The organism is Acinetobacter sp. YH12252, assembly GCF_013417365.1.
Taxonomy (GTDB): domain Bacteria; phylum Pseudomonadota; class Gammaproteobacteria; order Pseudomonadales; family Moraxellaceae; genus Acinetobacter; species Acinetobacter towneri.
Genome location: NZ_VPEA01000002.1, coordinates 173,015 through 230,685, shown reverse-complemented (window position 1 = coordinate 230,685; position 57,671 = coordinate 173,015). Strand labels below are relative to the sequence as shown.

47 protein-coding genes, 5 tRNA genes, 1 other RNA gene and 1 pseudogene (1 of these 54 cut by a window edge) are annotated in these 57,671 nt (G+C 42.1%); 25 read left to right on the top strand and 29 right to left on the bottom strand.

The genetic code is table 11. The features are described 5' to 3' along the window. From FTV28_RS03505 to FTV28_RS03495, 3 genes are all read left to right on the top strand, one after another. Positions 1 to 879: the 3' portion of a bifunctional diguanylate cyclase/phosphodiesterase gene (locus FTV28_RS03505; protein WP_179989409.1), read on the top strand. It extends 1,998 nt beyond the left edge of the window; 879 of the gene's 2,877 nt are visible here — the last part of the coding sequence; its start codon lies beyond the left edge, outside the window; the stop codon is at positions 877 to 879. Positions 880 to 1,018: 139 nt separating this feature from the next. Then, positions 1,019 to 3,298, top strand: coding sequence for an NADP-dependent malic enzyme (locus tag FTV28_RS03500; RefSeq protein WP_004972754.1), 2,280 nt, complete (start codon positions 1,019 to 1,021; stop codon positions 3,296 to 3,298). A 90-nt stretch (positions 3,299 to 3,388) separates the two neighbouring features. Then, positions 3,389 to 4,624 carry a multifunctional CCA addition/repair protein gene (locus FTV28_RS03495; RefSeq protein ID WP_004972751.1) on the top strand — a complete coding sequence of 412 codons (1,236 nt, stop codon included), beginning with the start codon at positions 3,389 to 3,391 and terminating at the stop codon, positions 4,622 to 4,624. 170 nt (positions 4,625 to 4,794) lie between these two features. Here FTV28_RS03495 and epmA read toward each other — a convergent pair whose 3' ends face one another. Together epmA and FTV28_RS03485 are read right to left on the bottom strand one after the other, a co-directional pair. Then, complete coding sequence (gene epmA / locus FTV28_RS03490) at positions 4,795 to 5,775, bottom strand: EF-P lysine aminoacylase EpmA (protein WP_096902381.1); 981 nt, start codon at positions 5,773 to 5,775, stop codon at positions 4,795 to 4,797. Next, positions 5,772 to 6,839 (bottom strand): 4-phosphoerythronate dehydrogenase, encoded by a 1,068-nt coding sequence (locus FTV28_RS03485; protein WP_004972744.1) that lies wholly within the window; start codon positions 6,837 to 6,839, stop codon positions 5,772 to 5,774. Before FTV28_RS03485 ends, epmA begins: the two co-directional genes overlap by 4 nt. Before the next feature lie 51 nt (positions 6,840 to 6,890). On the opposite strand from FTV28_RS03485, the gene FTV28_RS13540 reads away from it, so the two are divergent. Beyond that, the gene (locus tag FTV28_RS13540; protein WP_256732322.1) at positions 6,891 to 7,022 is read left to right on the top strand and encodes a hypothetical protein; all 132 of its coding nucleotides are present in this window, start codon (positions 6,891 to 6,893) and stop codon (positions 7,020 to 7,022) included. A 26-nt stretch (positions 7,023 to 7,048) separates the two neighbouring features. On the opposite strand, the gene purL is transcribed toward FTV28_RS13540, so the two are convergent. From purL to FTV28_RS03465, 4 genes are all read right to left on the bottom strand, one after another. After that, positions 7,049 to 10,885, bottom strand: a complete 3,837-nt coding sequence (purL, locus tag FTV28_RS03480) for a phosphoribosylformylglycinamidine synthase (RefSeq protein ID WP_179989408.1) — start codon at positions 10,883 to 10,885, stop codon at positions 7,049 to 7,051. A gap of 331 nt (positions 10,886 to 11,216) precedes the next feature. Beyond that, positions 11,217 to 11,984, bottom strand: coding sequence for an OmpA family protein (locus FTV28_RS03475; RefSeq protein WP_131261579.1), 768 nt, complete (start codon positions 11,982 to 11,984; stop codon positions 11,217 to 11,219). A gap of 2 nt (positions 11,985 to 11,986) precedes the next feature. Then, positions 11,987 to 12,946 (bottom strand): type VI secretion system-associated protein TagF, encoded by a 960-nt coding sequence (gene tagF / locus FTV28_RS03470; protein WP_179989464.1) that lies wholly within the window; start codon positions 12,944 to 12,946, stop codon positions 11,987 to 11,989. An 83-nt stretch (positions 12,947 to 13,029) separates the two neighbouring features. Further along, entirely contained in the window at positions 13,030 to 13,347 is a 318-nt protein-coding gene (locus tag FTV28_RS03465; RefSeq protein WP_257222792.1) for a hypothetical protein, read from the bottom strand. Between the two features lie 89 nt (positions 13,348 to 13,436). Between FTV28_RS03465 and FTV28_RS03460 the strand changes: the two are divergent. After that, positions 13,437 to 14,218 (top strand): annotated as a pseudogene (locus FTV28_RS03460) (IS3 family transposase); the annotation flags it as partial. Between the two features lie 250 nt (positions 14,219 to 14,468). Here FTV28_RS03460 and FTV28_RS03455 read toward each other — a convergent pair. Both FTV28_RS03455 and FTV28_RS03450 read right to left on the bottom strand, forming a co-directional pair. Further along, positions 14,469 to 14,558: transfer RNA gene (locus tag FTV28_RS03455), tRNA-Ser, on the bottom strand. A gap of 129 nt (positions 14,559 to 14,687) precedes the next feature. Further along, positions 14,688 to 16,721: an NADPH-dependent 2,4-dienoyl-CoA reductase gene (locus FTV28_RS03450; protein ID WP_004972684.1), complete on the bottom strand. Its 2,034-nt coding sequence runs from the start codon at positions 16,719 to 16,721 to the stop codon at positions 14,688 to 14,690. 610 nt (positions 16,722 to 17,331) lie between these two features. On the opposite strand from FTV28_RS03450, the gene argG reads away from it, so the two are divergent. Further along, positions 17,332 to 18,675 (top strand): argininosuccinate synthase, encoded by a 1,344-nt coding sequence (gene argG, locus FTV28_RS03445; RefSeq protein ID WP_004972682.1) that lies wholly within the window; start codon positions 17,332 to 17,334, stop codon positions 18,673 to 18,675. Positions 18,676 to 18,791: 116 nt separating this feature from the next. Here argG and FTV28_RS03440 read toward each other — a convergent pair whose 3' ends face one another. Next, the gene (locus FTV28_RS03440) at positions 18,792 to 20,051 is read right to left on the bottom strand and encodes a GGDEF domain-containing protein (protein WP_154320498.1); all 1,260 of its coding nucleotides are present in this window, start codon (positions 20,049 to 20,051) and stop codon (positions 18,792 to 18,794) included. Between the two features lie 197 nt (positions 20,052 to 20,248). Between FTV28_RS03440 and pyrC the strand changes: the two genes are divergently transcribed. The 8 genes from pyrC to FTV28_RS03400 all read left to right on the top strand — a co-directional run bounded on the left by pyrC (position 20,249) and on the right by FTV28_RS03400 (position 24,654). Next, positions 20,249 to 21,283: a dihydroorotase gene (gene pyrC, locus FTV28_RS03435; protein WP_154320497.1), complete on the top strand. Its 1,035-nt coding sequence runs from the start codon at positions 20,249 to 20,251 to the stop codon at positions 21,281 to 21,283. Continuing rightward, positions 21,268 to 21,930: a ribonuclease T gene (gene rnt, locus FTV28_RS03430; RefSeq protein ID WP_096902181.1), complete on the top strand. Its 663-nt coding sequence runs from the start codon at positions 21,268 to 21,270 to the stop codon at positions 21,928 to 21,930. The genes pyrC and rnt overlap by 16 nt, the downstream gene beginning before the upstream one ends. 215 nt (positions 21,931 to 22,145) lie before the next feature. Beyond that, positions 22,146 to 22,304 carry a hypothetical protein gene (locus FTV28_RS03425; RefSeq protein WP_004972674.1) on the top strand — a complete coding sequence of 53 codons (159 nt, stop codon included), beginning with the start codon at positions 22,146 to 22,148 and terminating at the stop codon, positions 22,302 to 22,304. Between the two features lie 149 nt (positions 22,305 to 22,453). Beyond that, positions 22,454 to 22,529, top strand: a tRNA-Glu gene (locus FTV28_RS03420). A gap of 110 nt (positions 22,530 to 22,639) precedes the next feature. After that, on the top strand, positions 22,640 to 24,058 hold the full coding sequence (locus tag FTV28_RS03415; RefSeq protein ID WP_026438458.1) for an amino acid permease: 1,419 nt from the start codon (positions 22,640 to 22,642) through the stop codon (positions 24,056 to 24,058). 288 nt (positions 24,059 to 24,346) lie between these two features. Continuing rightward, positions 24,347 to 24,422: transfer RNA gene (locus FTV28_RS03410), tRNA-Glu, on the top strand. Positions 24,423 to 24,447: 25 nt separating this feature from the next. Next, positions 24,448 to 24,523 (top strand) — tRNA-Glu (locus tag FTV28_RS03405). 55 nt (positions 24,524 to 24,578) lie between these two features. Next, positions 24,579 to 24,654 (top strand) — tRNA-Glu (locus FTV28_RS03400). A gap of 156 nt (positions 24,655 to 24,810) precedes the next feature. Here FTV28_RS03400 and FTV28_RS03395 read toward each other — a convergent pair. The 6 genes from FTV28_RS03395 to FTV28_RS03370 form a co-directional block, all read right to left on the bottom strand. Continuing rightward, the gene (locus FTV28_RS03395) at positions 24,811 to 26,055 is read right to left on the bottom strand and encodes an NADH:flavin oxidoreductase/NADH oxidase family protein (protein ID WP_004972669.1); all 1,245 of its coding nucleotides are present in this window, start codon (positions 26,053 to 26,055) and stop codon (positions 24,811 to 24,813) included. Positions 26,056 to 26,197: 142 nt separating this feature from the next. Continuing rightward, positions 26,198 to 27,796: an ABC transporter ATP-binding protein gene (locus tag FTV28_RS03390; RefSeq protein ID WP_179989462.1), complete on the bottom strand. Its 1,599-nt coding sequence runs from the start codon at positions 27,794 to 27,796 to the stop codon at positions 26,198 to 26,200. After that, positions 27,774 to 28,784 carry an ABC transporter permease gene (locus FTV28_RS03385; protein WP_179988923.1) on the bottom strand — a complete coding sequence of 337 codons (1,011 nt, stop codon included), beginning with the start codon at positions 28,782 to 28,784 and terminating at the stop codon, positions 27,774 to 27,776. The genes FTV28_RS03390 and FTV28_RS03385 overlap by 23 nt, the downstream gene beginning before the upstream one ends. Next, positions 28,784 to 29,854 (bottom strand): microcin C ABC transporter permease YejB, encoded by a 1,071-nt coding sequence (locus FTV28_RS03380; RefSeq protein ID WP_004972662.1) that lies wholly within the window; start codon positions 29,852 to 29,854, stop codon positions 28,784 to 28,786. Before FTV28_RS03380 ends, FTV28_RS03385 begins: the two co-directional genes overlap by 1 nt. 64 nt (positions 29,855 to 29,918) lie before the next feature. Continuing rightward, a complete protein-coding gene (locus tag FTV28_RS03375) occupies positions 29,919 to 31,766 on the bottom strand; it encodes an extracellular solute-binding protein (RefSeq protein ID WP_004972660.1) in 1,848 nt (615 codons plus the stop codon). A 66-nt stretch (positions 31,767 to 31,832) separates the two neighbouring features. Further along, a complete protein-coding gene (locus FTV28_RS03370; protein ID WP_004972658.1) occupies positions 31,833 to 35,102 on the bottom strand; it encodes a LysM peptidoglycan-binding domain-containing protein in 3,270 nt (1,089 codons plus the stop codon). A gap of 212 nt (positions 35,103 to 35,314) precedes the next feature. Between FTV28_RS03370 and dnaQ the strand changes: the two genes are divergently transcribed. The 3 genes from dnaQ (at position 35,315) to nudC (ending at position 39,338) form a co-directional block, all read left to right on the top strand. Further along, on the top strand, positions 35,315 to 36,793 hold the full coding sequence (dnaQ, locus tag FTV28_RS03365) for a DNA polymerase III subunit epsilon (protein ID WP_179989407.1): 1,479 nt from the start codon (positions 35,315 to 35,317) through the stop codon (positions 36,791 to 36,793). 128 nt (positions 36,794 to 36,921) lie between these two features. Continuing rightward, positions 36,922 to 38,565, top strand: coding sequence for a chemotaxis protein (locus FTV28_RS03360; RefSeq protein ID WP_179989406.1), 1,644 nt, complete (start codon positions 36,922 to 36,924; stop codon positions 38,563 to 38,565). Beyond that, a complete protein-coding gene (gene nudC, locus FTV28_RS03355; RefSeq protein ID WP_096902169.1) occupies positions 38,565 to 39,338 on the top strand; it encodes an NAD(+) diphosphatase in 774 nt (257 codons plus the stop codon). The genes FTV28_RS03360 and nudC overlap by 1 nt, the downstream gene beginning before the upstream one ends. 94 nt (positions 39,339 to 39,432) lie before the next feature. On the opposite strand, the gene FTV28_RS03350 is transcribed toward nudC, so the two are convergent. The 3 genes from FTV28_RS03350 to FTV28_RS03340 all read right to left on the bottom strand — a co-directional run bounded on the left by FTV28_RS03350 (position 39,433) and on the right by FTV28_RS03340 (position 41,526). Next, positions 39,433 to 40,320, bottom strand: a complete 888-nt coding sequence (locus tag FTV28_RS03350) for an alpha/beta hydrolase (protein ID WP_179988918.1) — start codon at positions 40,318 to 40,320, stop codon at positions 39,433 to 39,435. Then, positions 40,310 to 40,987, bottom strand: a complete 678-nt coding sequence (locus FTV28_RS03345; protein WP_004972649.1) for a BON domain-containing protein — start codon at positions 40,985 to 40,987, stop codon at positions 40,310 to 40,312. The genes FTV28_RS03350 and FTV28_RS03345 overlap by 11 nt, the downstream gene beginning before the upstream one ends. A gap of 110 nt (positions 40,988 to 41,097) precedes the next feature. Continuing rightward, complete coding sequence (locus tag FTV28_RS03340; protein WP_154320492.1) at positions 41,098 to 41,526, bottom strand: YraN family protein; 429 nt, start codon at positions 41,524 to 41,526, stop codon at positions 41,098 to 41,100. A 203-nt stretch (positions 41,527 to 41,729) separates the two neighbouring features. Between FTV28_RS03340 and rsmI the strand changes: the two genes are divergently transcribed. Continuing rightward, positions 41,730 to 42,572 (top strand): 16S rRNA (cytidine(1402)-2'-O)-methyltransferase, encoded by an 843-nt coding sequence (gene rsmI, locus FTV28_RS03335; protein WP_178319212.1) that lies wholly within the window; start codon positions 41,730 to 41,732, stop codon positions 42,570 to 42,572. Positions 42,573 to 42,763: 191 nt separating this feature from the next. Here the strand turns inward: rsmI and FTV28_RS03330 are convergent, their stop codons facing one another. The 3 genes from FTV28_RS03330 to ubiH form a co-directional block, all read right to left on the bottom strand. After that, positions 42,764 to 43,012 carry a hypothetical protein gene (locus FTV28_RS03330; protein WP_004972644.1) on the bottom strand — a complete coding sequence of 83 codons (249 nt, stop codon included), beginning with the start codon at positions 43,010 to 43,012 and terminating at the stop codon, positions 42,764 to 42,766. A 176-nt stretch (positions 43,013 to 43,188) separates the two neighbouring features. Further along, entirely contained in the window at positions 43,189 to 44,439 is a 1,251-nt protein-coding gene (locus FTV28_RS03325) for an FAD-dependent monooxygenase (RefSeq protein ID WP_179989405.1), read from the bottom strand. Further along, positions 44,436 to 45,644 carry a 2-octaprenyl-6-methoxyphenyl hydroxylase gene (ubiH, locus tag FTV28_RS03320; RefSeq protein WP_179989404.1) on the bottom strand — a complete coding sequence of 403 codons (1,209 nt, stop codon included), beginning with the start codon at positions 45,642 to 45,644 and terminating at the stop codon, positions 44,436 to 44,438. Before ubiH ends, FTV28_RS03325 begins: the two co-directional genes overlap by 4 nt. Before the next feature lie 372 nt (positions 45,645 to 46,016). Between ubiH and FTV28_RS03315 the strand changes: the two genes are divergently transcribed. Together FTV28_RS03315 and FTV28_RS03310 are read left to right on the top strand one after the other, a co-directional pair. Continuing rightward, a complete protein-coding gene (locus tag FTV28_RS03315) occupies positions 46,017 to 46,262 on the top strand; it encodes a type II toxin-antitoxin system RelB/DinJ family antitoxin (protein WP_004970507.1) in 246 nt (81 codons plus the stop codon). Next, entirely contained in the window at positions 46,252 to 46,545 is a 294-nt protein-coding gene (locus FTV28_RS03310) for a type II toxin-antitoxin system RelE/ParE family toxin (RefSeq protein WP_004970510.1), read from the top strand. Before FTV28_RS03315 ends, FTV28_RS03310 begins: the two co-directional genes overlap by 11 nt. A 79-nt stretch (positions 46,546 to 46,624) precedes the next feature. Here the strand turns inward: FTV28_RS03310 and pepP are convergent, their stop codons facing one another. Both pepP and FTV28_RS03300 read right to left on the bottom strand, forming a co-directional pair. Beyond that, entirely contained in the window at positions 46,625 to 47,959 is a 1,335-nt protein-coding gene (pepP, locus tag FTV28_RS03305) for a Xaa-Pro aminopeptidase (RefSeq protein ID WP_179989403.1), read from the bottom strand. 94 nt (positions 47,960 to 48,053) lie between these two features. Next, positions 48,054 to 48,692: a UPF0149 family protein gene (locus FTV28_RS03300; protein WP_178319215.1), complete on the bottom strand. Its 639-nt coding sequence runs from the start codon at positions 48,690 to 48,692 to the stop codon at positions 48,054 to 48,056. A gap of 64 nt (positions 48,693 to 48,756) precedes the next feature. Between FTV28_RS03300 and FTV28_RS03295 the strand changes: the two genes are divergently transcribed. The 3 genes from FTV28_RS03295 to ssrS all read left to right on the top strand — a co-directional run bounded on the left by FTV28_RS03295 (position 48,757) and on the right by ssrS (position 49,887). Next, a complete protein-coding gene (locus tag FTV28_RS03295; RefSeq protein WP_179989402.1) occupies positions 48,757 to 49,308 on the top strand; it encodes a hypothetical protein in 552 nt (183 codons plus the stop codon). A 1-nt stretch (position 49,309) separates the two neighbouring features. Further along, positions 49,310 to 49,594 (top strand): cell division protein ZapA, encoded by a 285-nt coding sequence (locus tag FTV28_RS03290; protein ID WP_004970518.1) that lies wholly within the window; start codon positions 49,310 to 49,312, stop codon positions 49,592 to 49,594. Between the two features lie 110 nt (positions 49,595 to 49,704). After that, a non-coding RNA gene (ssrS, locus tag FTV28_RS03285) (6S RNA) lies at positions 49,705 to 49,887 on the top strand. Between the two features lie 47 nt (positions 49,888 to 49,934). Here the strand turns inward: ssrS and FTV28_RS03280 are convergent. The 6 genes from FTV28_RS03280 to FTV28_RS03255 form a co-directional block, all read right to left on the bottom strand. Further along, on the bottom strand, positions 49,935 to 50,336 hold the full coding sequence (locus tag FTV28_RS03280; protein ID WP_004970519.1) for a type II toxin-antitoxin system HigA family antitoxin: 402 nt from the start codon (positions 50,334 to 50,336) through the stop codon (positions 49,935 to 49,937). A 1-nt stretch (position 50,337) separates the two neighbouring features. Further along, a complete protein-coding gene (locus FTV28_RS03275) occupies positions 50,338 to 50,628 on the bottom strand; it encodes a type II toxin-antitoxin system HigB family toxin (protein ID WP_019836372.1) in 291 nt (96 codons plus the stop codon). 71 nt (positions 50,629 to 50,699) lie between these two features. Continuing rightward, positions 50,700 to 51,194, bottom strand: coding sequence for a flavin reductase (locus FTV28_RS03270; RefSeq protein WP_004970523.1), 495 nt, complete (start codon positions 51,192 to 51,194; stop codon positions 50,700 to 50,702). A gap of 122 nt (positions 51,195 to 51,316) precedes the next feature. Further along, positions 51,317 to 52,345, bottom strand: a complete 1,029-nt coding sequence (locus FTV28_RS03265; protein WP_179988915.1) for a methionine synthase — start codon at positions 52,343 to 52,345, stop codon at positions 51,317 to 51,319. 26 nt (positions 52,346 to 52,371) lie between these two features. After that, a complete protein-coding gene (locus FTV28_RS03260) occupies positions 52,372 to 53,373 on the bottom strand; it encodes a putative oxygenase MesX (protein WP_154320486.1) in 1,002 nt (333 codons plus the stop codon). A gap of 501 nt (positions 53,374 to 53,874) precedes the next feature. Further along, positions 53,875 to 54,069 (bottom strand): heavy-metal-associated domain-containing protein, encoded by a 195-nt coding sequence (locus FTV28_RS03255; protein WP_004970528.1) that lies wholly within the window; start codon positions 54,067 to 54,069, stop codon positions 53,875 to 53,877. 149 nt (positions 54,070 to 54,218) lie between these two features. On the opposite strand from FTV28_RS03255, the gene FTV28_RS03250 reads away from it, so the two are divergent. After that, positions 54,219 to 56,690 carry a heavy metal translocating P-type ATPase gene (locus FTV28_RS03250; protein WP_096902718.1) on the top strand — a complete coding sequence of 824 codons (2,472 nt, stop codon included), beginning with the start codon at positions 54,219 to 54,221 and terminating at the stop codon, positions 56,688 to 56,690. A gap of 59 nt (positions 56,691 to 56,749) precedes the next feature. Further along, a complete protein-coding gene (gene cueR, locus FTV28_RS03245; RefSeq protein WP_004970532.1) occupies positions 56,750 to 57,142 on the top strand; it encodes a Cu(I)-responsive transcriptional regulator in 393 nt (130 codons plus the stop codon). The last annotated feature ends 529 nt before the right edge of the window (positions 57,143 to 57,671 follow it).

The window sequence follows — 57,671 nt, the reverse complement described above, 5'->3', positions numbered from 1 at the left end:
GCTGAACAAGCCTTGTCTGAGGCTAAGCGTTTAGGTGGCAATACCATTAAATATTACACTTTAGACAACACCAAACTGCTAGAGCAGGATGTACATTTAGAGCGTGACTTACGCCAAGCCATTAAAAATGATGAATTAATTGTATATTATCAACCTAAAATTGATTTCCATAATTATCAGGTGATCGGGTTTGAAGCATTGGTGCGCTGGCAGCATCCAACCAAAGGCATTATTCCACCCAACCTATTTATTCCTATTGCGGAACAAACCAGTTTAATTTCCGATATTGGTCGGGTTGTAATTCAACAAACTGCCAAGCAAATTCGTGAATGGAATCTGTTAGGTTTTGATCATATCCAAGTATCGGTTAATGTAGTTGCACAACAACTGCAACGTGGTCAATTGCTGCAAGATTTAGATGATGCGATTAATACCTATCAAATTTCAGGTGCAAGCTTAGAATTAGAAATTACCGAATCCTCTTTAGTGGAAAACTCCACAACCGTGAAGTCTTTATTAGATGAAATTAAACAACGTGATATTCATATCGCCTTAGATGATTTTGGTACAGGCTATTCTTCACTTTCTTACTTAACAGACTTCCCAATTGACAGTTTAAAAATAGACCGTAGCTTTGTTTCTAAAATTGGGAATACCAAACAAGAAGCCATTGTTAGTGCCATGATTGCTATGGGCAAAGCCATGGGCATGAGTGTGGTGGCTGAAGGGATTGAAACTGAGCAACAACTGCAATATTTGCAGAATTTAAATTGTGATATTGCGCAGGGGTATTTATTCTCTAGGCCTTTGCCTGAAAGTGAAGCGACCCAATTTCTAAAAGCCAATTTAGTATCGCGCGCTTATCGCTCCTTAATCTGAAACTAGACCCAAAAGCTCTAAGTTTGTTCTAAAAATAAACAGTGACGTCTGTGCTAAGGGGGCAAGTAATGGTATATTCGATAAGATTCATAAAAAAACCACCAGCATCGCTGGCCAACTTGTCACACACGAGATTCAGATGGACGATCAATCATTAAAACAGCAGGCACTTTACTATCACGAATTTCCAACACCAGGAAAAATCAGCGTTACTCCAAGTAAGCAGCTGGTCAACCAACGTGACTTAGCGCTCGCTTACTCACCAGGTGTCGCAGCACCATGTTTAGAGATTGAACGTGATCCTTCAACAGCTGCACTTTATACCGCTCGCGGTAACTTGGTTGCTGTCGTTAGTAACGGTACAGCAGTATTAGGTTTAGGTAATATCGGTCCTTTGGCGTCTAAACCTGTGATGGAAGGTAAAGGCGTACTCTTTAAAAAGTTTGCTGGTGTCGATGTATTTGACATCGAAATTGCTGAAAATGATCCAGACAAAATTGTAGATATTGTTGCAGCATTAGAACCAACTTTTGGTGGTATTAACCTTGAAGACATCAAGGCACCAGAATGTTTCTACATTGAGCAAAAACTTCGTGAACGCATGAATATTCCTGTGTTCCACGATGACCAACACGGTACGTCAATCATTGTAGGTTCTGCCCTACTCAATGCCTTGTTACTTAACGGCAAGAAAATTGAAGAAATCAAAATCGTTGCTTCAGGTGCAGGTGCAGCCGCACTGTCTTGTTTAGACCTGTTATGTGCATTGGGCGCGAAAAAAGAAAATATCATTGTTGCGGATTCGCGTGGTCTAATCACCACCAAACGTGAAGGTTTGGATGACTCGAAAAAACGCTATATGCAAGACATTGAAGGAACGCAACTTGCTGATGTAATTAGCGGTGCGGATATGTTCCTTGGTCTTTCTGCAGCGGGTATCTTGACCAAAGCTATGGTCAAAGAAATGGCTGAAAATCCAATTATCTTTGCTTTGGCTAACCCAGACCCAGAAATCTTGCCTGAACATGCGCATGAAGTACGTCCAGATGTGATTATGGCAACAGGTCGTTCGGATTATCCGAACCAAGTTAACAACGCACTTTGCTTCCCGTATATTTTCCGTGGTGCATTAGATGTTGGCGCAACTACCATCAACGAAGAAATGAAAATTGCTTGTGTACACGCAATTGCACGCATGGCACACATTGAAGCAGATGCAGCAACTTATGGTGAAAAATCTGCATCATTTGGTCGTGACTATTTAATTCCACGCCCACTTGATCAGCGTTTAATTCTTGAAATTGCACCTGCAGTTGCTCAGGCAGCAATGGATTCAGGTGTAGCAAGTCGTCCAATTCAAGACTTCTCTGCATACCGTCAGCGTTTGTCTGAGTTTGTATATAACTCGGCATTTATGATGAAGCCTATTTTTGCTCAAGCAAAAACTGATCCTAAACGTATTGCTTATGCAGAAGGTGAAGACTTACGCGTCCTTCGCGCAGTACAAATTGCAGTGGATGAAGGCTTGGCTAAACCAATCCTTGTAGGTCGTACCTCAGTAATTGAAGCGAACATCAAAAAGTTAGGTTTACGTCTTGAACATGGCGTGAATATGGAAATAGTAGACCAGGAAAACAACCCTAACTACGAAAAATTTGCAGATGATTACTACACCATCATGCAGCGTAAAGGTGTTACACCTGAATACGCGCAGCGTGAAGCACGTCGTCGCTCTACCCTCATTGCAGCAATGTTAGTGAAGCATGGTTTAGCCGATGGTATGTTATGTGGTACTTATTCAAGCTACGACATTCACCTTGATTTCGTAAAAAATGTGATTGGTCTAAAAGAAGGTCGTACTAACTTCTTTACCCTTAACGCATTGATGCTTGAAGATCGCAACTTGTTCATTGCCGACACTTATGTCAACACAAACCCAACTGCTGAACAGTTGGCTGAAATGACACTTTTAGCGGCTGAAGAAGTACGCCGTTTTGGTATGACACCACGCGTTGCTCTACTTTCTCACTCAAGTTTTGGTTCTGACCAACAAGACTCTAGCGCACAAAAAATGCGTAAAGTCTTTGAAATCTTGAGTGAGATTGCACCTGAGCTTGAAGTTGAAGGTGAAATGCACGGTGATGCAGCATTAGACGAAAATATCCGTCATTTTGCTTTCCCGAACTCACGCTTCAAAGGTTCTGCAAACTTGTTGATTATGCCGAACTTAGATGCTGCCAATATTTCATTTAACTTGTTGAAATCGACTTCAGGTAACAATGTTACGATTGGCCCTATCTTGTTAGGTGCAGCAAAACCTGTACATATTTTGACTCCGACTGCAACGACACGTCGTGTTGTGAATATGACTGCCCTCACTGTTGCTGAAATTCAACAAACAGCACAAGTTAAAGCATAAACCTATATTTCTGAGTGACTGACTCAGAATTATAGACTTGAGAAAACCTCTATTCTGTAGCATGATTGCTTGAAGAATAGAGGTTTTTTCATGCAAGTTTATTTAGTAGGCGGTGCAGTTCGAGATCACTTACTCGGGCATCCCTATCACGAAAAAGATTATGTTGTCGTTGGCGCAACGCCCGAACAACTTTTGGCTCAAGGCTTTCAACCTGTGGGCAAAGACTTCCCTGTTTTTCTTCATCCTGAAACCAAAGATGAATATGCACTTGCTCGCACTGAGCGCAAATCTGGACACGGTTATCACGGTTTTGAATTTCATACCGACCCAAGCGTGACCTTAGAAGAAGATTTAATCCGTCGTGATTTAACCATTAACGCCATGGCAATGGATAGTGATGGCAATGTCTACGACCCTTACGGTGGACAGCAAGATTTGTGCAATAAAGTGCTGCGCCATGTATCCAATGCATTTGTAGAAGACCCGTTACGAGTACTGCGCATTGCCCGTTTTGCGGCACGTTATCATGCTTTAGGCTTTGTGGTTGCCCCTGAAACCTTGTTATTAATGCAAGAATTGGCAGAATCTGGTGAGTTACATGCGCTGACACCTGAACGCGTATGGAAAGAAACTTCACGTGCCTTAATGGAAGCACGTGCCGATGTTTATTTTGAAACATTGCGTGCCTGTGGTGCTTTAAAAGTTTTATTTCCTGAATTAGATGCTTTATTCGGTATTCCACAGCGTCCTGAATATCACCCTGAAATTGACAGTGGTGTGCACACCATGATGTCACTACAACAAGCCTGTCGTGCCAATTACTCACTCGATGTACGCTTTGCAGTGTTATTGCATGATTTAGGCAAGGCCTTGACCCCTGCCGATGAATTACCACGGCACATTATGCATGAAGAACGTGGGATTCGACCTGTAACGGAAGTGTGTGAACGCCTGCGCGTACCGACCAATACCAAACAACTTGCACTTGCTGTATGTAAAGAGCATTTAAAATGCCACCAAGCATTGAGCTTAAAGCCTGGCACGTTATGGCGCTTATTACAGCGTTTGGATGTCTTGCGTCGTCCTGAGCGTGTAGAAGCCTTTGTACAAGCCTGTGAATGTGACTCTCGTGGGCGTTTAGGTTTGGAAGATCGTGACTATCCGCAAGCGAGCTATATTTTGGAAGCGATTCAAGTGGTACGCAGCATTAAGGCGCAAGACTTACCTGCCGATGTCCAAGGCCCCGATATTGGTGAAATGCTGATTGAACGACGCATTAAAGCGATTGAGCAATTAAAGGCACGTCACTTGGCTGCTACTGCTTAGGCTATTTAAGTCTATAGAACGTCATTACATGCGTTCTTTGATCTATCATTCTTAACCTATTTAAGTCAGCCTAAATTTCTGATCGAAAAGCCGTAATCTTCTAAAATATAGAAGCTACGGCTTTTTAGCTCAAATAAATCCTTCTTGAAATAAGAAACTGTCTTTTGCTTTTAGGCAAGCTGCGCAGGAAAGCTAATCACTTGCTCTAAACGCATCTGCTCAGTTGCAATCATCAATAAGCGATCTATGCCCAAGGCGATACCTGAACATTCAGGCATGTTCGGCAACGCAGCCAATAAATATTCATCAATTGGCATCACATGTAAACCAAGTTGTGCGCGTTCTGCATTATCGGCTTCAAAACGAGAACGCAGCACAGTAGCATCAATCAATTCATCATAGGCATTGGCAAGCTCTAAACCTTCGATATATAGCTCAAAACGGGCTGCGACCAATTCCCCATCATCATCTGTTCTGGTTTTAGCCAAAGATGCTAATTCAGGTGGAAAATCGGTTAAAAATACAGGAGCATCAAAGCCCAAACTTGGTTCTACAAAATGTGAAAACAATAGGTCGATGTAGCCTAGACGGTCATCACCCAAATCCAGATGCAAACCCACACGATGACAGCAGTCTTTCAATTGTTGCAGACTTGCCTGTAAAGGATTTAAATCCAAACGATCCATAAATGCGTGTTTATAACTCAACACTGTTGGACGTACTTCGCCAAAGCGTTGTTTTAACGTCAGATTAAGTAAATCTGTCACCTCAAACATAAGCTCTTTCAGGCTAAATTCGGGACGATACCATTCCAACATGGTAAATTCGCTGTTGTGTTTACGTCCATGCTCATCATCACGAAAGACTTTGCAAATTTGATAAATAGCACCACTACCACTGGCCAATAAACGCTTCATGGCAAATTCAGGTGAGGTCTGTAAATAGTGCGTATGCAATTTGCCCTGCACATGGCGCTGTGCTTGCACTGAAGCCAAATGCACATCTGTCACTCCTGCCTGTGACAAAATTGGCGTTTCAACTTCAAGTACTTCACGTTCCGCAAAAAACTGGCGTATTTGTGCATACAATTGTGCACGTGCGCGCATGCTGTTTAAGTCGCAAGTTGGTTGATATTGGAGATTTGAACTCATGCTTGCGGGCCTCCGTGTGCTGCCCATTCACGACGCAGAGGATAAGTTTTTCTTAAATGATCAAAAGCCTGCTGCTCAACTTTGCCCGCTTTGACACAGGCACGTAAATTGGCATCATCCTGTGCAATATCATAAATTTGACTTAAATGTGCATGCAGACTATTTTTCAAATCTTGGGTTTTGAAATATTGCGCGCAGCTTGGCAATTGAGTTTCAAATTGTTTTGTGGCATCTAAACCAAAATTTTCACAAAAAGCCTGATAAATCATTTGTGTGCCGCGTGCCTTGCCTTCTAGGCTATACCCTGCAATATGCGGGGTTGCCAAAGCAAGCAAATCTAATAATTCTGCAGAGATTTCAGGTTCATATTCAAAAACATCTAATACCACTAAACGCTGAGTATGTTGAATATCCTGCATTAAAGCCGCTTCTTCTACCACTGGCCCACGCGCTGAATTAATCAGAATGGCTTGAGGCTTCATACATGCCAAACGCGCTGCATTAATTAAATGATGAGTAGGATGTTCACCAGTTTCTGTTAATGGCACATGAATGGAAATTGCATCTGCCTGTTGTAATAGTGCATCTAAGTCACATTGCTGCACATTGGGCAACTGCACAAATGGATCGTATGCGATGACATCCCAACCTAATAATTGTGCCATTTTGACCAAGCGCGAGCCGACATTGCCCAGTCCAATAATGCCAAGTTTAAAGTTTTGATTGGCATGTAGTAATTCAGGCTCGAGATGAAGCAATGCGGTAATCACATACTCACTCACCGCCTGCGCATTACAACCTGCCGCATTTGACCATGCAATGCCCTGCTGCTCGATGGCTGGGATATCAAGGTGGTCTGTGCCAATGGTCGCGCTGCCAATAAATTGAAGCGCGGTCTGTTGAATCAATGCTGCATTCACTTGGGTGACGGAACGAACTAGCAGCGCATCAGCATCTTGCACATCTTGATGCGTTAGACGGCGTCCAGCCTTGTGCTCTATTTCTGCCAAATCTGCAAAGAAATAATCGGTATATGCCAGATTTTCATCTGCAATGATTTTCATAACGCCATCCCATGTGTGTTTGCTTGTTTATGATAGCTTGAGTTGTCTAGGATGACTATGATTGTTGAGATTAATGCAGAATTGTTGAACAGCAAGCCGACGATTCATTTAGGTGGAAACATGCACGTCTATATAAAAGTTGCATATTCACAGCAAAAAAATCAGCCACCCGAAGGTGGCTGACTGCTATAGATTAAGCGAGTTAAATCTTAACCAATAAATTTACGCGCATTGCGGAACATACGTAACCATGCACCATCTTCAGTCCATTCTTCAGGTTTCCAAGAATGTTGAAGCGCACGGAAATTACGTTCAGGGTGCGGCATCATAATTGTTGCACGACCATCTTTTGAAGTTACGCCTGAAATACCTTCTGGCGAACCATTCGGGTTCATTGGATAATGTTGAGTCGCATTTCCGTGGCTATCGACATAACGTAAAATCACTTGGTTGCCTGCGTTCAAGGCTGCCAAATTAGCTTCTGGTGCAACGACGCGACCTTCACCATGTGCCACTGCGATTGGTAAAATCGAGCCTTCCATATCTTGCAATAATACAGAGTTTGATTTTTCCACACGGACGTTAACGCTACGCGCTTCAAACACTTCTGAAGTATTGCGATGGAAACGTGGCCACGCTTCTGCACCTGGAATGAGTGGTGCTAATTGTGACAACATTTGACAACCGTTACAGATACCCAGTGAGAACGTTTCTTGACGGTTAAAGAATTTCTCAAACTGGTCGCGTAATTTCGGGTTGAACAAGACTGACTTCGCCCAGCCACCGCCAGCACCTAATACGTCACCGTAAGAGAAACCACCACACGCAACCAAGCCTTCAAAGTCGTCTAAATCGACACGCCCTGCAAGCAAGTCACTCATGTGTACGTCAACGGTGTTAAAGCCGACTTTGTCAAATGCTGCCGCCATTTCTACATGACCGTTTACGCCTTGTTCACGTAAAATCACCATGTTAGGACGACGTGTGTTGATGTATGGCGCTTCAACTGGCTCATTTAAGTCAAATGTCGGTTGAGCAATTAAGCCTTTGTGGTTCTTATCTGTAATCAAGGCAAATTCTTGATCAGCAGTTTCTGAGTTGTCACGTAAACGCTGGATTTGGTGTGATACTTCACTCCAAGCCGTTTGCAAATCAGCACGCTCAAGCACTAAGCCATTTACAGCAAGTTGGTCGGTGTTATTAACTGTACCGACTACCGAAATTGCATCTTTCAGAGTAGATGCAGCAACTTCAGTAACTAAGTCAGCCCAATCCGCTTTAGAAATTTGTAGTACTGCACCAATTTCTTCAGCAAACAATGCCGCAACAGATTGATCTTCAAGCGCTACGCCTAAACGCGAAGCGAACATCATTTCTGTCACAGTTGCCAATAAACCACCATCACCGATGTCATGGTAAGCTTGAATCAAGCCGCGGTTATTCCAGTCTTGTACCAAAGCAAAGAATGCTTTGAATTCGTCAAAGTTATCGACATCTGGTGTTACTGAACCAATAGCTTTATAAACTTGCGCTAAAATTGAACCGCCTAAACGGAACTGACCTTTAGACAAGTCAATACGTACCAATACTGAATCGGTATTTTTCAATTCAGGGGTTAGTGTTTTACGTACATCGGTCACTGGTGCAAATGCAGTAATTACACCTGACATTGGTGAAGTTACAGATTTATCAACACCTTCGTCATTCCAAGTGGTACGCATAGACAATGAGTCTTTACCTACTGGAATTGCAATTCCTAGCGCAGGACACATTTCCATACCAATGGCTTTTACACCTTCAAACAAAGCTTGGTCTTCGCCTTTTTGACCTGCTGCTGCCATCCAGTTTGCAGATAATTTAATGTCGCTGATCTGGTCAATTTTGGCTGACATGATATTGGAAATAGATTCTGCCACTGCCAAACGCGCAGATGCTGCAGGGTTTAATAAAGCTACAGGTGGACGTTCACCCATCGCCATTGCTTCACCTGTAAAGCCTTGCAAGCTGGTAGTGGTTACTGCTGCATCTGCAACAGGCACCTGCCATGGGCCAACCAACTGATCACGTGCAACCATACCTGTAATTGAACGGTCACCAATCGTGATTAGGAATGATTTAGAAGCAACAGTTGGATTCTTGATGACACGGTAAATCGCATCTTTCAGATCAGTAACTTGAGCTGCATCAAAATCATCACCTTGACGCTCAATGCTTTCATAAGAACGGCTCATGCGTGGCGTACCACCTAACAAGACCTGCATTGGCATATCTACAGCTTTGTTATTGAACAGTGGATCTTCAACCGTTAAATGACGCGCTTCTGTCGCTTCACCCAATACTGCAAACGGACAACGCTCACGCGCACAGATTGATTCAAATAATTCTAAAGAACTTGGACGGATGGCCAATACATAACGCTCTTGCGCTTCGTTTGACCAAATTTCCATTGGTGACATGCCTGGTTCTAAAGATGGAATCTTACGCAAATCAAGTACAGCACCTAGTTCGTGATCATTCACCAACTCAGGCATTGCGTTTGAAATACCACCTGCACCCACGTCATGCACTGATACGATTGGGTTAGCATCTTCCAAACGCCAGCATGTATCAATCACTTCTTGGCAACGGCGTTCCATTTCTGGGTTTTCACGTTGTACTGAAGCGAAGTCAAGATTTTCACCCATGGTTCCGCTATCTACAGAAGATGCAGCGCCACCGCCTAAACCGATCAACATCGCAGGGCCGCCTAAAACGATTAATAAATCGCCTGGCTGAATTGGGTCTTTTTCGACATGGTCTGGACGAATGTTGCCGTAACCACCTGCAATCATGATTGGTTTATGGAAGCCTTTTACTTCACCATTCACGTTTTGCTCGAAAGTACGGAAGTAACCATTTAACGCAGGACGACCAAATTCGTTGTTAAACGCTGCACCGCCCAATGGGCCTTCAATCATAATTTGTAATGGCGATGCCATACGTGAAGGCTTGCCATAGTTTTCTTCCCAAGGCTGTTCAAAACCAGGAATATTTAAATTCGATACTGTAAAGCCTGTTAAACCTGCTTTTGGTTTACCACCACGACCTGTCGCGCCTTCATCACGGATTTCACCACCCGAACCTGTCGCAGCACCTGCAAATGGTGCAATTGCAGTTGGGTGGTTGTGTGTTTCCACTTTCATAAGAATGTGGGCAGCTTGGCTCTTATATTTATAAACGTAGTGACCTGTTGCAGCATCTTTTTTCGGATAGAAACGCTGCGTATCAAAACCAACAATCACCGAAGCGTTGTCTTTGTAAGCCGACAATACGTCTGTTGGTGATTCTTTATAAGTATTTTTGATCATTTGGAACAATGACAATGGCTGTACTTCGCCATCAATTGTCCATTCAGAACCAAAGATTTTGTGACGGCAGTGCTCAGAGTTGGCTTGTGCAAACATCATCAATTCAATGTCATGCGGATTACGGCCTAACTTGATAAATGCTTCGGTTAAATAATCAATTTCTTCATCAGACAAGGCAAAACCAAACTCACTGTTGGCTTTTACCAATGCCGCTTTGCCTTCACCCAAAATATCAATGCTATTTAAAGGTTTTGGTTCAGTTTCAACAAATAACGCTGCAGCATCGTTAATGTGGTTAAACACACTTTCGGTCATGCGGTCATGCAATACTTGTTTTACTTCGTTTGAAACGTCTGTAATACCTTTTAAGGTAAACAAAACACCGCGTTCTAGGCGGTGTACAGGCGTATTACAGTTGGCAAAAATATCGGTTGCTTTTGATGACCAAGGAGAAATTGTGCCCACACGTGGTGTCACTAAAATTTGAACTTCATCACTTGCAGCTTGGCGTAATTCAAAAGATGCACCATCGTTTAAAAGCTGTAAAGCAGATTGCTGTTGTTGCTCGTCGAGCGCTTGGTCAAATAAATAAACCCATTGGCTATCGAAAGATTGAACAGAACTCATTGACGCTAAACGGTTTAAGAGTTGAGTTTTCTTAAAAGATGAATGTGCAGGTGCACCGGCAACGATAAACATGCTGATTTTGGCTCCACGGGCTGATCTTTTGGACCATGCCACAATGTGACTTGAAGAGAGCGCATATTCTACTGTGAAATGCCATAATCAGCTAGATGGAAAATGGTTTTCTTGGCGCGTTTCGGCAGTAAAACTTCCGAATGTTGATTTAAAGCCTCTATTTCAGATCAATGTATTCAAGATTCGTGCTTTAAATTGCACAAAGCACTATCACTGTGGAAATTACTGAATGATTGATGCTGTTTTTATTTTCTATGCCATCTGTTTACACACAGATGCTCTAAAGATCAGGACATGGCGATCATCTTCCGCCTTGCTCGATATCAACTAATCAAAGCACCTCAAATTCAATACGTCGATTTTTCTTACGTCCTTCTAGCGTTGTATTGTCTGCGACAGGCTGATTAGAACCTTGACCTTCGGTGCTTAAATGCGTTGCCGTAATACCTTTATCGACCAAGTAATTTTTTACCACTTCTGCACGTGATTGGCTTAACACTATATTTTTATGCGCGTCGCCCGAACTGTCTGTATGTCCAACAATTTTCACTTTTTTGGTGCCAACTTGCTTCAATGCCACAACCATTTCATCCAGAATTTTTTGACCTGCATCAGTTAAAATCGCACTACCCGATTCAAACTCAATAATCCTGTTTTTGAGCGTAGCATCCAGCATCTTTTGTTCATACTGATTCCCTGAAAGCTGCGTGTTTAAACGATAAGGCTGCTGTACCAAAGCCTGAAAGTTTGCTGTCGTGGCTTGAATTTGATGAGCAGCACTCACCTTTCCTATCAAATCAATTTGAGTCCCTTTCACACGTAACTGCCCTTGCGAAATCTTTTTTAAATCCGCTGTAATCATACGCGAAACTGAGTCATCCCAACCATTCGGTGCAACAACTGCACGGACTTGAATTTTATCTAGTACCTGCGTTTCACCATACACAGCTTGCATTTTCGCCAAAATAGCTTGTTTACTTGCTTCGTTTGGCACCACACCTTCTATAACAATGGGCGCTGCATAGATCAAATGACTTTGGACTAAAAAACACAAGCCAATAAGTAGACTTACGCGAATACGTTTTTGATTATTTTTCATATTTATTTATCTAAAAAAGTTTGCCTAAACAGCTTCAAGGCTTGGTTAAGATTTAACTGCCGCTGACAAAGTAATTGTTCCAATGTTGCAAGACCTGCATTTTGTTCTAAATAAGCATCAATCCAAGTGGCTTGAATTAAAGAAACCCAATGTTCATCCTGCATATTTTGAATAAATAGATCGCGCAGCGTCATGACATCAGCCCCCTGAAAATCAATGATCAAAATGGGTGCCTCAAAATGTAGTATCCCCAGCAAAATTTCAGTATGATGCGCGCCTAAAAACCGCCCGATCATGCCCATCCAAAATGCTGCGATTTCAAAGCAATATCGCGGATGATTCAGCGGTAAAATCATCACTTTGTTTAAACGACGAGTGCCATTTTTGAGGACGGGTTGCAGTAAAAGTCCCAACCCAATCATACTCTGAGCCAAGTCATTGACACTGATTTTCATTAATTGTGCCAATGAATGCGTGCTGTGTTTTTCATAAAAGTCTTGGTATTCTTCTGCACTCAAAAGTTGAACCCTATTCGGCAATTGATTCAACAGTTCAAATGACATATTGGGATCACGGATATTGCTTAAGACCTGATTGCGTTGCAATAAATCAGTCCAAATAGCTTTGTAAAAAAACGGCACAAATAATAACTTTTGACTCGGCTGTTCGACCTCAAACAACTGCCCCAGTAGCATTGGAAATGCCCGCCCCGAGCTATCTTGGCTCGCCTTTAAATTAACAGCTAAAAACATTGGTTCTGCTGGATGGGCAATCAAAAAATCTAAAGCAGGCAAAGTTGCATAACGCTGTTTAAAATCTGCGCTCTGCATGGCATGTTCCAGTGCATTACTAATCCACTGATCGAGCTGCTGAATGAGTTCCGATTGCCCTTTAGACTTTATAAAATCACCACGGGCAGGTATTTTCCATACAAATACTATTTTTAAACTGCCAGCATAAATATTTTAAATGCTTAGCATTCAAAACCAGTTGACAAAGGATATCTTGATTTCTAAAGAGAAAGGAAAATAAACTCTATCTTCCTTCAATTGTTTGATACTGCAGTCAAAGTATCCCCACCATGCTTGGTCACTCTAGGTCGACACTGGATCTTCATTGCATCACTCACGAATGCGTTATCGCTGGCTTTGCTAGACCAAATATATGCCTCGCCTGGCTTTAATGCGCCAAGCTTCTCAGGTGTTAAAGACTTCAATCCAATACAAGCTTTCTGAATGTGTTTTAACCAATCTGGAGCATTAAACTTATGCAATATTATCTGAGATGAAAGCTGGATGAGCTCAACTGGAACAGATGGTGGATCTTGGCTAGCAATCATCACACTGGTACCTTTATGACGCATTTCACGAACCGTTTCTACAAGTCCTTTTACTAGTTCTGGGCTATCGATGTACTTATGGCACTCATCAAAAACTATCAGTTTAACGTGCTCTGCATGATTTACATCATGCAGAGCAAATCAAACGTATTTGGAAAGAAAGTTTAGGTCGATATGGTGTGCGTAAGGTCTGGCAACAATTGAAACGTGAAGGTTATGTTATCGCACGTTGTACAGTTGCTCGATTGATGCAGAAGCTAGGTATACAAGGTGTTTGGCGTGGTAAAAATAAACAAACCACCCGTAGCCGAGATGATCAAAAACGAGCAGATGACTTAGTAAAACGCAATTTTAATGCAGATCATCCTGACCCTTGCGAAGCAATGCTTCTCAGGTCGCTGACTTCACGTATATTCAAACTCATTCAGGCTGGGTCTATACCGCCTTTATTATTGATGTGTTCTCGCGAGCAATTGTTGGATGGAAAGTATCAACACGTATGAATACAGATATGGTGCTCGATGCACTGGAGCAAGCATTGCATGATCGAGGCATGCCAAAGAACGTGATTCATCATAGTGACAGAGGCGTGCAATATCTTTCCATTCGTTATACCAATCGTTTAGAAGCAGCAAACTTACGAGCATCAGTCGGTACGACCGGTGATTCATACGATAATGCTTTGGCTGAAACGGTGAATGGCTTATACAAAACAGAGGTGATTGAATATTTAAAAGCGGATTGGCAAGGTTTAGCGGATGTACAACTTGCGACACTAAACTGGGTAGATTGGTTCAATAAAAAGCGTGTACACAGTGCACTGGGTTATGTATCACCTTTTGAGTTTGAAGCAATGTACTATGATAAGATTAACCCGTTAGGTCAGGTGGCCTAACTTAAATAAAAAAGTCTCCGACAAACCCGGTACGGTTCAGTTCATTCGTGAACCTTTTTTTATATAATAAAAAATATCTTTTCAAAGCTATAAATGAGTTTAAAATTATTAACGTTTTATACTCATTTCCTATCTTATCCTGAATCGTCCTGTTTTTGCTTGTCACATCCAAAATTTTATGAGGGGTAGGTTGAGGGGTAAAACTACAGAAAAAAATAAGCCCTTGAAAATCAAGGGTCTTTTAAAAATTTGGCGGAAGCGGTGAGATTCGAACTCACGGAGGACTCGCGCCCTCGTCGGTTTTCAAGACCGGTGCATTAAACCGCTCTGCCACGCTTCCATGTGGGCCATGATACGAAGCTTTTGATTTGATGACAAGTAAAAAATACCACTCAAGCACTCAAGTGAATATTGTTTCACCAAATCAGCGCTAAAGTTCATCAAAACAACAGCATAGCCACCTCACTTTTTAAAGTTTAGCAGCCAATTCAGCCCCTTCACGAATCGCACGTTTTGCATCTAACTCTGCAGCAAGCTTTGCACCACCAATAATATGATAGTTAGCCAAAGTATTTTCATCTGCCGCAGGCATTAAATCTTTAACCGACTCCTGCCCTGCACAGACTACAATGCTATCTACACGTAACAATTGGTCTTGACCTGCCATTTCAATCCACAAGCCTTCATTGCTGATGGCTTTATATTGCACACCACGTAGCATACGCACCGCATGTTTTTTCAACTGTGCACGATGTACCCATCCTGAAGTTTTACCCAAACCTGCACCTAAAGCTGTCGTCTTACGTTGCAATAAATAAATTTCACGGACTGGGGGATGAACTTCTGGAGCAAGCATACCACCTTCAGTCACATAGTTAGGATTCGGATCGACTCCCCACTCACGCTGCCAATCTGCCAAAGGCTGCGGTTGTGGCTGATGTTCAGGTTTCAGTAAAAACTCCGACACATCAAAACCGATACCGCCTGCACCAATCACAGCGACTTTTTGTCCAACAGGTGCACCACGTAATACTTCTGCATAAGATAATACTTGCGGTGCATCGCTGCCTTCAATTTTTAAAGCACGTGGTACTACACCTGTTGCAATGACCACTTCATCAAAACCTTCACGTTCGAGTTGCTCGCGGTTGACTTTGGTATTTAAACGCAAATCGACCCCAGTTTTTTCAATTTGCACTTTAAAGTAGCGAATGGTTTCGTGAAATTCTTCTTTGCCCGGCACGACTTTTGCCAAGTTGAATTGACCGCCCACTTCGTTGCTGGCTTCAAATAAAGTCACATGGTGCCCACGACTAGCAGCAACTGTAGCAGCAGACATTCCCGCAACACCACCACCGACAACTGCAATACGCTTCGGTTGCTTGGTTTTTTCATAGACCAATTCAGTTTCATAGGCTGCACGCGGATTGACCAAACAAGTCGCACGCTGATTTTTAAAGGTATGATCTAAACACGCTTGGTTACAGGCAATACAGGTGTTAATTTCATTGACACGATTGGTCGCAGTTTTATTGACCCAAAACGCATCTGCCAACAATGGTCGTGCCATTTGAATCATATCAGCTTTACCCGCTGCCAATATTTCTTCTGCAGTATCAGGCATATTAATACGGTTGGATGCAATTACAGGAATCTCAACGTGTTTTTTCACTTCTGCGGTGTAATCAACAAAAGCTGCGCGTGGCACAGAAGTCACGATGGTTGGAATGCGCGCTTCATGCCAGCCAATCCCTGTATTGAGCAAGTTCACACCCGCATGCTCTAAGGCTTTGGCAACGGTAATCACTTCGTGCATGGTATTGCCATCGTGGACTAAATCCAGCATCGACAAGCGGAAGCAGATAATAAATTTTTCACCCACTTCGGCGCGAATGGCTTTGACTACTTCTAAAGCAAAACGCATACGGTTTTCAATCGTACCGCCCCATTGGTCTTCACGCTGATTCACATGACGGCTTAAAAACTGATTCAGTAAATAGCCTTCCGAACCCATAATTTCGACACCATCGTAGCCTGCCATTTTGGCTAAACTAGCTGTTTTCGCATAATCTTCAATGGTATTTAAAATTTGTCTTTCACTCATTTTACGTGGTTTAAATGGTGAAATTGGAGATTTAATCGGACTTGCAGACACCACAAATGGTTGATAACCATAGCGTCCTGAATGCAGAATTTGCATTAAAATTTTCGCACCATGCTTATGTACGGCATGTGTCACTAATCGATGTGGTGCAACATCGCCCAATGTGTTCATAGTACCGCCCGCAGGCAATAACCAGCCTTGACGGTTAGGTGAAATACCACCTGTAATAATTAAACCCACGCCACCTTTGGCACGTTCGCCAAAATAAGCAGCCAGTTTTGGATAATTATAAAAACGATCTTCCAAACCCGTGTGCATTGAACCCATCACGACACGGTTTTTAATGGTGGTAAATCCTAAATGTAATGGTTTTAGAATATTTGCATAGCGAGTTGTCATGATGAGTCCTTATATAATGAGCTTTGCAACTTGTTGCATGAATACTTTAACCGATTTTTATAAACTGTTTATGACTCTAAAGTTCGACTGTGTGGCGCAAACGTCAATTTATAGGGTCTGTTGACACTTCTTCTATGTTTGCGACGTGAGAGATATATCTCGCAAGGTTTTTTAGCTGATTAAGGCATGAGGCAGGAAATTTAGTCATTCTAAATGACTGACTCATAACGCAATAGCAGCAAAAAATATGCTTGTCCCCTTGCGCAGCAAACAAAGCAGTGCTTTGTTCTTGCTCATGTGGCTAAAACTTTCTCAGATTGCGTTATGAAACTTGGCAATAGACCCTAACTATTCTTGATATAAACTTGATATAAAACCGCCCAAAAGTAAAAGTGATTTTATTCTGCACCATCCCAATTGCAGGTTTTGATCTTCAACATCTATACCAAGTTTGCCATTTCTAAATGAAAATTTAAGCCTGAACCTGATTTTTTTATCAAATGCGCTTTTTTAACGAAAACAAGCATTTTAAAGAGTGCTATAATTTGCAGTTTAGAATTCTCCTTGGCCACCAAATGTGGTGCCTATTTTAAAAAAGTTAGGACTAGCAATGACTGATAATGCAACTATCTTGCAGAATGTACCAGTAGGCAAAAAAGTCGGTATCGCCTTTTCTGGTGGTCTAGATACTTCAGCTGCTTTATTGTGGATGAAGCAAAAAGGCGCTGAACCATATGCGTATACCGCAAACTTGGGTCAGCCAGATGAAGATGACTATGATGCCATTCCAAAGAAAGCCGAAGAATACGGTGCGGTAAAAGCAGTCTTGGTTGACTGCCGTATGCAGTTGGCTTTGGAAGGTATTGCTGCCATCCAATGTGGTGCATTCCATATCAGCACAGGCGGTATACCTTACTTTAACACCACCCCGCTTGGTCGTGCAGTAACAGGTACAATGCTAGTGACTGCCATGAAAGAAGATGACGTAAACATCTGGGGTGATGGTTCAACCTATAAAGGTAACGATATTGAGCGTTTCTATCGTTATGGTTTATTGACTAATCCTGCGCTTAAAATTTATAAGCCGTGGTTAGACCAAACCTTTATTGATGAATTAGGCGGTCGTGCGGAAATGTCACAATTCCTTATCGACAATGGTTTTGACTATAAAATGTCAAAAGAAAAAGCTTATTCAACTGACTCAAACATGCTAGGTGCAACACACGAAGCGAAAGACCTTGAGTACCTAGATGCTGGCATCAAAATCGTTGATCCAATCATGGGCGTGGCGTTCTGGAAAGATGACGTTGAAGTTAAAGCCGAAGAAGTGTCGGTTACCTTTGAAGAAGGTATGCCAGTTGCATTAAACGGTCAGCGTTTTGAAAACCCTGTTGAGTTGATTCTTGAAGCGAACCGTATTGGTGGTCGTCATGGTTTGGGGATGTCTGACCAAATCGAAAACCGTATTATTGAAGCAAAATCTCGCGGTATTTATGAAGCACCAGGCATGGCGTTATTGCACATTGCTTATGAGCGTTTGGTTACGGGTATTCACAATGAAGATACTATTGAACAATACCGCATTAACGGTTTACGTTTAGGTCGTTTATTGTATCAAGGTCGTTGGTTCGATTCTCAAGCGTTAATGTTACGTGAAACTGCGCAGCGTTGGGTGGCTAAAGCAATTACTGGTACAGTGACTTTAGAATTACGTCGTGGTAATGACTATACCATTATGAACACTGAATCTCCGAACCTCACTTATGAAGCTGAGCGTTTAACGATGGAAAAAGGTGATTCAATGTTTACGCCAATGGATCGTATTGGTCAGTTAACTATGCGTAACCTAGACATTACCGATACACGCGCTAAATTGGGTCTTTATACCAATTCTGGCTTATTGTCGATTGGTTCAGGTTCTGCAGTGCCACAATTGAAAGACAAAAACAAATAATCACTTGGTGATGATTTTGTGAAATCGAAAGCCGCTCAAATTGAGCGGCTTTTTTATGTTTGTTTAAACATGAGGACTAAACAATTCATACTAAATGAAAGCTGCAATAGAAAAATTTACAGCACTTCTTCCACCTGCAAAGTGTGGTAATAAATTTGATTACGTCCCAACTGTTTCGCACGGTACAAGGCTTGGTCTGCACGTTGTAAGAAATCGCTTTTAAAAATGTCCGCCTCACCTTTATAGACGGTAAAGCCCAAACTGATGGTGACATTACTGGCAACCAAAGATTGACTATGTGGAATCGCTAAACGCTCAACCGCTTTAAAAATATTGGAAGCCACAGCATACGCACCATGCGCATCGGTTTCTGGCAATAACACCACAAATTCTTCACCACCATAACGCGCAACAAAATCCATGTGACGAATTGAGTCTTTAATGGATTTGGCAATCGCTGAAATGACTTCATCTCCCTTTTGATGCCCATAATGATCGTTATATTTTTTAAAAAAATCGACATCGATAAAGAGTAAAGACAATGGCACTTCATCATGCCGTGCCTGTTCGAAATAGCTGTCCAGCATTTCATCAAAAGTACGTCTGTTGGATACTTTAGTCAGCGCGTCATGCTGACTTAAATGCAACAATTCTTCAGCATGAATACGGTTAATTTTTTCACTAAGTCGGGCTTGGTGCATGACCAAAAAAATCATCCGCTCACGGGTACACAGCATTTTACTGATTAAAAAACCCACTACCGTACTGCCAACCAACACCCGCCCCATCACCATCACATCAATTGGAATATACAAGGTTAATAGCATAATCATGGCAACCACAGCCGCCATTAACCCAGTCAGCAGCATGTGAAACGGCTTCACCCCCGTCAGTACAAAACCCATAATATAAATCATGCTGATGATCATCATGGCTTGGTGTCTAAACACTTCGGTATGCACCGTCATGGTCAGCCAGGTCATCGACACAATGGCCCAAAAAATCATAGCCATGGCGGCATAGGCATAATACGGGCGCAAAATTTTATAATGGGCAAAAAAGAACAGGGTCAGTAAGCAAAACGCGCCATTGACCAAGCCTAGTAAAGAGTGGATAAAATCGTGTTTAAAAAAATTACGATCAATAATCCAATAATCCCCAGTAATCATCAGCACGGTGATAATAAAGTAGATGAGTACGCCCGACCAAAAATATTGGTTAATGTTGTGCCGAGCTTGTTCAAGATGCTGTTGCCAAAACTCAACTTCCAGTTGTTTCGGAAAAACCTGCCCCGCACGTTTACGTTGACGTTTAATCAACTCTTCATTTTTTTCTTTGTCGTACTGTAGCTTGGCTAACTTATATTTGTATTCCATGGATGCTTTAAATTCCATTTAATCACGATTGTTGCACAGCAAAACTGTAACAACCTGAATATAATTTTTTTAGTGGTTTAAAAATAACACAATGTCGAAACAATTAATTCAGGCATTTCTATTTTTTATGGCTTTCGACGTTACCATTTTAACATTTATAGATTATCATCTGTTTTATTTTTCAGACTGGCAGCGCCTTGAATACGATTACTCTTATCCAGCCAGATGACTGGCATGCTCATTTACGTGATGGTTTAGCACTACAACGTACTGTTCCCGATCTTGCCAAGCAATTTTCACGCGCAATTTGTATGCCTAACCTTGTTCCACCAGTAAAAACGGTAGAAGAAGCGGAAGCGTATCGTGAACGCATCATGGCACACGTCCCTGAAGGTGTAAATTTTGATCCGCGTATGGTGTTGTATTTTACCGATCAAACCTCTCCCGAAGAAGTCAAGAAAATTAAAGCCTCTGCGCATGTGAATGCCATTAAACTTTACCCTGCTGGCGCGACCACCAATTCAGACAATGGGGTGAGCGACATTCGTAAAGTATATGCGGTGATTGAGCAACTTGAAGAACAACAAGTGCCATTATTACTGCACGGCGAAGTCACGCACAATCATGTCGATATTTTTGACCGTGAAAAACGTTTCTTAGATGAAGTGCTTTCACCATTATTACAACAATTTCCAAACTTAAAATTGGTGCTTGAACACATTACGACCTCTGAAGCAGCGCAATTTGTTTTAGAACAAGGCCGTAATGTCGCAGCAACCATTACCCCACAACATTTATTATTTAACCGTAATGATATGTTAGTAGGTGGCATAAAACCGCATTTCTATTGTTTGCCTATTTTAAAGCGTCAAACCCATCAACAAACCTTATTAGAAGTCGCAACTAGCGGAAATCCTAAATTTTTCTTAGGGACAGATAGCGCACCGCACTCAAAAAATGCCAAAGAAAATGCATGTGGCTGTGCAGGCTGCTATAGTGCGCCTACGGCAATTGAGCTTTATGCACAAGCTTTTGATCAAGTTGGACGTATTGACCGCTTAGAAGGCTTTGCAAGCTTCTTTGGTGCAGATTTTTATGGTTTGCCGCGTAATACCAACACCATTACTTTGGTGAAAGAAGAGCAAATCATTCCAACCAGTTTAGACTACTTGGATGGTGAACAAATTATTCCGTTATATGCGGGTAAAACCATTCAATGGAGAAAAGTGTGACAGATACAACTTTGCCCGTGATGGGGCAACGTTTTCGTGGTTTTTTGCCTGTGGTGGTTGATGTGGAAACCGCAGGCTTTAATGCCCAAACCGATGCTTTGTTGGAAATTGCTGCCATTCCAATTATTTATGATGCGGATGGCAAATTTGTACCAGGTGAAGCGTATCATGCGCATATCAACCCGTTTGAAGGGGCAAATTTAGACCGTCGTTCGTTGGACTTTATTGGGATTGATCCTTTCAACCCTATGCGTATGGCTATGGCTGAAGATGAAAAAACCGCATTAAAACGGATTTTCAAATCAGTCAATGAAGTGCGTCGCCAACAGAATTGTACCCATGCCATTTTGGTCGGTCACAATGCGCATTTCGATTTAGGCTTTGTACAAGCAGCCATTGCCCGCACAGGCACGAAAAACCAAAACCCATTCCACAGCTTTTCAGTGTTTGATACAGTGACTTTAAGTGCGGTGATGTTTGGTCAAACGGTGCTGGCAAAATCATGCATTCAGGCAGGTATTGAGTTTGATGGCAAAGAAGCTCATTCAGCTTTATACGATACGCAAAAAACTGCAGAGCTGTTTTGTTTTATTCTAAATAAACTTGCGCCGCACATGGTAGAGAACTTACTCAACACAGATCAATAATACGATTTGTACTCGAACATTGAGATGTTTACAGGATGACAGACTGCGTTTGTCGTCCTGTTTTCTTTTTAGTGTTGTGGTTTTGATTCGTGCTTTTCAACCACAAGACTGAGCATCAAAATGATTTTTACTGCGAATCAGCTTTTATGCATGCAGTCTTTTGAGCTGGCTTTGGTTATAATGGCAATATTCCAATTTGTGTTATTGATTCTGCCATGTTGAAAAAAATTGTCTTGGTTTTGGTCATTCTCGCGCCTTCTGCGTTGTATCTTTATATTGTGAATCGTGAGCCTGCTCAACCTAAACCAAGCACTCAACCCGCAGCCACACAAACAACAACCACTGAAAAGCAATATCAAACCCCTGATCATTAAAATGATGCACCGTATTCAAATTTACATGCACTGATTTATTTTTAAAGATGTATTATTTTTTAAGCAAATAACAAATAGTGCGGCAGTTTTTTTAGATTCAGGTTTGACACTGTCGCTAAAAATTCATAATATACGCATCACCTCGCAACGTCCCTATCGTCTAGAGGCCTAGGACATCGCCCTTTCACGGCGGTAACCGGGGTTCGAATCCCCGTAGGGACGCCATTTATCGTGCTATACGATCATTTCTAATCCAAATTTATTATTTCAAGATTGCAGATTTGTAGTTTTTCTCTACAATACTTCGCTTCATTTCATTTTTTCTCCTATCACTTATGCCGTCATCGAATCATCAAAATGATGCTGTGCATCAAGGCAATACTATGCCTTTAAAACGTGCGATGAGCACTCGACATTTGGTTATGATTTCACTGGGCGGTGCTATTGGCACAGGTCTATTTTTAGGCTCAGGTGAAGTCATTGCACAAACAGGCCCCGTTGGCGCCATCATCGCTTATATTTTTGGTGGTTTAATTGCCTATATGGTGATGCTGTGTTTGGGCGAGCTTGCCGTACACATGCCTGTTTCAGGTTCATTTGGGGCATACGCCAAACAATATATTGGACCTGGCACGGGCTATACCATCACTTGGTTATATTGGCTCACGTGGTCGGTCACTTTAGGCACAGAATTTACCGCCGCTGCGTTGCTAATGCAGGAATGGTTCCCGCATATTTCCATGTGGATTTGGACACTGATTTTTGGTGGCGTTGTATTTGGTTTGAATATGATTTCCACGCGCTTGTTTGCAGAATCTGAGTTTTGGCTATCTTTGGTCAAAGTCGTGACTGTCATTGCCTTTATCGTTTTGGGTTTAATGGCAATTTTAGGTGCTGTGTCTTATCAAGGTTATACCTCTGCACCTTTATTTAGCAATTTAACCGCACAAGGTTGGTTTCCTGAAGGGCTATTCCCTATTTTTGCAACCATGTTAATTGTTAATTTCGCCTTTTCAGGTACAGAGTTGATTGGTGTTGCCGCAGGTGAAACCAAAGACCCTGCCAAAAACGTGCCTAAAGCAATCAATACCGCAATTTTCCGTCTGTTGATTTTCTTTGTAGGTACCATTGTGGTGATTAGTGCCTTGCTACCACATCAGGCTGCAGGTTTGGCTGCAGAAGGTGTAAGCAGCAGTCCTTTTGTAACGGTGTTTAATCAGATTGGTATTCCTTATGCGGAAGATATTATTCGTTTTGTGATTATCACAGCGTTACTCTCTGCAGCGAACTCAGGTTTATTTGCAGCTTCACGAATGATGTGGTCGCTCTCACACCAAAAGCAATTACCACAGATTTTTTCTAAGGTGAATGCGCGTGGTATTCCTTATATTGCAGTCATGGTCACCATGCTCGGTGCAATGCCAGGTTTATTGTCTGAACAATTTGCGCCTGAAACCATCTTTAAAAACCTCTTGGGTGTGGCTGCATTTACCATGGTCGTGGTCTGGATGAGCATTTGTTTAAGCCAGTTTAACTTCCGTCGCCAATGGTATAAACAAGGTAAAACCGTGCAGGACTTAGGTTTTGCTGCACCGCTATTTCCAATAGTGCCTATTTTAGGTTTTGTGTTCTGTTTTATTACTTGCTTAAGTATGGTGTTTGACCCTGAAATGCTGGCAGGTTTTATTGGCTGTATGATTTTTATTGTGTTGTGCTATCTCAGTTATTACATGATTTATCACAAAAAATCATAATGCTTTTTTAGCGATGATGTAAAACAATAGGGGCGATCTTCGGATTGCCTTGTTTTTTGAGTTGTGTTGATTAGCAATGAATACTGCAAAATACAAAGAAAATCATGCTGCTCTAATAAATGTGTCCATTTAAAAATAACTTGAAAAGCATGATTTTTACCGCTTCAAACGTATCACGACAGCAGAATAGTTTTAATTTTATTCAGTTGAACATTTTTTTCAGAATTATTGCAGAAAAGCGTTTGACACCCCCCCTTATACGCCCTATTATACGCCCACCTCTGAAACGTCCCTATCGTCTAGAGGCCTAGGACATCGCCCTTTCACGGCGGTAACCGGGGTTCGAATCCCCGTAGGGACGCCAATTTCAGAAGTAGATATTTTTTTAAGTCCCTATCGTCTAGAGGCCTAGGACATCGCCCTTTCACGGCGGTAACCGGGGTTCGAATCCCCGTAGGGACGCCATATTCTCAACAACTGCATTGGTTGTTACATGGTTTAAAAATATAAACTTCTATTTGTCCCTATCGTCTAGAGGCCTAGGACATCGCCCTTTCACGGCGGTAACCGGGGTTCGAATCCCCGTAGGGACGCCATATTCGAGATGTTTACATCTCAACAAAAAGCCCAATCAATATGACTTGGGCTTTTTGCTATCTAACGCATTAGTTTTATATTTCAATCTGTGCGGACTGATTCAAAAACCATAGTTTAAGCTTTGAATCCGTCCACTGAGGTTTGAAAAATACGAATCAAGCTGATTTACGTGAGTTGACCTGTCCTTTAATCACCGCAGTTAAATTGCCTTTTAAATATTTGAAAAAGACTTTTAAAGGCGAGAGTTTTGGGTTTGGACGCTTGCCTTGTGCAATTGCTTTGAACTGCGCGGCATACCAAATAATTTCCATAATTGCCATTTTATCAATCATCGGGATACCAGTTTTAATTTTATCGACCCCGTAACGTACATCTTGACCCGCCAACAAACGGTTGGCTAAATCGGTTTCTACCGCAAATGGTCGGGCGATCCCAATAAAGTCACATGCACCACTGTCCAAAGCAGCATTCATGGCAACTACCGTTCTAAAACCACCTGTCACCATTAAGTGGCATTTCACCTGACTGCGAATCAATTCCGCAAAAGATAAAAAATAGGCTTCACGGGCAATGGTACTTGGTTTACGTTTATCAGCTTTAGAGCCTGCCATCGCGGGTGCTTCATAAGTACCACCTGAAATTTCAATCATATCTATACCTGCTTCATCCATGGCTTTAAACACGCTAATCACTTCTTCTTCAGTGATGCCGCCACGTTGAAAATCTGCAGAGTTTAGTTTGACTGATACAATAAAATTGTCTGAGGTCGCTGCACGTACCGCTTGATAAATTTGCATCAAAAAGCGCATACGGTTTTCAATATTGCCGCCCCATTGGTCTTGGCGTTTATTGGTCAGTGGCGATAAAAACTGGCTGATCAAATAGCCATGCGCACCATGCAGTTGAATCCCTTCAAAGCCCGCTTGCTCACAAATCTGTGCAGCTTTGGCAAAACGCTGAATAATATCGAGGATTTCATCTTCATGTAGTTCACGTGGTGTACCAAAACTCAAAGCTAAACTTGGACTAAAAGGCACAGCCGAAGGTGCAACCGTTTCTTTATTCAAACCTTTCGGACATTGCCGCCCAGGATGTGACAACTGTACCAATTGCACCATGCCATAACGTTTACCAACTTCTGCCCACTGTTTGAGCTTTTCTATATCTCGGTCTGATTCAATTCCCACAACACCCGGTTCATTTTTGGCACGTAAATCGACCATTACGTTGCCAGTGATGGCACAGCCCAAACCACCTTTTGCCCATGCTTCATATAGACCTAAATGCAGGCTATTCGGCTGCCCTGCCGTGTTGGCAAGCGCCTCACTCATCGCGCCTTTAATGATGCGATTTTTAAACATGGTATTACGAATCTGAATTGTTTCGGCAAGATGGCTCATACACTGTTCCGTATTGTGTTTTATTGGTCTTTTTTACTCTAAAGATTTTTCGGAACAGGTCAATGCCATTTTGACAAATCTTATTGTCAAAATGGTAAAACAAGTCAGCCAGCCGAAATAGCTGTTTAAAAATATTGAAGGTTTAATACTCACTGGCAGCAATCAATTGACGGGTATATTCTGTTTGCGGATGGCTAAATAACTGTACAGTATCTTGAAATTCCATGACTTTCGCTTGATGCAGCACCAACACTTTTTGACACAGTGCTTTCACCACTTGCAAATCGTGGCTAATAAACAAATAGCTCATCTGTTCTTGCTGCTGCAAACGGCGTAACAGCTGCACGACAGCACGTTGCGTGGTACGGTCTAAGGCAGAAGTCGGCTCATCCATAATTAACAGTTTAGGACGCAGCACCAACGCGCGTGCTAATGCAATCCGTTGTCGTTGCCCACCCGACAATTCATGCGGATAGCGTTGTTTAAAACTCACAGGCAATTCCACTTTGCTTAGAGCTTCATCAATGCGCTGGATGATTTCAGGCTTGGACAATTGTTGCAATGCCAAACCCTCACCAATGGTTTGCTCCACATTTAAACGTGGATTTAAGCTGCTAAACGGGTCTTGAAATACAATTTGAAACTGCTGACGTAAGGGACGCAATTGGCGTTCATTCAGTTGATTCAAATCTTGCCCAAGTAGTTCAATTTTTCCCTCACTTTCAATCAATCGTGCAATTGCAAGTGCCAATGAACTTTTACCCGAACCACTTTCACCGACAATACCAATAGATTGACCTTGCGGAAGTTGCAAGCTTAACGGCTCAACCGCAACCACATAATCTTTAACCCGATTCAGCAAGCCTTGTTTAATCGGGAATTTCACAGCAACCTGCTCCAACTCCAAAATGGTCGGCAACTCATCAACCTGCAAAGCTTCACCAAAATCATGATTCAACAAGTTTTGGGTATAGGCTTGCTGCGGTCTATTAAAAATATCTGCCACACTGCCCTGTTCTTCGACCCGCCCCTGATTCATTACAATTACCCGATCTGCATAGTGTTTGACTAAATTCAAATCGTGGCTGATCAAAATCATGGCCATATTACGACGCACTTGCAGGCTTTTTAATAAATCCAAAATCTGCGCCTGCAAAGTCACATCTAAAGCCGTAGTTGGTTCATCAGCAATTAAAATATCGGGATCGAGTGCCAACGCCATTGCGATCATCACTCGCTGACGTTGCCCCCCAGATAATTCATGTGGATAACGCTTTAGTTTTTCTTCAGGCTGTGGAATGCCGACATCTTCAAGTAATTGCAGCACCCGGGCACGCGTTTTTTCTTTGCTCCAACCTTGGAGTAATAAACTTTCACCAATAATTTTTTCCACTCGATGCAACGGATTTAAAGCCGTCATTGGTTCCTGAAAAATCATGGCAATTTTTTGACCACGAACTTGTCGCAATTGTTGCGGTTTAAGGCGAAGTAAATCTTGTTCTGCAAAGACTGCCTGACCTTGCACCTGTAAATGTTCGGGCAATAAACCCAGCAATGCCAAACTACTAATAGATTTTCCAGAACCACTTTCACCAACCAAAGCAATGGTTTCGCCTGCATGCAGCTCAAAGTTTAAATCGTGCAATAAAACCTGTTGCTGCTGAATACGCAGATGACTGACTGTTAGCAATACTGCAGGCTGTGATGCAGTTGAAGAATTAACGTCTTGGATCAAATGCATCACGGGTCGCCTCCCCAATATAAATTAACAAGGACAGCACAATTGCTAAGGTAAAAAAGCCTGACAATGCCAACCACGGTGCATTTAAATTATTTTTACCTTGTAACAACAACTCCCCTAAAGATGCTGCATCGGGCGATAAGCCGTAACCTAAAAAATCCAGTGCGGTTAAAGCTGTAATATTGGCGGTTAGCATAAATGGCAACTGCGACAAACTCGAACTCATGGCATTGGGTAAAATATGCCGAAACATAATGGTACGATCGGTTACGCCTAAACTTCGCGCTGCACGGACATAGTCAAAATTTCGGGCGCGTAAAAATTCTGCTCGAACCAAGCCGACCAGTGTCGTCCAGCCAAATAACAGCATAATCACAAATAGCCAATACACACTTGGGGTAAACATGCTGACCAAAATCATCACCATGAACAGCATCGGTAAACCGCCCCACACCTCTAAAACGCGCTGACCAATTAAATCGACCCAGCCGCCATAGTAGCCCTGAATTGCCCCGACCAAAATGCCCAAAGCTGCCGATGCAAAAGTCAATGCAAAGCCAAATAACAGCGATACACGCAAGCCATATAAAATTCGCGCCAACACATCGCGCCCTTGGTCATCTGTACCTAGCCAATTTTGTGCAGTTGGTGCAGAAGGTACAGGAACGGCCAAATCTAAATTCGGGGTCTGGTAAGAAAACTCAATGAGCGGCCAAACTGCCCATCCTCGGTCTGCAATCAGTTGTTGCACCACTGGGTCTTTATAATCTGCTTCGGTTTCAAATACACCGCCAAAGGTCGTTTCAGGATAAGCCTTGAACACTGGCAGATATAAAGATTGCTCATATTTGACCAATAACGGTTTATCATTGGCAATCAGTTCTGCCGCCAAAGACAACACAAAAATAATGATAAAGACAATGAAACAACCCAAACCCAATTTATTCTGTTTAAAACGCTGCACACGCGCCTGCATGATCGGTGACATTATTTTGCCCCTCGCGATTCAAAACTAATACGTGGGTCAATCACCTGATATAACACATCGCTGATTAAGCGTAGAATTAAGCCCAATAAGGTAAAAATAAACAAAGTACCAAAAATTACAGGATAATCACGCTGTACAATCGCCTCAAAACCAAGCAGGCCTAATCCATCCAAATTAAAAATAATTTCGATGAACAAGTTCCCGACAAAGAAAATACTCACCAACGCTTCGGGTAAACCTGCAATCACAATCAGCATGGCATTACGAAACACATGCCCATATAACACACGCGATTCAGTAAGACCTTTAGAACGTGCCGCCAACACATATTGTTTGTTTAATTCTTCCATAAATGAATATTTGGTCAGATAGGTCAGCCCTGCAAAACCACCAATCACCATCGCCAATAAAGGCAAAGTCATGTGCCAAAAATAATCGGTGATTTTTCCCCACAGACTCAATTGAGCAAAGTTTTCAGACACCAAACCCTGTAAAGGAAACCACTGAAAATATGAACCGCCTGCAAAAAATACAATCAGTAAAATAGCAAAGGCAAACGCAGGAATGGCATAGCCAATCGCCAACAAAATAGAAGTGGCTTTATCAAACAACAAGCCATGCTGACGGGCTTTTTTAATGCCTAAAGGAATAGAAATTAAATAAATCAGCAAGGTGCTCCATAAACCTAAAGATAGCGATACAGGTAATTTTTCCCATAACAATTGGGTCACAGGTTTATCTTTAAAAAAGCTGGTGCCAAAATCGAACTGCACATAGCTGGTGAGCATTTGCCAAAAGCGTTCATGTGCAGGTTTATCGAATCCATATTGCGCTTCGATTTTTGCAACCATTTCATCACTTAAACCTTTAGCACCTTGATAATTGCTGCTATTGGAGGTTGCAGCAGTTTCACCGCCTGTCGCCCCCATGCCCTGAAAGGCTTCGGCTTGCTGAATCGCCTGTTCGACTGGACCGCCCGGTGCAATTTGAATCACCACAAAGTTAATCAATAAAATGAAAAACAAGGTTGGAATAATCAGGAGCAATCTTTTGAGTATGTATGTGCCCATGTACTTACCTTTTGGCAATGTTCTGGTTTATCGCAAACACTGTCATGCTTGAGTTTTAAAATCGTTATTGTTGACGTAAATAATGTGCAACTTTCTTGGCTTGGGCAGCATCACTCCACCAATAATCAATTCCTGCCGATAGTTTAGGTTTGATGGCGGGCTGACGATACATATTCCAATAGGCATACCAGTTTTCACCTTTGCCATAGGTTGGAATTTGATAATACCCCGCACGCAATAAACGATCCAAAACTTTGGTACGCACAATCAATTGTTCACGATTAGGCGCACGAATCAACTGTTGTACCACTTCATCAATTACTGGGTTTTTAATGCCTGCGTAATTATAGTTTCCTGGTTGATCTGCGGCAGCACTACTCCAAAGCTGTGCTTGCTCATTGCCTGGACTTAAAGATTGCGGCATGACACTGGTGGTCATATCAAAATCGGCACGGCGCATGCGTTCAATATATTGCGGCACATCGACATGCCGAATATTTACCGTAACGCCCAGACGTTTCATATTGCGCACAAAAGGCACTAATGTGCGTTGCAAACCATCCTGATGAATTAAAAATTCAATTTGAATGGCTTTGCCTTTGGCATCGACCAATTTACCTTGCTGAAAACGATAACCCGCTTTCAAAAGCAATTCACGGGCTTTAAGCAAGCCGTTACGGTTAAAGCCACTGGCATCAGTCACAGGATACTGCCAATTTTGCAATACGCCTTGGCGTTGAATAGGATGCAGCTTGGCCAAATAGGGTTTTAAAACAGACAATTCTGCGGCTGAAGGTGTGCCTTTGGCTTCTAATTCACTGTTAGAAAAATAACTTTGCAAACGGCGATATTGCCCATAAAACAAGGCTTTGTTTTGCCATTCAAAATCATAAGCGTAGGTTAAAGCCTGCCTAAAACGAATATCCTGAAACGCATGTCTGCGGGTATTAAAAACAAAACTTTGGGTCGGAATTGGGTTTTGGTGCTGAAATTTATGCTTGACCACCATGCCCGCATTCACAGCAGGAAAACGATATTCAGTGACCCATTTTCGTGCGGTATATTCTTCATGCAACGTGTATTGCCCCGACTTAAACCCTTCGAAGGCAATATCCAGATTGCGATAATAAACATACTTCAGGCGGTCAAAATTATAGCGCCCTTTATTTACGGGTAAATCTTTGCCCCAATAATTTGGATTACGCTTATAAGTAATGCTGCGCCCTGCATCAATCCGCTCAATAAGATACGGCCCTGAACCTAAAATCGGTTCTAGTGTGATGCGGGTAAAGTCACGCTTTTGCCAGTCTTTTTTAGAATAGATTGGCATTTGCGACAAAATCAGCGGCATTTCTGCATTGTTAGTGGATTTAAAACTGACTTTAACCTGATGCTTAGACAAGACCGTGGTTTTATCTAAATCGGATAAATACATTTGCAAACCTGGATTAGACTTGGTCTGAAAAGCATCAAAACTGAATTTCACATCATCTGCTGTAACTGGGCTGCCATCACTAAATTTAGCTTTAGGATTTAAATGAAAAATGACAAATGCAGTTTGCTTGGGGTCATAGCTGACTTTTTCTGCCAATAAGGGATACATCACCCCCGGCTCATCTAAAGAACTGCTCATGAGTGAATCGAATATAAAACTCACCCCATCGGTTGAGCTGCCCTTACCATTCATGTCATTTAAATTATCAAAAGTGCCATTACTGGCACGAATTAAATCGCCACCTTTGGGCGCTTGCGGGTTGGCATAAGGCATAGCCGAGCGCCCCACATACTGAGGCTGGCTATGTACGGCAATATAGGGCGTGGTTTGTAACGCAGCCCATCCAAACTGCGGCAAGACCACACAACCTAAAATACAGCCCAGATATTGATGTGTCTTTTTTATGGCAAATGACATGCACACAGCTCCTTGTGCAGTATTCCTGAGGATGCCGTCAAAACATGACATCCTCAGGATTAAACTTTACAGATTCGGGACTTTAATCACATCGCCAATACGCAATTGAGTATTTGGCTGCATATCATTTAAATCTGCCAATGCTTTGGTGTCGATGCCATAACGACTGGATAAGCCAATCAGCGTATCCCCACGTTTCACTTTATATTCAGTTACGGTTTTGGGAACTTGAATATTTTGTCCAATGCGTAAACCTGAACGTGGCGTTAAGTTATTTAAACTCGCCAATTCTGCAACCGACACACCCACACGGCTGGCAATCGAATTTAAAGACTCACCACTTTTAACGGTATAAGTTTCGGTGGCTTTACTACTGCTGCTTTTCGCAGCACTTACGACCTCTGTTTTTACTTCATTTTTTGCAGCGCTGGCATCGACTTTTAAGCGTTGTCCAATGCGGACATTGGCAGTACGTGAAAGATCATTCAGCTCTGCCAAATAATTCAATTGCAATTTATATTGGCGCGCAATACTGCTTAAAGTTTCCCCTGCTTTGACCACGTGAATATCATTGGTGGTTTCAGCCACCGCTTCAACTTGGGCTTTTTTCTCAGGAACATCCCCCGTGAGTTTAAGAATTTGTCCTGCTCTTAAACCACTGTTACGGCTTAGATTGTTTAAGTCTGCAATATAGTCTTGGCTGAGATTATATTTTGTCGAAATCGCCGATAAGGTATCGCCACGTTGTACCGTATAACGCTCAGGCACATTGACACCTGCAGGCACTTTGAGGGTTTGACCAATGCGCACACCGCTTTGCGTGCTTATATTATTTAAACTGGCGAGCTCTGCCAAAGAAATTTTGGCTTGGTTGGCAATGCTCGATAAAGTATCACCACGCTGTACTTGGTAGTTTTCAGTCGGATAGTTTGGCTCTGCTGCTTTTGTTTCTGACTTACTGGCTTCAGCTTTGCTCGCTTCCGTTTTTTGTGCAGTCACTTCATTTACAGGCACATTAATGCGTTGCCCAACCAATAAGCTACTGTTCGCGTTTAAACCTGGAGTTAAATCAGCCAATTCCTGATTTGACAAGGCATAACGGTCTGCAATCAGTTTTAAGTATTCGCCACGCTTCACTACGTAAGTTTTGGTTGCGATTTTTGCAGCCTGTTCTGCGGCTTTTTTGTCGGCTTCTGCTTTGGCTTTAGATGCAGCCGTTTCTTTTAAACTTAGACGCTGCCCTACAAATAAGCCACTGGTGGTGCTTAAGTTATTAAAATCTGCCAATTGTTTTACAGTTAAACCAAACTGACTGGCGACACCTGTTAAGGTATCATTGGCTTGCACCACGTATTGCTCAGGCATGGTTTTTGGCTTAGCAGGCTCTGCCTGTACTTGTGGCTTGGCGTCGTATAAATAAATACTGGTGCCCACATACAAAGTTGCATCTGGAGCAATTTGGTTCCACTTGGCAATATCACGCCAGTTCAAGCCATTTTTCATGGCAATACTGGCCAAGGTGTCCCCCGCTAACACGGTGTACGTGGTACGTTTGCCTTTTGGTGGTACGACCACCACTTCAGACTCCGTACGCACATAATTCTTACCTTGGTTACGCTTTGCTTCTTCTGAATCTAGGCGCGTATTTTCTGCCACACTTTTCGGGTAAGCAAAACCTTTGGTTAATTCTTTACCTTGCTGCTCTGCAACAGACAGACTGGTCTGAATAGCGGTCAGCTTAATTTTTCCATCGTATGGATCAACAATTTCAGTGCCTTGAGGCGCAATTTGTTTTAACTCAGCCACAAGTTGTTCTTGTTCTGCTTTAGAAGCCACAGGCTGCAACACTTCTTCTACAGTTTTATTGCTACCTTCTGCCTGCACTGCTGCAAGAATTTGCTCACGCTCAGTATTGGAAATTGGTGGTTCAATCCGCACAGGCTGAATATTGGCAGCAGGTGTAACAGCAACAGGAATACGCGGCGCACTTGGAATATCGCTACCCGCAGCAAATGCTGCCAAAGCGTCCGAACCTTGTGGCGTACGTGACAAACGTGTAGGCGTAGTCGTTGCTGGTTTTGAAACACTGGCTGTAGTCGATGCTGTGCTTGGTGTAGTGGTAGTTGTGACTGCCGTAGAGGCAGCAGGCTTGCCTGTAGTCGTTCTGGTTGTTGTACTGGTCGTTAACGCAGGTGGCTCAGATTTAGATGGTGTAATGGTCACACCAGAAGATGAAAACGATGGTGTGTTGCTGCTATTGCTTGCCCATAAACCGCCACCACCTTGTAGTTTTTTCAATCGTGCATCGACTGTTGGGCTTAAATCTGCAGGAATCAAAATACGCATTGGACTTTGGGTGTCAATCCGATCCCCACGATGTCCAGGGTTAAGCGAATACAGTTCGGCACGGCTGAGACCGGTAATATTGGCCACATCATTTAAATTCACCGCGCCCACATTAATTTCACGGAAGTGTGGACGGTTGGCAATTGGGGGTAAAGACACGCCATAAGCATGCGGGCTTTTAATAATTTGTGCTACCGCCAAGAAACGCGGCACATAGTTCATGGTTTCTTGCGGCAGTTTTAAAGACCAATAATCGGTTGGTAAACCTGCAGCTTTATTGCGGTTAATGGCTTGTTGAATACGACCCGGGCCTGCGTTATAAGCCGCCAATGCCAATTCCCAAGAACCAAACTGATTATACAAACTGCCCAAAAACTCATAGGCAGCACGAGTCGACTCCACGACATCTCGGCGACCATCGTACATCGAAGTTTGTTTTAAGCCGTAAATACGCCCTGTACTTGGAATGAACTGCCATAAACCTGCGGCAGCTGCGCTACTGGTTGCTGCAGGGTCATAGGAACTTTCAATCACAGGTAACAACGCCAATTCAGTTGGCATACCACGACGTTCAGCTTCTTTAACCGTGTGATACAAATAACGTGACGCACGCGCACTTAAACGATCCAAATACGGTTGACGTGAAATAAACCAGCCTCGCTGCGCTTCAATACGTGGGTTCCAATGGTTTAAATCCATTTTGAAACCAACGGTCATACGCTTCCAGACATCACCGTGTTTTAAAATTAATAAACGGTCACCTTCTACCGCGCGCATATCGGTTGCAGAGAGTAAATCTTCCAGACCATCTAAAGTACTGGCATCTAAATAACCCGAACCGACCTGACTTGAAGTGAGTGGCTTGCTCGCACCCTGCGTCGAGCTACAGCCCGTCATCAAGCCAAGGGCAGCCAATGCTGAACCTAAAACTGTAATTTTTAAAAATGAAGGTAAAGTCGGCTGCCACATGCGCGTGGTTGGTTTATACATAAAAAAATCCAAACAACTCGTATATAAATTATTTTTTAGACTTGCCATTGTAGTAGAGCTAGACAACGACACAAGGCATTAATTTAGCGCGTTTCGTCTATAAATGTTACAAGAAATTAAAAAATAGACAGGATTTACACGTCTAAACCGAATTTGCGATATACAATAGCTTTTCATTTTGATTTATTTTGCACAACCTGCGGATCTGATTTATGTCTCAAACAATCACTTTATATGTTGATGGTGCTTGTCGTGGTAATCCTGGCTTGGGTGGCTGGGGTGCGTATATTGTTACCGAACAAGAAGAACATAAATTATATGGTGGCGAAGCTCAAACCACCAATAACCGTATGGAATTGACTGCAGCGATTGAAGGCATTTTATTTTGCCCAATGGATGCCAAGCTGATTATTTGGACTGACTCCAATTACGTCAAACAAGGCATTACCGAGTGGATTCACGGTTGGAAAAAGAAAAACTGGAAAGATGTCAAAAACCCTGACCTTTGGCAAAAATTAGATGCGGTCTGTCAAGGTCGTGAAATTGAATGGCACTGGATTAAAGGTCACGCAGGACATGCAGGTAATGAAATGGCAGATCAACTCGCCAATGTGGGTGCAGATCAAGTCAGCAAAATGTTAAAAACCGCAGACTCAAACCCAACCCTCAGTGCAACATTAGTCACATCCGCAGCAGACACCTCAGAACATGATAAAAAAAAAACCGAATCTGACTGGTTGTTAGATGACCCCTTTGGTTTTGATTTAATGGGCGCTGATGCCGAGGCTGAAACAGAAGATATTCAAAATACGCTTCAGGAAACTCATCAGACAACTGTCACGGAACTTGAAACAGCAGAGAACGTGCCTGCAACTGAATCAACAATCACAGACGAAGCTGAAGTAGAAATAACCAATCCATCAGCTCGCGTTGACGCAGTGAACACAACTCAATCGCATCCGCATATTGTGGTCACCCCTGCCACAATGCAGCTACACGGCCCGCGCCAACTGATTCTGGATACCGAAACCACAGGTTTTTACTATCAAGATGGTGACCGAATTATTGAAGTCGGTGCACTAGAAATGATTAACCGTAAACTCACGGGCAGCTCTATCCACATTTATATTCAGCCTGAGAAATTGGTCGGTGAATCAGAAAACATTCACGGTATTTCAGATGAGTTCTTAAAAGACAAACCCAAATTTGCCGAAATTGCCGATGTGCTGTATCAGTATCTTAAAGGTGCAGAAATTATCGCGCACAACGCTACCTTCGATATGAACTTCTTGGATATGGAGTTCAGTCGTGCAGGTTTGGGCAATTTATCAGACGTGTGTACCGTAACGGACTCATTGCTGATGGCAAAAAACAAACACCCTGGGCAAAAAAACTCACTCGATGCGCTCGTCAGACGCTATGAAATTCCTGCGCGTGACCGTACGTTCCACGGCGCATTACTAGATGCTGAAATTCTAGCCGATGTTTACTTGGCAATGACTGGCGGACAAGTCGCCTTTGATATGGATGCTCTGTCTGCAAGCGAAGAACAGCAACGTCAAAGTGATCGTTTAAGCATTGATATTGATCTTGCTGTGATTCTGCCATCAGAAGAAGAATTGGCTGCACATGAGAATTGGGTCAAACAATTTGAAGAAAAACACGGTAAACCTTGCTTTTTTGCCAAATAAAATCTACGAGTTTTGTAATTTTATGTATTTAAAGATTTGCCAGTTCAGTTATAGTTAAAGCAAATAGGACTTTGTGTATTTTGCAAAGAACCAACAAACAGATAAAACACTAGGAAAGGTGCAGATCCATGTCTTACCAAACCTCTATACATTTTGATCCAACTGCCTTACTGATAATAAAAAATGAGGTTGATAATTCTATCAAACTGGTTGAATCCGCAGTAAGCACCTTAGCAGAAGATCAAACTTTGCCTTTTGGGATTGATGATGCACTGAATCAGTTTGAACAGTGTGCTCAGGTTTTAGCCTTAATTGATATGGAAAGCTTGGCAAAAATTGCGCAATACTCAGCAGAGCTGATGCGTAAAATTATGGGGAATCCAAGCAATATCAACACGCTGGAAGTCATTGCACTTAGCGAAGGCACCACCATGCTCAAGCGTTATATTGAGTTTATTTGCCTACGTGAAGTTAAAATTCCACAATTCCTACTCGACACTTTAAACCGTTTAGAATTGGCATTGGGTAAACCATTGACTCAGGAAGGTCAGCATATTGAAACTTTATTGGACTGCATCACTCCAAGTTTCCAATTGCCGCAAGTGCCTTCTTTAGAAAAGTCGGCTTATGTGCATCGCTTATATAAACTGTCATTACATAACCTGCTCAAGCAAGAAGAATCTGCCATGGATCTTCAAGCGATTAAACTGGTAGGAACGTATTTGGCAGGTTTGGCAGAACAACATCCGAGTCAGCAATATTGGGGCTTAGTACACGTTGCCTTTAACCATATTGATAACTTGTTGTTGAATGAGCCACGTTTGCGTACTTTTATTAGTATTGAGCACAATATGCGTCAATACTTTGCTACGCCAGAAAGCTTTACCGCCAGCTTGTCTGATCTTGCGAATGTGTTGAGCCTGTGTATTAGTCAAGAAGATGAAATTTCTCAACATATTCGCAGTCAAATGAATATTGGTGAAGACTTACTCACCGACATGCAGCTCCAAGTATTCAGCCGTCATTTATATGGTCCAGATTTTGACACCATGCATACCATTAGCGATTTGGTCACCACAGAAATGACACAAATTCGCAATGATATTGAATACAACTATCAAAACATGAGTCCTGAAAAAACGCTGGAATTACAAGGCAAATTAACAGAGTTAGCAAACTTGTTTAAAGTCTTGAACTTAAATGAAGCGCATTTGGACTTACAACGCCAAGCTGAATCATTAAGCCGTCCTGAATTACTCAAAGATGAAAACTTTGCCCAGCAATTAATGAACGTGATTTTATCGGCCATGAACTCAATCGGTGTGCTTGAACGTCACCACACCTCTAGCCGTTTGCAGTTACGTGTGAATAACATGAACATTTCGCTAGATCGTTTAGATGAAGCACACGAAGCCTTGCTGACTGAAACCAAGTTACTGATTGACTTAATCACGCAAACACTGACACAGCACCTACAAACTCAAAGTGTTGCAGATTTAGAGCATACTTCAGCGCAAATTCGTGAAGTTGCAGGGGCAATGTTGTTCTTGAATGCTGAAAGTGGTCAAAAAGCACTGAAAGTATCTGCAGATTTTGTGCATGCACAAGTTGAAGCAGGGCAAAACTTAACAGCTGAACAGGTCAACAATATCTTAGATACGCTTGCCAGTGCAGATATGCTGATTGACAATTTAAAGAACAAACAACCTGTTCTGCAAAGCATGTTTAAGGTAGCATTGGACAGTAGTGAAAAATTGAAAACTGTAGCCTAATGACTGAACTCTCACTTGCATATATTTTTCAGCAACAACAACTTTTGGTCGATGAAAACTTCCAATTACCACGTGTGGAAAAGTTGGCAAGTGATTTAAGTTTTAGCTCGGGTGATCAAGTGATTGCCCGAGATCTACTTGAAGATGAATCTATCCCTGAAGGCTTTCAACTGGTTCCAATCCGACAACTTTTACAAGTTTGGAACACCCAACAGTTTGAACAAGCTAGCCGTGCCATTCAGTTACTCGAATGGCGTCGCAATCATAAATTCTGCAGCCATTGCGGTCATAAAACCGAAGTCCATGCGACTCAATATGCCATGGTCTGCCCTGCTTGTGGCTATCACCAATATCCGCGCGTAAATCCATGTGTCATTACCGTGATTACTCGTGGTGAAGATGAAGTCTTATTGGCGCGTAATGCACGCAATAAACTGCCCATTTACGGTTTAATCGCAGGCTTTGTTGAAGTGGGTGAAACACTCGAAGAAGCAGTACGTCGTGAAACTTTTGAAGAAGTTGGCGTACAACTTAAAAATATTCAGTATCTTGCCAGCCAGCCGTGGCCTTTTCCAAGTAACTTAATGATCGCCTTTAAAGCTGAATATGCAGGCGGTGAAATTCAGTTACAGGAAGAAGAAATTCGTGATGCACAGTTCTTTAAGTTTGATCAACTGCCTGATATTCCATTTAAAGGCAGTATCGCCCATGCCATGATTATGCATGTGACCCAAGGCACGCCTGTGGCAGATGACACCAAAGCTTGGCTATAAGTCTAATTCGCAATCTTGCATTTAAAAAACCGTTGCACCCCATAAGCTGCAACGGTTTTTTTAATTACCATTTTCCACAGAAGATCAATCAACATCACGCATCTTTAAGTGCCTGATCTAAAGCACGCATAATTTGGCGTTTGGTCGCAAAGAAACGACTAAACAAACTCGACACCGATGCCATAACACTGACATGCCCTGTTTTTGGAATGACAATAATTTCACTATGATTGCCATATTTCTTTAATACGTGGTCGAAGTCTGTGGCATTACTTGCCCCCACAATTTGATCTTTTTCTGCCACCAATAAATAGTGTTTGACTGAATTCGGCTCCACAAAATAATACGGCATCACATCCTGATACGGCACCTCTTGATCAAAGGCATCGGCACATAGCGGATCATCCTTATAATCAAAATGATAAGGCCCTGCTAAGCCAATAATGGCACGGATGTGATCTTTACAGCTTAAAGCATACGGCTGCGGATGGTACAACAAGGACATCACATTAAACGCCCCTGCTGAATGCCCCATCAACACCACCTGTGCCGTAGAAATACCCAGTTTGTGTTGCTGCTGAGTCAAGTAATTCAGTGCAAGGGTTAAATCATCAATATAGGTGGGAAAAATATGCTGTGGCGCGAGCTGATAGTTCATCACTGCGACATCAAAGCCTTCTTTGGCAAATGCTTCGCCCACAAAGCGATAATCCTGCTTATCGCCACGTGACCATGCCCCGCCATGCACAAAGACCATGAGTGGACGCTGCGGGCGTGGTGTTGTAGTGCGGTACAAATCCAGACGATGTCGCGCGCGTAAACCATAAGCAATATTACTTTGAACGGTATAACCCTGACGTGGGGTTAAACGGTTCAGCGCATAGCTGCCCAAACTATACAGGCGAAATTCTTCATAAATACGTTTCGCCTGTTCTAAAGTTTTATTCAGTTGTTTAAACCAGTGTTCCACATTATTGAACATGCGTCGGTTCAACCTGATCTGGGTCAATCGCGACTGGCGTTTGTGTTTCTGGAGCAACCATTGGGCTGACAAAGTTCGCGTTGTTGCTCGGCTGTAGCTCAATATTATCAATTAGGGTAATAATTTTAGTGACATTGCCCACTTGTTGTAGCACTTGGTTTAAATCCTGCAATTCTGCATTGTTCAAACGTCCCATCACATACAACACGCCATCTTCGGTATGAATACGCACTTTGCTGTCTGACACCACAGGCGCTTTCATAATCAAACCACGGGTATTTGCAGTGACCGTGGTGTCCTGCATAATGGTGCTATAGCTGATTTGATTACCCACTGTAATATAATTATGGATGGTTTTTACATCACTCATGGCACGCACATTGTCTTCTGCTAATTGTTTTAAATGGGCGTCAGGCACTTGCCCTGTCAACAACACATTGCCATGAAAACTTTCTATATTGACACGTGATTGTTTAAAACGTGAATCCAGTTTATATAAATTAATTTTTGCAGTACGTTCAATAGAGTTATCTATAAACACTTGCCCAAGTGAGCGTGCACCACTTTCTGTACCCACTGGCGCAGTGCCTGTGCCACTTGAAATAAAACTTGCACAACCCGATAAACTTGCTACACACAGCAAGGTCACTGCAATACGCTTGAACACTCAGCAAGACTCCTATTATTTTCTTTCAATTCTGGCTTGTGCTGTGCATTTCATCCTTAGATTTGCACGATCAACAATACACCGACTGATGCTTTTGCTTTAAATTTCACTCAAAGATTAATCAAGTCTGCATCAAAAGTAAAAGCATTTTCAATCCATTGCAAATCATACGGGAATTTGGAAAAGTCTTGCTGTACTGTTTTTGCAAATTGCCGAGAAAAATCAAAGCAAATCACATCAAAACGACAATAATATTCTGAATAGTGTGGATATTCTGTTAAAAACTGCAGGGCAGTTTTCATAATTTTACGCTGCTTGGATGCAGACACCACTTCGTAGGCTTTGCCATAACGGGTTTGAGAACGTGCTTTAACTTCTACAAAAATCAGTTGTTCTGCTTGAATAAAAATCCCATCTATTTCACCAAAAACACTGTGATAATTCTGCTTCAGCATTCGCCAGCCGTGTTGTTGTAAATAGTGCCAAGCCGTCTGCTCTGCCCATGTGCCGATACTTTGCTGCAGTGTTTTTTGATTCATGCTATATCCAATTTTTTATTTTGTTATGGTGCTCAATCTTAGTATTCGCTGAAGTGCGATGACGTGAGTTTCACACGCCAGACTGCAATTCAGGTAGAATAAGCGCTTGGTCTGTAACTTGTATCAGACGCAAGCCAATACTGCTGTTGTTTCGTGTTCCATCATTTTTATTTTAGTTTGCTATTTCCCACGGAGAAAACTCAATGAGTGCCCAGTTATTTGTTGTTGCTACCCCAATTGGTCACTTAGATGATATGAGCTACCGTGCAATTGATGTGCTCAAATCGGTCAGCCTAATTGCCGCTGAAGATACCCGCACGTCTGCACAATTAATGAAACATTTTAATATTTCAACTCCGCTTACAGCCTGCCATGAACACAACGAAAGCAACAAGATTGATATTTTAGTCCAAAAATTACTCAATGGCGAAGACATGGCGCTCATTAGCGATGCAGGTACACCACTGATTAGCGACCCAGGTTTTAAACTGGTTCGTGCAGCACAAGCCAATGGTATTCGTGTGATTCCTGTGCCGGGTGCATGTGCAGCCATTGCAGCGCTCAGTGCGGTTGGCTTACCAAGTGATCGCTTTAGTTTTCAGGGATTTCTCGCTTCTAAACAGTCACAGCGATTACAACAACTTGAAAAGCTAAAAGATGAAACCCAAACCCTGATTTTTTATGAAGCACCACATCGAATTTTAGATTCAGTCAAAGATATGGCTGCCGTGTTTGGTGCAGATCGCCCTGTTGGCTTTGCCCGTGAAATCACCAAAACCTTTGAAACCATTAAAAAAATGACTTTAGGTGAATTGGCTGAATTTATCGCAGCAGATCATCATCAACAAAAAGGTGAAATTGTATTGGTGGTGGGGGGAGCGAGCGAAGAAAAAGACATGGAACAAGAAAAATTAGATCAATTATTGCAGCGTTTGTTGCAAGATTTATCGGTAAAAGCAGCATCACAATTGGCGGCTGATCTAACAGGGATTAAAAAGAAAATTGCCTATCAACGTGCGTTGGAATTAAGCCAAGCAGCTGAATAAGCCGATTGAGCAATAACAGTGATGACGATCATCGCGCATAAAAAAAGCATCACCCTTTATACAAGGTGATGCTTTTTTATGTTGAAGGTATAAGCATTAGAGCAGTCTGCCTAGCAAGTGCTCCGCCCTAACTCACTCAACAGTTCAACGAATAAATTCAATCAACAAGTTCAGCAAGCACGTTCAACAGATTAGTCGCGCGCAGACTCATCTGGTGGCACTTCGGTAATTTTTCCGCCACGCGCCAAGAATGCAGCCACTTCATCTTCCAATGCCTGACGCTGTTTTAGTTTGGCAGTTACAGTGAGAGTTTCTGCTTCTGCAAGATCACCATCTACAGCACCTTCTTCTGATTCTGCTGCACCTTTTTCAGCCGCTTTCGCTTCATCTTCGTCTACAGTTGAATCTTCTACATCATCGTAATCGTTCATGTCCGTCATCTTAATCTCCCCACAAATGACTTCAATTTAGTCCAAGTGAAAACTGGTTATGAATTACGATGAAATTTAGCAATCTCTTGGCCTTTCGCATAGAGTCTAGATTAAAAAAAACGTATCTTTTTTAACCAAATTCGTAATCAGGTATGTATGACCGTACAAAAAACGACTGTTTTGCTTTAAACCGCGTAGCGTGTGTCTTTAAGCAGGCTTAATCCACTGGCTTGTGACATAAAGGCATCTTTTAACGCAGGCAGCTGCTCCACCTGTTTTAAACCAAAGTTACGTGCCCACACCACAGGGAATAAAGTGGTGGTTTCCATCCAGCCAATCGCAGACATACTATGCATCATGGCATCATTTTGTCCTTTACGACGATGCTCGTAACGCTTTAAAGTTTGCTCATGCGCCCAAACACCACGTTTGAAATCATGCAACAACACATCGCACAGTACGGCTGCATCCAGACAACCAATATTCACGCCCTGCCCTGCAAGCGGATGAATTACATGCGCGGCATCACCAATAAGTGCCAAACCATCTTGCACATAACGCTGCGCTGCACGTGCTTTCAGTGGGAAAATAGCACGTGGGGTTGCCTCTAAGACTTCCCCAAGCATGTGATGACTTTCACGAGTCAAAAGTTGGGTAAAGTCGTCATCATTCAGTTTGGCATATTCTTCGGCATAGTCATCAGGCAAAGTCCAAACAATCGACTGCCAATGCCCTTCCTGCTCGGCGTGTAAACTTGCCATCGGTAAATAGGCCAAAGGACCAGTTTCTAAGAAAATTTGACGTGCAACATGCTGATGCGGCTGCGCAGTACGAATTGCACAGGTTAGACCTGCCTGACGATAATCCAACACATCAAAATCAATAAAGGCTTGTTCGCGCACAAAGGAGTTAGCACCATCTGCGCCAATGACTAGCTTAGTCTGTAATTGTGTACCATCGGCCAAATAAATGTGCCAAACGCCAACACCACGCTCTAAACGGGTCACTTTGACTTGCGTTCGATAATCTTGCACTTGTTGCAACATTTGCTGCTGAATCGCTAGATTTAAAATGCTTGGCTCGACCATTGAACCCAGAGCCTGCTCAATAGCGGGTGTACGTTCGTTACTTGACCCAAAGTTAATTTCGCCATAGCCATTTTTATTCCAAACCTGCATGCCGCTATACGGCATATGTCGCGCCAGTTTAGACCAGACATTGACTGTTTTTAACAGGTGGATGGTGGCCTGACTTAAAGCCAATACACGCGGATTGGCAACTGCAAGGGTTTTCTCTGCATCTAAAATAGGTGCGGCATCTAAAACTGTAGCCTGCACACCCCCTTGTGCCAATAAAAGTGCAGTTAAGCCTCCCACCAAGCCGCCACCAATAATGACGACATCTAACACTTGCGTTTGTTGATTTGCTGTGATCATGCTTTTAACCCCATGGCATAATTGGCGACCAAAGGTTTAATGCCTGGAATGGTATCAAACGCGACTAAGCCTGTATTACGCATAAATTTCAGGATTGGGTTTTGATTGCTAAATCCACGTACCACGCTGTCACAGAATTTAATGACTCGCTGTTGATCTTTCAAACGCGATTGTTCATAGTCACGCAGCATTGCAGCATCGCCTAAATCTGCTGACTGTGCCGCCTGTTCGGTGAGATAACGCAATAATACGTAAGCATCTCGCATACACAAGTTAAAGCCCTGCCCTGCGACTGGGTGAATGGTATGCGCTGCATTACCCATCAGTACAACGCGACCAACCGCCTGTTTTTCTGCCAGAACTTGTGACAATGGAAAACTAAAACGACGTCCTGTTTTTTCAAACTTCCCTGCACGATCACCATAGGCTTGTTGCAAGGCATTTAAAAAGTGTTGATCATTTTCATCGCCAATCCATTCATGTTCTGTACCTTTTGGCACAGGCCACACCACAGAACGGCGATATTCACCTGGCAGGGGCAGCAACGCCAAAGGCCCTAAATGACTAAAACGCTCAAAACCCACATGCGCATGCGGCTTGGAGGTTTGCACTGTGGTCACAATCGCTACTTGGTCATAATCATGTTCCGATGCACCAATGCCCAAGGCTTTACGGCAGAAAGAATCACGACCATCGGCAGCAATCAGTAGTTTGGCAGCAAGCTGTAATTGTTCCTGACCACGTACCGCTTCAATATAGGCAAAATCTGCATCTTGTTTAAGACTGGTGACCTGCACACCATCAATCAATTCAATCAAAGGTTGTTTACGTACTTCGGTCAACAACACTCGACCTAACCATGCATTTTCAATCACCTGACCAAAGCTTTCGACTTTTTCTTGTTCGGCCAATAAACGTGCCTTGCCAAAACTACCTTGTTCGGTAATTTGAACTTCTAAAATAGGCGTAGCATGTTCTTGCAAGGCATCCCATAAACCTAGCTCTTGGTAAATTTGTACGCTGCGACGCGACAAGGCACTGTTACGTGCATCAAAACTGGAATGATACGGCGCAAGGCTGGCATCGTCATAATTGGGGTATTGAATCGCTTCTAGCAACTTCACTGCAATGTTTGACTTAGCCAACATCAAGGCTAAGCTTAGCCCGACCATACCACCGCCTACAATGATCACTTCTTGTTGCATGCCTTGATCCTTTTTATGAGGTATTCGACTTCAAAAGATTCAATCGAAATACGTATAATCTGTAATGGATTTTATCTTACCGCAAAGTCATTTATTTTTATAATGAATTAGTGTTGAAGCTATGGAAGATGATTAGACTTCTTGCAAATGTCCGATTCAAACTATAATTATTAATCCCCCATCTTCTTGCTCCGAGCCATGCATGACACAAGAGAAGATAAATTCAATACTTAGTATTATTGATGGCTGATGATTGATTTTAGAATAAGCTCAACGATAAAAATGATCTCACATAATGGTTATTATACAAACTATCTTTGTAATGCATATTGCATTACAATATTTCCATACATTCAATAACTGAGAGAAGTGATGGCTACTGTTAATTTCAGGGTCGATGAAGCCCTTAAAGAAAAATCTTATTCAATCCTTAAAGAACAAGGTATCTCACCTACCGATTTCTTTACCAATATTCTTGAATATGTGGCAACGACTGGAAAGCTTCCAGTACAGAAAGCGTTGCTTTCAGAAGAAGATGCTGAACTATTGGCACTTGTCCGTAAACGCATGAATGATCCTAAAGAGATGTTCGAGGAAGTCACATTAGATGACTTATAATCTTTTACGTCATAAGGACTTCACTGCAGAATGGGAAAAGCTTCCGAGTGCTATCCGCGACCAATTCAAGAAAAAATTAGCCAAAGTCATTGAGCAGCCACATATTCCAAAGAACATGCTTAAAGGTGATCTTGCTGGCTGCTATAAAATCAAATTATTAAAAGCGGGTGTCCGACTTATTTATCAGGTCAAAGATGATCAGGTCGTTATTTTGCTCATTACCGTTGGAAAGCGTGCTGATAACATTGTTTATGATGAAGCAAAAAAGCGGATCAAAGACTAAAAATTATTTACATACTCAAAATTTACACGCGCTTTCTAATAAAAAAGCTGATCACTTGACCAGCTTTGATTAGACCCAATTAAGCAGATTTAGCTTTTGCCATCAATGCTTCAATCTCTTCTACGGTTTTCACCACTTTTGAAGTCAGATTCAATGGCCCGTTCGCAGTCGCAACAATATCATCTTCAATACGGATACCTATACCACGCCATTTAGCATCTACCGTTTCATCATCGGGTGCAATGTATAGACCCGGTTCAACGGTCACCACCATACCTTCTTCATAAACACGCCAGTCTTCACCGTGTTTATAGCTGCCGACATCATGCACATCCATGCCCAACCAATGCCCTGTACCGTGCATATAAAACTGGCGATAACTTTCCGAAGCAATAATTTCTTCTAAATTGCCCTGCATAATGCCTAGATCAAGCAAACCTTGCACCAAAATACGCACCGCAACATGGTGTGGTTCTTTATAGGAGTTACCAATTTGTACAGCTTCAATTGCTGCAATTTGCGCATCCAATACAATGTTATACAGTGCTTTTTGTTCTGGACTGAATTGACCATTCACGGGAAAAGTACGGGTAATATCTGAGGCATAGCACTGATATTCACAGGCTGCATCAATCAGGACTAAATCGCCATCTTTAAGCACTTTGTCATTTTCGACATAATGCAAAATGCAGGCATTTTCACCACCACCGACAATACTGTTATAGGCAGGTACGCAGCCATTTTTACCAAAAATATAATTCAGTTCAGCTTCTAGCTCATATTCCATCATGCCTGCTTTTACTGTTTGCATGGCACGAGTATGTGCTTCTGCACTAATATTTGAAGCAATTTGCATCAGTTCCAATTCAGACTCAGTTTTATGCAAACGCATTTCATCCAGCAAACGATCTAACTGAACAATTTTGGCAGGTGCAGTATTGCCTTGACGATGTTGTGCATCAGCTTGTTGGTTCCATGCCGCAACACGTACATCAAATTCAGTCTGCTGCCCTAAACGATAATACAACGTGTCTTTATTGACAATTTTGGCGATGATTTCTGCATCTAATTGCGCAATTGCAAAAGACTCATCTGCCTCAAACAACTCAATTGCGCCTTCTAGCCCTGCACGATAACCATTCCAGATTTCCATTTCACGGTTACGTTCACGGCAGAACAACGTGTAGGTATAACCTTCATCAATTGATTCATAGGTTTCAATCACCGCAACTGCTTCAGGTTCGGCAAAACCTGTTAAATAGAAAAAACTGCTGTCGGCACGATATTTATAATCTGCATCACGATTACGCATTGCCACAGGACTGGTTGCAATAATTGCGACACTATTAGGCCCCATCAGTTCTGCAAGTTGATCACGACGTTCTTTAAATTCGACTTGAGTCAGTTTTTTCATAAATACGGTCTACACATATAAAATGATGAAAATATGATTGTTGTAATGACTTAAAGCACCTTACACCGACTTAACTTAGGCACACAACGCCCGATTAACTCGGACGGTGTGGCGTAAACATTTCAACAACAGTACTTGCGTTTTGTGTTGTTTGTACGGTTTGTTGACGCGACTTAGCATGTAAGTTTTGCAATAAAGAGCTTTCTTCTACAGGCACTTTTTTACGTCCTACAGATAAACTCACAGGAATCAAACGTACAAATTCATACAATTCCTGATAGCTTTCTTCGCCTTCTTCGTCATTGTCTGAATCTTCAAATTCAACCGCAGCAACATCTTGTAAATGCTCAATCAGTTCGATTTCATCTGAACGAATATGCCCAGAAGCCAAACCAAAACCAAGCACAACGCCTGCACACCAATCTGCCAAAGCTTGCACACGTTCTTGTAAAAGATGTTCATCATCTGGCAATAACGGCAGATAATCTAACTCATCTTCAGACAAAGCATGTGCGACATCTTCCGATTCATCGGTTAAAAGTGACAGTGCGGCTGGCTCTAATTCTGGCACATTGAGGGTTTCTAAAATCTGCTGCCACTCGGTTTCAGTTGGTGCATTTGTCACACAAACTATACCTGTCAGCAAGCCATGTAACTCACTTGGGCTTGAAATTTCTTCAATGTTAGAAAAATTGCGGAACCATTCCGACCAACCTGAAATATCGTCTTGCATTCGTTTATCCAATCTCTATACTTCGTATATATTACCTTTGTTTGCAATACTGTGCGACCACGATATGTTAGAAGAATTACAGCGTCTACAAGCGCATATTGGTGTTTTAAAAACACGAATTGATCATTATGAAAGTGAAAATACCGCCCTCAGCACAGCCAAGCAAACTGCTGAGGAACAGCATCATGCACAAATTGTGCAAAGAAACAGCATTATTACTGCCAAGCAAGATGAAATTGAGAATCTGACTGAGCAATTAAGCAGCACTCAGGCGCAATTTCAGCAGTTAAACCAAGATGCGACAGCACTGGCAGACCGTTACAGTCGTTTGGAAAAAAGCTGTACTGATTTGAAAAACCGCTTTCAGGAAATTTTGGCTGAGCGCAATGAATTACGCATTCTGAAAGAAAAAATGCTGAATGATCAGCGTATGAATCAGAATGAAATTCAGACACTCAAACAAGAACGTGAAAGATTGTTACAAAAAAATGAGCATGCCAAAGCCAAAGTTGAAGCTATTATTCAGCGTCTTGCAATTTTAGGTACAGCTCAAGATCATCATGCGCAAGAAATTCAACAACTTGCCCACCCTGCCGAAGTGAGCGAGGAAGGTTAATATGTCAGTTCAAATTCCAATTGATTTACGTGTTTTAGGACATAGTTTCCGTTTAGCCACAACTGAAGAAAAAAGAGAAGATTTAGAGCGTGCAGCACAATTATTGAATGAACGCTATGATGAGTTTCGTCGTAAAGCGCCCAATATGGAACCGAGCAAACTGATTATTGTGGTGGCTTTAGAGTTGATGCAAGAGGTTCTTTCTATGAATAAATCTTTGCAGCATTATGAGCATTGTGAGCGTTTACTCAGCACCATTTTGCAAGAAGTTGAAGCCCTTACTTAAGTGTCGTTTTTTTGACTTAAGTTTGCATAAAGGCTATGCAAACAAGCTCTATCTTTACAGTTAATTCGTGAACATGAGTTGCCAAGCAACTGAGATGGGTTATACTAATTCTAACTCTGAGGTGTTCGCCAGCGAGTCTATATCCCTGCCGATACTTAAATCTTAGGATTGTGTTCTGCATATTTAGAGCGTATGCCCATCTCGTATGGGAAACCCAGCAAGTATGCGTCGCGTCCGCCTTGAACTTTTTCGGGTTCAGGGTAACGACATGCAGCGGCATCTTCGGAGCTATTTATTTTTAAATATCTAAAAATAAAATGTCTAAAAAATATAAAATCGTTTAGAAAAATGTATCAGCAGAAACCTTAAACCGCTCAGACAGCGCTTTAATATGACGAATATTCAACTGGCGTTTGCCGCTTAAAATCTCCGAAATCACAGATTGAGTTGCAACCTCTGCCAAGTCAGATTGACCTAATCCATGTTGCGCCATCAAAAAAGCTAAAGCAGCACGACCATCTCCATGAGGAATAGGCAGGTGTTCATTTTCATAAACAGAAACCAAGTCACCGAGTTGATGAATCAGCCCCATTAAAGGATGCGTTTCATCATCACCAACAATATCTAAAAGCTCATCTAAAGCCTCGACAAGTGCATGAAAATCTTTTTCATTTTCTGGTTTACTCAGCAAAGGAGCAACGTAGTGCCAGTGATCTACAGCCTGTTTAATCATTGCGTTCATACTAATCCTCCTTCCAATGACCTTTGTCATATTCTTTATGGGATAACACATGACGAATATACACACGCTTTGCCTGATACATCACAACAGCAATAAGTCGAATCTTATTCCCACCAATATCGAATACATGAAACTTTCCAACTTTATCAACTGCTGGAAATAACTGCTTCATTTCGGCAAAGTCTTTCGGATCATTTGCCTTAATAATTCGATACCAACCATCGAGTGCTGTTTCAGCCTGTGGCCACTTGTGCATTGCCTCTATAATTCTAGCGTGGGTGATCACATGCATAATATTTTATCGCATTTTGCTATAAATCAAGTATAAACTGATTATCGCATATTGCAATATTTTATAGCGAATTAAACAAACTCAGTTTCACCAACTTGATGATAGTGACGATTAAAATAAACCAACGCCTGATCTTGTTGATTTTTTTGAATAGCAACAATTGGGCAAATAAAAATAGTATGCGTCCCCACTTCTTGAATTTGTGAAATTTCACAATCAAAACTGACCAATGCATTTTTTAATATAGGAGCACCTGTTTCCAAAGCTGCCCATTCAGCCTGCTTAAAACGCTCATCGGAACTCAATTTTGATGAGGCAAATGCATTAGAAAGATGTTCTTGTTCTGCATTTAGCACATTCACACACAGCACTTTATTCTCTAAAAAACTGAGATGAGAACGCGATGATTTGTTCATACACACCAATAATGTTGGCGGTGTATCTGTCACGCTACATACCGCAGATGCAGTAAAACCATGACGTCCTGCATCTCCCATTGTCGTCACTACATTGACTGCACTTGATAAGAAAGACATTGCATTTTTGAAGTCTGTTGCTTTAACCATCACCGTATTCCAACACTCAACTTTTTTAGAAAGTTCAAAGGATGCTTTTTGCCTGAAAAAGCATCCCTGATTCACTTAACTTAAATTCACTTGGCTTGAATTCACTTCGCCTGATCGAACGCTTAACTAGATAATTCTTGGCGAATAATCTTCGTACCAGCAGCCAAAGCCTGTAACTTGCCTCGTGCAACCTGACGACTCAATGGTGCCATTCCACAGTTAGTCGATGGGTACAGCTTGTTAGCATCGACAAATTGCAATGCTTTGCGCAATGTATCTGCAACTTCATCGGCTGTTTCAATCGTATTCGTTGCGACATCAATCGCACCCACCATCACCTTTTTACCACGGATAAGTTCAAGCAAATCCATCGGAACACGTGAGTTGTGACATTCCAGTGAGATAATATCCAAATTAGACTGCTGTAGTTTTGGGAAAACTGCTTCGTATTGACGCCATTCTGAGCCGAGTGTTTTTTTCCAATCGGTATTGGCTTTAATGCCATAGCCATAGCAAATATGCACGGCTGTTTCACATTTCAAACCTTCTAACGCGCGCTCTAATGTTGCCACGCCCCAGTCATTCACCTCATCAAAAAACACATTAAACGCAGGTTCATCAAACTGGATGATATCCACGCCTGCTGCTTCAAGTTCACGCGCTTCCTGATTCAGGATTTTGGCAAATTCCCACGCCAGTTTTTCACGGCTCTTGTAGTGCGCATCGTATAAAGTATCAATCATGGTCATAGGACCAGGCAACGCCCATTTGATGGGTTGATCTGTCAGTGAACGCAGGAATTTGGCATCTTCAACAAAGACTGGTTTTTGCCTAGAAACTGCACCCACCACAGAAGGGACACTGGCATCATAACGATCACGAATTTTGACTGTTTCACGTTTTTCAAAATCGACACCTTCAAGGTGTTCAATAAAGGTGGTGACAAAATGCTGACGGGTTTGCTCCCCATCACTCACAATATCAATCTCTGCTTGCTGTTGTTCATGCAGTGATAGACGCAGCGCATCTTGTTTTGCGTCCAGTAATTCTTGCCCTGTTAATTTCCACGCTGACCAAAGCTTTTCAGGTTCTGCGAGCCACGAAGGTTTAGGTAAACTGCCAGCCGTTGAGGTCGGTAATAAAATAGCCATTTTGAATCTTCTATCTGTATTTTAAGTTAAGCAACACGTTCTTGATTGGCAGCATGTAGCGGCACGAACTTGGCAGCCCATTGTTCAAGAATATCTTGATAAGGCTTGATAAAGTTTTCTTCAGTCCATTTGCCCTGCTTGACTGCCAACTGACCTCGCTCAACACGGTCATATACAACTTGGGTTAATGAATAATCCTGATAATTCAAACTTGGCTGATAGACCTCGCCTGCAGGTGAGTTGGTGTTATAAATTTCAGGACGATAAATTTTCTGGAAACTTTCCATAGTACTGATGGCACTGATCAACTCAAAATCTGTGTAATCATGCAGTAAATCGCCAGAAAAATAGAACGCAAGCGGTGCATTGCTATTTTCAGGTTTGAAGTAACGCACGGTTAAACCCATTTTTTCAAAATAGTCATCGGTTCTTGAATATTCATCATTTTTATATTCTGTACCTAAGACAGGATGCACATTGGTCGTACGATAATAAGTTTTTGTGGTTGATACGCTCAGGCAAATCACAGGTTGTTTTTGAAACTCAGCTTGGAACACTGCTGAACTGACCAAATGCTGATAAAGCTTGCCATGTAAATCACCAAAACTTTCAGGCTTTTCATTTACTTTGCAGCCTAATGCTGGCAAGACCACACTAAAATCATAATCACGAACATACGATGAAAAACTGTTGCCAATCATGCCTTCAATACGTTCATTTGTTTGATGATCTGTGATCGTACTTTTTAGCATTTCAATGAATGGAAAAGTTTTGCCATTTCCTTCAATATCAATTTCTGCAGAAATAATGTCGATTTCAAGCGAATAACGATCACCTTTTGGGTTATCGCAAGATGCCAGCGAGTTAAAACGATTATTGATCATCGCTAAAGTTCTGCGTAAATTTTCCTGACGGCTTTCACCACGCGCCAAATTTGCAAAATTGGTGGTTAAACGCGTGTTGTTAGCAGGTTCATAGTTTTCGTCAAAACGAATACGTTTAATTGAACAGGTGAATGGCTTTGTCATGATGATCTACTACCCAAATTTAAAAAGTTAAAATTTCTGAATGAGGGTATTTATACTGGAACGACAAAGTGAATAAAAATGATTTAACCTCAACCTAAAGTGAATTTTATTCACCTTAATTTAAAATATGCAGCAAAACATCTAAAAATGATGGTTTTTCTGTTATCCCTTAAATTTAAAAATTAAAATAAATATTTCAATAACAACAAGTTAAAACCAAAAAATATTTTTATTCCGATAAATATTGAAGAGTATATTTTAGAGGACAGCACATAGTTCATTCAGTAGATTTCAGCCCTGAATGAATGAAACTCAGCTTGAAGTTAGAAAATCTCAGCTTCTGATTGGCTTGGTTTAGCATCTTCGTGATCAAAATGTATTCAGTTGGTCACATCAAAAAACAACGAGAAAAAAATCGGCAGGCAAAAAAATAGGTCAATTCGTCAGTTGACCAATTGACCTTACGATAAGCTCACTCGGAGCTTCTTAGATGATGCAGTTTTATTGAACTTGTGCAGGAAAATCATCTTCTGCCAATGCAGCGGTAATTTGATCTACTGTTGCAGTGCTTTCCACAGTCACAATTTTAGTCGCTAAATCGACTTCAACTTTTGCAGCAGGATCAACATCTTGAATGGTTGCCGTGACACCACGTGCACAACCGCCACAAGTCATATTTTCAATCAATAGTTTCATTGCGAACTCCACACTTCTGCCTTTGTTGAACTGTAGTTTAAAGCTTACTATGCTGGCAAGGTCAAGCCTATTTTGGGCTAAAATTTACTTGACCTTACCATCGTGTCAATCTATATGCTAAACACATCCTCCAAATTATAGAGACGACCATGGACGCAAAACACCCAAATGCCTCTCCCTATCAGGAAACTTTGTCTATAGAAGGCATGACCTGTGCCTCATGTGTCGGGCGTGTCGAAAAAGCCTTAAAAAAAGTCGATGGTGTAGAAAAAGCTGAAGTGAATCTTGCAACAGAAAAAGCACTGATTCATGCATCGCAACCTTTAGACCGTGCACTGCTCATTAAGGCAGTGCAACGTGCAGGTTTTGATGTAGCTGCCATTCAACCAATAGAACTGTCTATTGATGGCATGACCTGTGCCTCGTGTGTAGCACGTGTCGAAAAAGCCTTAAAGAAAGTGTCTGGTGTAGAACAAGCCAATGTCAATTTGGCGACTGAACGCGCATGGATTCAACCGAATGCCACAGTTTCTAGCCAAGACCTGATTCGAGCGATTCAAAAAGCAGGTTATGACGCCAAACTGCTGCAACACGACTCTAACGAACAACACGATAAAAAGAATCTGGAACAGCAACAACTGAAACGTGATTTAGTAATTTCACTGATTTTAGCCTTGCCTGTATTTATTCTGGAAATGGGCTCACACATGATTCCCGCCTTTCACATGTGGGTGATGCACAATATTGGGCAACAACAAAGTTGGTTGATTCAATTTGCTTTAACCACATTGGTGCTGCTGTTACCAGGACGTCGTTTTTATCAAAAAGGGATTCCAGCGCTGTTACGTTTTGCGCCTGATATGAACTCTTTGGTGGCTGTGGGAACTTTGGCTGCATACAGTTTTTCATTGGTAGCGACATTTATGCCACAGCTTTTACCAGAAGGCACAGTGCATGTTTATTATGAAGCTGCGGCAGTGATTGTCAGTTTAATTTTGCTAGGGCGCTATTTCGAAGCCAAAGCCAAAGGTCGCACTTCACAAGCCATTCAGCATTTAATTGGTATGCAAGCCAAAACTGCGCGTATTCATCGAGATGGTCAAATCATTGAAGTACCTGTGGCAGAAGTCAGTTCCAATACCATTGTCGAAATCCGCCCGGGTGAACGTATTCCTGTAGATGGTGAAGTAGTCGAAGGTCATAGTTATATAGATGAATCGATGATTACAGGTGAACCTGTTCCTGTGGCAAAACAAGTGGGCAATCAAGTTGTAGGCGGTACCATCAACCAAAATGGCACACTAAATATTCGTGCTACTGCCATTGGTGAAGCTTCGGTGTTGGCGCAAATTATTCGTATGGTCGAACAAGCGCAAGGCTCTAAATTACCTATTCAAGCCTTGGTGGATAAAGTGACCATGTGGTTTGTACCTGCCGTGATGTTATTGGCTGCACTTACTTTTATTGTGTGGTTTATTTTTGGCCCAGAACCTACCCTAACCTTTGGTTTAGTCAATGCAGTCGCTGTTCTAATTATTGCCTGCCCATGTGCGATGGGTTTAGCCACACCGACTTCAATTATGGTGGGAACAGGTCGTGGCGCAGAAATGGGCGTGCTGTTTCGTAAAGGCGAAGCTTTGCAGCTTTTGCAAGATGTTAAAGTGGTCGCGGTGGATAAAACAGGAACGCTCACCGAAGGCAAACCAACATTAACCGATTTTCATGTGCAATCGGGTTTTGATGCAGATCAGGTCTTTGCACTTTTGGCATCGGTAGAAGCGAAATCTGAGCATCCCATTGCATTGGCGATTGTGCAAGCTGCAACAGAAAAGCAAGTCAGTTTACTGCCTGTTACCGAATTTGACAGCATCACAGGTTCAGGTATTGAAGCACTGGTGAATGGTCAACGTATTCAGATTGGTGCAGACCGTTATATGCAACAAATTGGGCTAGATGTTAGCGCTTTTAATGCAGAAGCTGCACGTTTAGGACAAGAAGGCAAAACACCAATTTATATGGCGATTGATCAACAACTGGCAGCCATTGTTGCCGTTGCAGACCCAATTAAAGACACGACTTTTGCTGCTATTGCGGCGTTGCATCAACTGGGTTTAAAAGTGGCGATGATTACGGGAGATAACCGACATACGGCTCAGGCAATTGCTGCACGTTTACAGATTGATCATGTGGTGGCCGAGGTTTTACCTGAAGGCAAGGTCGATGTTGTACGTGAATTACAACAGCAATTTGGACGTGTGGCTTTTGTGGGTGATGGTATTAATGATGCCCCTGCTTTGGCACAAGCCGATGTTGGAATTGCGATTGGTACAGGTACAGATGTTGCGATTGAAGCAGCCGAAGTTGTATTGATGTCGGGCAATTTACAAGGTGTGCCCAATGCAATTGCTTTGAGTAAAGCCACTATCCGCAATATTCGTCAAAATCTGTTTTGGGCATTTATTTATAATATTGCCTTGATTCCAATTGCTGCAGGCGTGCTATACCCGTTTGCAGGTATTTTGCTCTCGCCTATTTTTGCTGCGGGCGCGATGGCATTATCTTCAGTGTTTGTATTGGGTAATGCGCTCCGTTTAAAATATTTCCAAGCAGCACAGATTTAAATGCAACATACAAAAGGGTTTAGAAGATTGCTCTACGCCCTTTTTATGAGAGAAGTCACATGAATATTGGTCAAGCCTCTAAGCTATCGGGTATTTCCAGCAAAATGATTCGTTATTATGAGCAAATTGGTTTACTGGATACCGCCAAACGCTCTGCTTCGGGTTATCGGATTTATTCTGAGCAAGATTTAAAAACTTTGTCTTTTATTAAGCATGCACGGGATTTGGGGTTTTCTTCTGAGCAAATGAAAGAATTGCTAGGTTTATGGAAAAATGCTGACCGACAAAGTGCAGAAGTGAAGCAACTCACGCTTAAACATATTGAAACCTTAAAACAGAAGATTACGCAATTACAGGAAATGGCGAACTGGTTGCAAAGCTCTGCAGATCATTGCTCTGGCGATGAACAGGCAGATTGTGTGATTTTGAAAGATATTGAATTGGGGAAGTGATTTGGAATTAAGCTTCCCCCATTCAAACAAGACCTGACAGTTATCCACTTGTTAGAAACCATTGTTGTATCTGTCAGCTTAAATTTAACTTAGGAAATCTACATCCCTATCTTTTTAATACATAGCATAAAAAAACTCACACTTTGGGGAAGTGTGGGGGGAAACTTGGAATATCTGTTACTTTATGGGAGCGTATTATATATAAACACAATTTGAATTGATAGATATTCTAAACAATTTACGAGATAAATTTAACACTTTTTAAGAATCTCTCCGATAAACTGCACAACAATCAAGTTTTAGCACTATTCATTACGCATATTTTAGCGCGGTAATTCATACCCTTTTTCATTAATTAAACGAACCGCAGCATCACAGACTTCTGCATCATAAATTGTACCGTGTCCACGTATGACTTCTGCAAGTGCGACATCTACCCCTAATGCGAGGAGAAATAAATGACTTTAAGTCAAATACGTCTGGCGATACTAAGTCACGAGATAATTTAGGCATACTTTACCCTGCACCC

Excerpts from the sequence above, each read along its gene's own strand:
- FTV28_RS03500 (WP_004972754.1), top strand. The coding sequence starts at position 1,019 with ATGGACGATCAATCATTAAAACAGCAGGCACTTTACTATCACGAATTT.
- FTV28_RS03495 (WP_004972751.1), top strand. The coding sequence starts at position 3,389 with ATGCAAGTTTATTTAGTAGGCGGTGCAGTTCGAGATCACTTACTCGGG.
- epmA (WP_096902381.1), bottom strand. The coding sequence starts at position 5,775 with ATGAGTTCAAATCTCCAATATCAACCAACTTGCGACTTAAACAGCATG.
- FTV28_RS03485 (WP_004972744.1), bottom strand. The coding sequence starts at position 6,839 with ATGAAAATCATTGCAGATGAAAATCTGGCATATACCGATTATTTCTTT.
- FTV28_RS13540 (WP_256732322.1), top strand. The coding sequence starts at position 6,891 with ATGACTATGATTGTTGAGATTAATGCAGAATTGTTGAACAGCAAGCCG.
- purL (WP_179989408.1), bottom strand. The coding sequence starts at position 10,885 with ATGTTTATCGTTGCCGGTGCACCTGCACATTCATCTTTTAAGAAAACT.
- FTV28_RS03475 (WP_131261579.1), bottom strand. The coding sequence starts at position 11,984 with ATGAAAAATAATCAAAAACGTATTCGCGTAAGTCTACTTATTGGCTTG.
- FTV28_RS03465 (WP_257222792.1), bottom strand. The coding sequence starts at position 13,347 with ATGCGTCATAAAGGTACCAGTGTGATGATTGCTAGCCAAGATCCACCA.
- FTV28_RS03450 (WP_004972684.1), bottom strand. The coding sequence starts at position 16,721 with ATGACAACTCGCTATGCAAATATTCTAAAACCATTACATTTAGGATTT.
- argG (WP_004972682.1), top strand. The coding sequence starts at position 17,332 with ATGACTGATAATGCAACTATCTTGCAGAATGTACCAGTAGGCAAAAAA.
- FTV28_RS03440 (WP_154320498.1), bottom strand. The coding sequence starts at position 20,051 with ATGGAATACAAATATAAGTTAGCCAAGCTACAGTACGACAAAGAAAAA.
- rnt (WP_096902181.1), top strand. The coding sequence starts at position 21,268 with ATGGAGAAAAGTGTGACAGATACAACTTTGCCCGTGATGGGGCAACGT.
- FTV28_RS03425 (WP_004972674.1), top strand. The coding sequence starts at position 22,146 with ATGTTGAAAAAAATTGTCTTGGTTTTGGTCATTCTCGCGCCTTCTGCG.
- FTV28_RS03415 (WP_026438458.1), top strand. The coding sequence starts at position 22,640 with ATGCCGTCATCGAATCATCAAAATGATGCTGTGCATCAAGGCAATACT.
- FTV28_RS03395 (WP_004972669.1), bottom strand. The coding sequence starts at position 26,055 with ATGAGCCATCTTGCCGAAACAATTCAGATTCGTAATACCATGTTTAAA.
- FTV28_RS03390 (WP_179989462.1), bottom strand. The coding sequence starts at position 27,796 with ATGCATTTGATCCAAGACGTTAATTCTTCAACTGCATCACAGCCTGCA.
- FTV28_RS03385 (WP_179988923.1), bottom strand. The coding sequence starts at position 28,784 with ATGTCACCGATCATGCAGGCGCGTGTGCAGCGTTTTAAACAGAATAAA.
- FTV28_RS03380 (WP_004972662.1), bottom strand. The coding sequence starts at position 29,854 with ATGGGCACATACATACTCAAAAGATTGCTCCTGATTATTCCAACCTTG.
- FTV28_RS03375 (WP_004972660.1), bottom strand. The coding sequence starts at position 31,766 with ATGTCATTTGCCATAAAAAAGACACATCAATATCTGGGCTGTATTTTA.
- FTV28_RS03370 (WP_004972658.1), bottom strand. The coding sequence starts at position 35,102 with ATGTATAAACCAACCACGCGCATGTGGCAGCCGACTTTACCTTCATTT.
- dnaQ (WP_179989407.1), top strand. The coding sequence starts at position 35,315 with ATGTCTCAAACAATCACTTTATATGTTGATGGTGCTTGTCGTGGTAAT.
- FTV28_RS03360 (WP_179989406.1), top strand. The coding sequence starts at position 36,922 with ATGTCTTACCAAACCTCTATACATTTTGATCCAACTGCCTTACTGATA.
- nudC (WP_096902169.1), top strand. The coding sequence starts at position 38,565 with ATGACTGAACTCTCACTTGCATATATTTTTCAGCAACAACAACTTTTG.
- FTV28_RS03350 (WP_179988918.1), bottom strand. The coding sequence starts at position 40,320 with ATGTTCAATAATGTGGAACACTGGTTTAAACAACTGAATAAAACTTTA.
- FTV28_RS03340 (WP_154320492.1), bottom strand. The coding sequence starts at position 41,526 with ATGAATCAAAAAACACTGCAGCAAAGTATCGGCACATGGGCAGAGCAG.
- rsmI (WP_178319212.1), top strand. The coding sequence starts at position 41,730 with ATGAGTGCCCAGTTATTTGTTGTTGCTACCCCAATTGGTCACTTAGAT.
- FTV28_RS03330 (WP_004972644.1), bottom strand. The coding sequence starts at position 43,012 with ATGACGGACATGAACGATTACGATGATGTAGAAGATTCAACTGTAGAC.
- FTV28_RS03325 (WP_179989405.1), bottom strand. The coding sequence starts at position 44,439 with ATGATCACAGCAAATCAACAAACGCAAGTGTTAGATGTCGTCATTATT.
- ubiH (WP_179989404.1), bottom strand. The coding sequence starts at position 45,644 with ATGCAACAAGAAGTGATCATTGTAGGCGGTGGTATGGTCGGGCTAAGC.
- FTV28_RS03315 (WP_004970507.1), top strand. The coding sequence starts at position 46,017 with ATGGCTACTGTTAATTTCAGGGTCGATGAAGCCCTTAAAGAAAAATCT.
- FTV28_RS03310 (WP_004970510.1), top strand. The coding sequence starts at position 46,252 with ATGACTTATAATCTTTTACGTCATAAGGACTTCACTGCAGAATGGGAA.
- pepP (WP_179989403.1), bottom strand. The coding sequence starts at position 47,959 with ATGAAAAAACTGACTCAAGTCGAATTTAAAGAACGTCGTGATCAACTT.
- FTV28_RS03300 (WP_178319215.1), bottom strand. The coding sequence starts at position 48,692 with ATGCAAGACGATATTTCAGGTTGGTCGGAATGGTTCCGCAATTTTTCT.
- FTV28_RS03295 (WP_179989402.1), top strand. The coding sequence starts at position 48,757 with ATGTTAGAAGAATTACAGCGTCTACAAGCGCATATTGGTGTTTTAAAA.
- FTV28_RS03290 (WP_004970518.1), top strand. The coding sequence starts at position 49,310 with ATGTCAGTTCAAATTCCAATTGATTTACGTGTTTTAGGACATAGTTTC.
- FTV28_RS03280 (WP_004970519.1), bottom strand. The coding sequence starts at position 50,336 with ATGAACGCAATGATTAAACAGGCTGTAGATCACTGGCACTACGTTGCT.
- FTV28_RS03275 (WP_019836372.1), bottom strand. The coding sequence starts at position 50,628 with ATGCATGTGATCACCCACGCTAGAATTATAGAGGCAATGCACAAGTGG.
- FTV28_RS03270 (WP_004970523.1), bottom strand. The coding sequence starts at position 51,194 with ATGGTTAAAGCAACAGACTTCAAAAATGCAATGTCTTTCTTATCAAGT.
- FTV28_RS03265 (WP_179988915.1), bottom strand. The coding sequence starts at position 52,345 with ATGGCTATTTTATTACCGACCTCAACGGCTGGCAGTTTACCTAAACCT.
- FTV28_RS03260 (WP_154320486.1), bottom strand. The coding sequence starts at position 53,373 with ATGACAAAGCCATTCACCTGTTCAATTAAACGTATTCGTTTTGACGAA.
- FTV28_RS03255 (WP_004970528.1), bottom strand. The coding sequence starts at position 54,069 with ATGAAACTATTGATTGAAAATATGACTTGTGGCGGTTGTGCACGTGGT.
- FTV28_RS03250 (WP_096902718.1), top strand. The coding sequence starts at position 54,219 with ATGGACGCAAAACACCCAAATGCCTCTCCCTATCAGGAAACTTTGTCT.
- cueR (WP_004970532.1), top strand. The coding sequence starts at position 56,750 with ATGAATATTGGTCAAGCCTCTAAGCTATCGGGTATTTCCAGCAAAATG.